Source organism: Catenulispora sp. GP43 (genome assembly GCF_041260665.1).
In the GTDB taxonomy this organism is placed as follows: domain Bacteria; phylum Actinomycetota; class Actinomycetes; order Streptomycetales; family Catenulisporaceae; genus Catenulispora.
Genome location: NZ_JBGCCT010000036.1, coordinates 57,672 through 112,788 on the forward strand (window position 1 = coordinate 57,672; position 55,117 = coordinate 112,788).

General features: G+C 71.5%; 54 protein-coding genes and 1 pseudogene (1 of these 55 running past the window's edge). 24 read left to right on the forward strand and 31 right to left on the reverse strand.

What is annotated here, in order from left to right:
* From ABH926_RS45110 to ABH926_RS45125, 4 genes are all read left to right on the forward strand, one after another.
* On the forward strand, positions 1-887 hold the 3' portion of the coding sequence (locus tag ABH926_RS45110) for a carbohydrate ABC transporter permease (protein ID WP_370373136.1). 64 nt of this gene lie to the left of the window's left edge; 887 of the gene's 951 nt are visible here — the last part of the coding sequence; the start codon falls outside the window, past its left edge; it ends in the stop codon at positions 885-887.
* A gap of 130 nt (positions 888-1,017) precedes the next feature.
* A complete protein-coding gene (locus ABH926_RS45115) occupies positions 1,018-2,700 on the forward strand; it encodes a glycoside hydrolase family 13 protein (RefSeq protein WP_370373138.1) in 1,683 nt (560 codons plus the stop codon).
* A gap of 145 nt (positions 2,701-2,845) precedes the next feature.
* Positions 2,846-3,682: a DUF1295 domain-containing protein gene (locus ABH926_RS45120; protein WP_370373140.1), complete on the forward strand. Its 837-nt coding sequence runs from the start codon at positions 2,846-2,848 to the stop codon at positions 3,680-3,682.
* 143 nt (positions 3,683-3,825) lie between these two features.
* Positions 3,826-4,845 carry a hypothetical protein gene (locus ABH926_RS45125; protein ID WP_370373142.1) on the forward strand — a complete coding sequence of 340 codons (1,020 nt, stop codon included), beginning with the start codon at positions 3,826-3,828 and terminating at the stop codon, positions 4,843-4,845.
* Positions 4,846-4,930: 85 nt separating this feature from the next.
* On the opposite strand, the gene ABH926_RS45130 is transcribed toward ABH926_RS45125, so the two are convergent.
* From ABH926_RS45130 to ABH926_RS45155, 6 genes are all read right to left on the reverse strand, one after another.
* A complete protein-coding gene (locus ABH926_RS45130; protein ID WP_370373144.1) occupies positions 4,931-5,707 on the reverse strand; it encodes a hypothetical protein in 777 nt (258 codons plus the stop codon).
* 166 nt (positions 5,708-5,873) lie between these two features.
* Positions 5,874-7,022 (reverse strand): RNA polymerase sigma factor, encoded by a 1,149-nt coding sequence (locus ABH926_RS45135; RefSeq protein WP_370373146.1) that lies wholly within the window; start codon positions 7,020-7,022, stop codon positions 5,874-5,876.
* Positions 7,019-7,429, reverse strand: a complete 411-nt coding sequence (locus tag ABH926_RS45140) for a YciI family protein (protein WP_370373148.1) — start codon at positions 7,427-7,429, stop codon at positions 7,019-7,021. The genes ABH926_RS45135 and ABH926_RS45140 overlap by 4 nt, the downstream gene beginning before the upstream one ends.
* A gap of 29 nt (positions 7,430-7,458) precedes the next feature.
* Positions 7,459-7,896, reverse strand: a complete 438-nt coding sequence (locus tag ABH926_RS45145; protein ID WP_370373150.1) for a VOC family protein — start codon at positions 7,894-7,896, stop codon at positions 7,459-7,461.
* A 138-nt stretch (positions 7,897-8,034) separates the two neighbouring features.
* Positions 8,035-8,388: a DoxX family protein gene (locus ABH926_RS45150; protein ID WP_370373152.1), complete on the reverse strand. Its 354-nt coding sequence runs from the start codon at positions 8,386-8,388 to the stop codon at positions 8,035-8,037.
* A gap of 56 nt (positions 8,389-8,444) precedes the next feature.
* Positions 8,445-9,278, reverse strand: coding sequence for an SAM-dependent methyltransferase (locus ABH926_RS45155; RefSeq protein ID WP_370373153.1), 834 nt, complete (start codon positions 9,276-9,278; stop codon positions 8,445-8,447).
* Between the two features lie 213 nt (positions 9,279-9,491).
* Here ABH926_RS45155 and ABH926_RS45160 point away from each other — a divergent pair, with 213 nt between their 5' ends.
* A complete protein-coding gene (locus ABH926_RS45160; protein ID WP_370373154.1) occupies positions 9,492-10,139 on the forward strand; it encodes an NAD(P)-dependent oxidoreductase in 648 nt (215 codons plus the stop codon).
* Here the strand turns inward: ABH926_RS45160 and ABH926_RS45165 are convergent.
* From ABH926_RS45165 to ABH926_RS45175, 3 genes are all read right to left on the reverse strand, one after another.
* Complete coding sequence (locus ABH926_RS45165; RefSeq protein ID WP_370373156.1) at positions 10,048-11,277, reverse strand: MFS transporter; 1,230 nt, start codon at positions 11,275-11,277, stop codon at positions 10,048-10,050. The two genes, ABH926_RS45160 and ABH926_RS45165, sit on opposite strands and share 92 nt — an antisense overlap.
* Positions 11,278-11,393: 116 nt before the next feature.
* On the reverse strand, positions 11,394-12,011 hold the full coding sequence (locus ABH926_RS45170) for a winged helix-turn-helix domain-containing protein (protein WP_370373158.1): 618 nt from the start codon (positions 12,009-12,011) through the stop codon (positions 11,394-11,396).
* A gap of 90 nt (positions 12,012-12,101) precedes the next feature.
* The gene (locus ABH926_RS45175; RefSeq protein WP_370373160.1) at positions 12,102-13,058 is read right to left on the reverse strand and encodes a hypothetical protein; all 957 of its coding nucleotides are present in this window, start codon (positions 13,056-13,058) and stop codon (positions 12,102-12,104) included.
* Positions 13,059-13,259: 201 nt separating this feature from the next.
* Between ABH926_RS45175 and ABH926_RS45180 the strand changes: the two genes are divergently transcribed.
* Entirely contained in the window at positions 13,260-14,513 is a 1,254-nt protein-coding gene (locus ABH926_RS45180; protein WP_370373162.1) for a peptidase S8, read from the forward strand.
* Positions 14,514-14,595: 82 nt separating this feature from the next.
* On the opposite strand, the gene ABH926_RS45185 is transcribed toward ABH926_RS45180, so the two are convergent.
* Positions 14,596-15,438: an SAM-dependent methyltransferase gene (locus ABH926_RS45185; protein ID WP_370373164.1), complete on the reverse strand. Its 843-nt coding sequence runs from the start codon at positions 15,436-15,438 to the stop codon at positions 14,596-14,598.
* Between the two features lie 196 nt (positions 15,439-15,634).
* Between ABH926_RS45185 and xylB the strand changes: the two genes are divergently transcribed.
* On the forward strand, positions 15,635-17,086 hold the full coding sequence (gene xylB, locus ABH926_RS45190; RefSeq protein WP_370373166.1) for a xylulokinase: 1,452 nt from the start codon (positions 15,635-15,637) through the stop codon (positions 17,084-17,086).
* A gap of 28 nt (positions 17,087-17,114) precedes the next feature.
* Here the strand turns inward: xylB and ABH926_RS45195 are convergent, their stop codons facing one another.
* Positions 17,115-18,476: an MFS transporter gene (locus ABH926_RS45195; protein WP_370373168.1), complete on the reverse strand. Its 1,362-nt coding sequence runs from the start codon at positions 18,474-18,476 to the stop codon at positions 17,115-17,117.
* A complete protein-coding gene (locus ABH926_RS45200) occupies positions 18,473-19,108 on the reverse strand; it encodes an ArsR/SmtB family transcription factor (RefSeq protein ID WP_370373170.1) in 636 nt (211 codons plus the stop codon). Before ABH926_RS45200 ends, ABH926_RS45195 begins: the two co-directional genes overlap by 4 nt.
* 83 nt (positions 19,109-19,191) lie before the next feature.
* Between ABH926_RS45200 and ABH926_RS45205 the strand changes: the two genes are divergently transcribed.
* Together ABH926_RS45205 and ABH926_RS45210 are read left to right on the forward strand one after the other, a co-directional pair.
* Positions 19,192-20,154 carry an NAD-dependent epimerase/dehydratase family protein gene (locus tag ABH926_RS45205; RefSeq protein ID WP_370373172.1) on the forward strand — a complete coding sequence of 321 codons (963 nt, stop codon included), beginning with the start codon at positions 19,192-19,194 and terminating at the stop codon, positions 20,152-20,154.
* Between the two features lie 751 nt (positions 20,155-20,905).
* Entirely contained in the window at positions 20,906-22,150 is a 1,245-nt protein-coding gene (locus ABH926_RS45210) for an alpha/beta hydrolase family protein (RefSeq protein ID WP_370373174.1), read from the forward strand.
* Positions 22,151-22,378: 228 nt separating this feature from the next.
* Here ABH926_RS45210 and ABH926_RS45215 read toward each other — a convergent pair whose 3' ends face one another.
* The 3 genes from ABH926_RS45215 to ABH926_RS45225 all read right to left on the reverse strand — a co-directional run bounded on the left by ABH926_RS45215 (position 22,379) and on the right by ABH926_RS45225 (position 25,317).
* Positions 22,379-22,786: an ADP-ribosylglycohydrolase family protein gene (locus ABH926_RS45215; protein ID WP_370373175.1), complete on the reverse strand. Its 408-nt coding sequence runs from the start codon at positions 22,784-22,786 to the stop codon at positions 22,379-22,381.
* Between the two features lie 314 nt (positions 22,787-23,100).
* Positions 23,101-24,132: a hypothetical protein gene (locus tag ABH926_RS45220; protein WP_370373177.1), complete on the reverse strand. Its 1,032-nt coding sequence runs from the start codon at positions 24,130-24,132 to the stop codon at positions 23,101-23,103.
* Positions 24,133-24,135: 3 nt separating this feature from the next.
* The gene (locus tag ABH926_RS45225) at positions 24,136-25,317 is read right to left on the reverse strand and encodes an NB-ARC domain-containing protein (RefSeq protein ID WP_370373179.1); all 1,182 of its coding nucleotides are present in this window, start codon (positions 25,315-25,317) and stop codon (positions 24,136-24,138) included.
* A 273-nt stretch (positions 25,318-25,590) separates the two neighbouring features.
* Between ABH926_RS45225 and ABH926_RS45230 the strand changes: the two genes are divergently transcribed.
* Positions 25,591-26,109: an NUDIX domain-containing protein gene (locus tag ABH926_RS45230; protein WP_370373181.1), complete on the forward strand. Its 519-nt coding sequence runs from the start codon at positions 25,591-25,593 to the stop codon at positions 26,107-26,109.
* Positions 26,110-26,192: 83 nt separating this feature from the next.
* On the opposite strand, the gene ABH926_RS45235 is transcribed toward ABH926_RS45230, so the two are convergent.
* Positions 26,193-26,681, reverse strand: a complete 489-nt coding sequence (locus ABH926_RS45235; protein ID WP_370373183.1) for a GNAT family N-acetyltransferase — start codon at positions 26,679-26,681, stop codon at positions 26,193-26,195.
* 183 nt (positions 26,682-26,864) lie between these two features.
* Here ABH926_RS45235 and ABH926_RS45240 point away from each other — a divergent pair, with 183 nt between their 5' ends.
* Both ABH926_RS45240 and ABH926_RS45245 read left to right on the forward strand, forming a co-directional pair.
* On the forward strand, positions 26,865-26,990 hold the full coding sequence (locus ABH926_RS45240; protein WP_370373185.1) for a hypothetical protein: 126 nt from the start codon (positions 26,865-26,867) through the stop codon (positions 26,988-26,990).
* A gap of 109 nt (positions 26,991-27,099) precedes the next feature.
* Entirely contained in the window at positions 27,100-27,942 is an 843-nt protein-coding gene (locus ABH926_RS45245) for an alpha/beta hydrolase (RefSeq protein WP_370373187.1), read from the forward strand.
* A gap of 13 nt (positions 27,943-27,955) precedes the next feature.
* Here the strand turns inward: ABH926_RS45245 and ABH926_RS45250 are convergent, their stop codons facing one another.
* Genes ABH926_RS45250 through ABH926_RS45275 form a run of 6 tightly spaced genes read right to left on the reverse strand, consistent with a single transcriptional unit; the run spans position 27,956 to position 32,120 of the window.
* The gene (locus tag ABH926_RS45250; protein WP_370373189.1) at positions 27,956-28,678 is read right to left on the reverse strand and encodes a hypothetical protein; all 723 of its coding nucleotides are present in this window, start codon (positions 28,676-28,678) and stop codon (positions 27,956-27,958) included.
* A gap of 49 nt (positions 28,679-28,727) precedes the next feature.
* Entirely contained in the window at positions 28,728-29,411 is a 684-nt protein-coding gene (locus tag ABH926_RS45255) for an SDR family oxidoreductase (protein ID WP_370373191.1), read from the reverse strand.
* A complete protein-coding gene (locus tag ABH926_RS45260) occupies positions 29,408-30,202 on the reverse strand; it encodes a putative protein N(5)-glutamine methyltransferase (protein ID WP_370373257.1) in 795 nt (264 codons plus the stop codon). Before ABH926_RS45260 ends, ABH926_RS45255 begins: the two co-directional genes overlap by 4 nt.
* A 10-nt stretch (positions 30,203-30,212) precedes the next feature.
* Positions 30,213-31,184, reverse strand: a complete 972-nt coding sequence (locus ABH926_RS45265; protein ID WP_370373193.1) for a tyrosine-type recombinase/integrase — start codon at positions 31,182-31,184, stop codon at positions 30,213-30,215.
* On the reverse strand, positions 31,181-31,591 hold the full coding sequence (locus tag ABH926_RS45270; RefSeq protein ID WP_370373195.1) for a DUF1992 domain-containing protein: 411 nt from the start codon (positions 31,589-31,591) through the stop codon (positions 31,181-31,183). The genes ABH926_RS45265 and ABH926_RS45270 overlap by 4 nt, the downstream gene beginning before the upstream one ends.
* 28 nt (positions 31,592-31,619) lie before the next feature.
* On the reverse strand, positions 31,620-32,120 hold the full coding sequence (locus tag ABH926_RS45275; protein WP_370373197.1) for a MarR family winged helix-turn-helix transcriptional regulator: 501 nt from the start codon (positions 32,118-32,120) through the stop codon (positions 31,620-31,622).
* Positions 32,121-32,225: 105 nt separating this feature from the next.
* On the opposite strand from ABH926_RS45275, the gene ABH926_RS45280 reads away from it, so the two are divergent.
* A complete protein-coding gene (locus tag ABH926_RS45280; protein ID WP_370373199.1) occupies positions 32,226-33,164 on the forward strand; it encodes an EamA family transporter in 939 nt (312 codons plus the stop codon).
* 47 nt (positions 33,165-33,211) lie between these two features.
* Entirely contained in the window at positions 33,212-34,444 is a 1,233-nt protein-coding gene (locus ABH926_RS45285) for a trans-acting enoyl reductase family protein (RefSeq protein ID WP_370373201.1), read from the forward strand.
* A gap of 150 nt (positions 34,445-34,594) precedes the next feature.
* On the opposite strand, the gene ABH926_RS45290 is transcribed toward ABH926_RS45285, so the two are convergent.
* Positions 34,595-35,134: a YbhB/YbcL family Raf kinase inhibitor-like protein gene (locus tag ABH926_RS45290; protein ID WP_370373203.1), complete on the reverse strand. Its 540-nt coding sequence runs from the start codon at positions 35,132-35,134 to the stop codon at positions 34,595-34,597.
* An 86-nt stretch (positions 35,135-35,220) separates the two neighbouring features.
* Here ABH926_RS45290 and ABH926_RS45295 point away from each other — a divergent pair, with 86 nt between their 5' ends.
* From ABH926_RS45295 to ABH926_RS45305, 3 genes are all read left to right on the forward strand, one after another.
* Complete coding sequence (locus ABH926_RS45295) at positions 35,221-35,904, forward strand: maleylpyruvate isomerase family mycothiol-dependent enzyme (protein ID WP_370373205.1); 684 nt, start codon at positions 35,221-35,223, stop codon at positions 35,902-35,904.
* Positions 35,905-35,991: 87 nt separating this feature from the next.
* Positions 35,992-36,825: an acyl-CoA thioesterase gene (locus ABH926_RS45300; RefSeq protein WP_370373206.1), complete on the forward strand. Its 834-nt coding sequence runs from the start codon at positions 35,992-35,994 to the stop codon at positions 36,823-36,825.
* Between the two features lie 122 nt (positions 36,826-36,947).
* A complete protein-coding gene (locus ABH926_RS45305; protein WP_370373207.1) occupies positions 36,948-37,637 on the forward strand; it encodes a lysophospholipid acyltransferase family protein in 690 nt (229 codons plus the stop codon).
* Between the two features lie 29 nt (positions 37,638-37,666).
* On the opposite strand, the gene ABH926_RS45310 is transcribed toward ABH926_RS45305, so the two are convergent.
* Together ABH926_RS45310 and ABH926_RS45315 are read right to left on the reverse strand one after the other, a co-directional pair.
* Positions 37,667-38,695: a hypothetical protein gene (locus ABH926_RS45310; protein ID WP_370373209.1), complete on the reverse strand. Its 1,029-nt coding sequence runs from the start codon at positions 38,693-38,695 to the stop codon at positions 37,667-37,669.
* Positions 38,692-39,474, reverse strand: a complete 783-nt coding sequence (locus tag ABH926_RS45315) for an ABC transporter ATP-binding protein (RefSeq protein ID WP_370373210.1) — start codon at positions 39,472-39,474, stop codon at positions 38,692-38,694. The genes ABH926_RS45310 and ABH926_RS45315 overlap by 4 nt, the downstream gene beginning before the upstream one ends.
* Positions 39,475-39,654: 180 nt before the next feature.
* On the opposite strand from ABH926_RS45315, the pseudogene ABH926_RS45320 reads away from it, so the two are divergent.
* The 3 genes and pseudogenes from ABH926_RS45320 to ABH926_RS45330 form a co-directional block, all read left to right on the forward strand.
* A pseudogene (locus tag ABH926_RS45320) lies at positions 39,655-40,344 on the forward strand (histidine kinase); the annotation flags it as partial.
* A gap of 16 nt (positions 40,345-40,360) precedes the next feature.
* The gene (locus ABH926_RS45325; protein WP_370373212.1) at positions 40,361-40,912 is read left to right on the forward strand and encodes a sensor histidine kinase; all 552 of its coding nucleotides are present in this window, start codon (positions 40,361-40,363) and stop codon (positions 40,910-40,912) included.
* Positions 40,909-41,571, forward strand: a complete 663-nt coding sequence (locus ABH926_RS45330; RefSeq protein ID WP_370373214.1) for a response regulator — start codon at positions 40,909-40,911, stop codon at positions 41,569-41,571. Before ABH926_RS45325 ends, ABH926_RS45330 begins: the two co-directional genes overlap by 4 nt.
* Positions 41,572-41,670: 99 nt before the next feature.
* On the opposite strand, the gene ABH926_RS45335 is transcribed toward ABH926_RS45330, so the two are convergent.
* Positions 41,671-42,822, reverse strand: a complete 1,152-nt coding sequence (locus ABH926_RS45335; RefSeq protein ID WP_370373216.1) for a tetratricopeptide repeat protein — start codon at positions 42,820-42,822, stop codon at positions 41,671-41,673.
* A 362-nt stretch (positions 42,823-43,184) separates the two neighbouring features.
* Here ABH926_RS45335 and ABH926_RS45340 point away from each other — a divergent pair, with 362 nt between their 5' ends.
* Positions 43,185-43,991, forward strand: a complete 807-nt coding sequence (locus tag ABH926_RS45340; protein ID WP_370373218.1) for a GNAT family N-acetyltransferase — start codon at positions 43,185-43,187, stop codon at positions 43,989-43,991.
* A gap of 62 nt (positions 43,992-44,053) precedes the next feature.
* Here the strand turns inward: ABH926_RS45340 and ABH926_RS45345 are convergent, their stop codons facing one another.
* The 3 genes from ABH926_RS45345 to ABH926_RS45355 form a co-directional block, all read right to left on the reverse strand.
* Positions 44,054-44,407 (reverse strand): VOC family protein, encoded by a 354-nt coding sequence (locus ABH926_RS45345; RefSeq protein WP_370373220.1) that lies wholly within the window; start codon positions 44,405-44,407, stop codon positions 44,054-44,056.
* Positions 44,408-44,456: 49 nt separating this feature from the next.
* Positions 44,457-45,272, reverse strand: coding sequence for a CPBP family intramembrane glutamic endopeptidase (locus tag ABH926_RS45350; RefSeq protein WP_370373222.1), 816 nt, complete (start codon positions 45,270-45,272; stop codon positions 44,457-44,459).
* A 340-nt stretch (positions 45,273-45,612) separates the two neighbouring features.
* Positions 45,613-47,100, reverse strand: coding sequence for a glutamate-cysteine ligase family protein (locus ABH926_RS45355; protein WP_370373224.1), 1,488 nt, complete (start codon positions 47,098-47,100; stop codon positions 45,613-45,615).
* Positions 47,101-47,214: 114 nt separating this feature from the next.
* Here ABH926_RS45355 and ABH926_RS45360 point away from each other — a divergent pair, with 114 nt between their 5' ends.
* Entirely contained in the window at positions 47,215-49,083 is a 1,869-nt protein-coding gene (locus tag ABH926_RS45360; RefSeq protein WP_370373226.1) for a substrate-binding and VWA domain-containing protein, read from the forward strand.
* Between the two features lie 345 nt (positions 49,084-49,428).
* On the forward strand, positions 49,429-49,662 hold the full coding sequence (locus ABH926_RS45365) for a DUF5999 family protein (protein ID WP_370373228.1): 234 nt from the start codon (positions 49,429-49,431) through the stop codon (positions 49,660-49,662).
* Positions 49,663-49,800: 138 nt separating this feature from the next.
* Here ABH926_RS45365 and ABH926_RS45370 read toward each other — a convergent pair whose 3' ends face one another.
* Positions 49,801-50,547, reverse strand: coding sequence for a phosphotransferase enzyme family protein (locus ABH926_RS45370; protein ID WP_370373230.1), 747 nt, complete (start codon positions 50,545-50,547; stop codon positions 49,801-49,803).
* A gap of 179 nt (positions 50,548-50,726) precedes the next feature.
* Between ABH926_RS45370 and ABH926_RS45375 the strand changes: the two genes are divergently transcribed.
* Positions 50,727-52,001: an MFS transporter gene (locus ABH926_RS45375; protein WP_370373232.1), complete on the forward strand. Its 1,275-nt coding sequence runs from the start codon at positions 50,727-50,729 to the stop codon at positions 51,999-52,001.
* A gap of 83 nt (positions 52,002-52,084) precedes the next feature.
* Here ABH926_RS45375 and gcvP read toward each other — a convergent pair whose 3' ends face one another.
* Entirely contained in the window at positions 52,085-55,099 is a 3,015-nt protein-coding gene (gene gcvP, locus ABH926_RS45380; protein ID WP_370373234.1) for an aminomethyl-transferring glycine dehydrogenase, read from the reverse strand.
* Positions 55,100-55,117 lie beyond the last annotated feature (18 nt).

Consider the following 55,117-nt stretch of genomic DNA (forward strand, 5'->3'; position numbering starts at 1 on the left):
ACGACACGAGCACCCGCACCCTGGTCTCCACCGCCACGCTGAACCGCCGCTCGGGCCGGATCGCGTACTGGACCGTGGCGACCCTGGTCATCGCGGGGTTCACGATGATCTTCCTCGGACCGCTCTACTTCATGTTCACCGACGGTCTGAAGTCGACCAAGGAGTCGGTGCAGAGCCCGCCGACGCTGTATCCGCACTCGGTGCACCCCGGCAACTTCGTCGACGCCTGGAACGGGACCGGGATCGCGCGGCTTTTGGCCAACACGCTTTACTACGCGTTCGGCGCTCTGGCGTTCCAGCTCATCTTCGACGTCGCCGCCGCTTACGCGATCTCCAAGCTGCGGCCGCGGTTCGGCAACGCGGTCTTCGGCATGATGCTGGCGACGCTGATGATCCCCTCGCTGGTGCTCATCGTGCCGCAGTACCTCACGGTCGCCGACCTGCCGGTCCTGCACCTGAACCTGATCGGCTCCCCCGCCGCGATCTGGCTGCCGTCGGTGGCGAACGGCTTCAGCATCTTCCTGCTCAAGCGGTTCTTCGACTCGATCCCGGACGAGCTGATGGCCGCGGCCGCGATCGACGGCGCGGGGCGGATGCGGACGCTGTGGTCGATCGTGCTGCCGATGTCGCGGCCGATCCTCGCCGTGGTCTCGATCTTCGCGGTGACCTCGGTGTGGAAGGACTTCCTGTGGCCGAAGCTGGTCGAGGGCGGCTACAGCCCGACCCGTGAGACGTTGAACGTCGGCCTCACCTCCGCGGCGAACACGTCCCCGCAGAACATGGTGATCGCCGCTTCGGCCATCGCCGCCGTCCCGGCCGTCATCTTCTTCCTGGCCTTCCAGCGGAACATCATGTCCGGTCTGACCGCCGGCAGCCTGAAGGGGTAGCCCGCACCGGCGTCACTGCCACCGCCGCCACCACCACTTCCACCACCCGCTTCCACCACCACCTCCGTGCGTCGAGCCGCTCGGCCGGTACCCCCTTGCCTGAAACCCAGCTCCAGAAAGCAGGACCCCCATGACCCAGGTCGAAGACAAAGGTCTGCGCACCGCCGAGCCGCCGACCGCCGATGTCGCCGATGCCGCCGATGCCGCCGCCGCGTGGTGGCGCAGCGCCGCGATCTACCAGGTCTACACGCGCAGCTTCGCCGACTCCGACGGCGACGGTGTCGGCGACCTGCCGGGCGTCCGCGCCAAGCTGCCGTACCTGGCCGCCTTGGGGATCCAGGCGATCTGGTTCAACCCTTGGTATCCCTCACCGATGGCCGACGCCGGCTACGACATCGCCGACTACCGTGACATCGAGCCGGTTTTCGGCACGCTGGCCGACGCCGACGCGCTGATCGCCGAGGCCCACGCCCTGGGGATCAAGGTGATCATCGACATCGTCCCCAACCACTGCTCGGACCGGCACGCCTGGTTCCAGGCGGCGCTGGCCGCGGAGCCGGGATCACCGGAGCGGGCGCGGTTCTGGTTCCGTCCCGGACGCGGCGAGGACGGCTCTCTCCCGCCGAACGACTGGCAGTCCATCTTCGGCGGACCGGCGTGGACCCGGGTCCGCGCCGCCGACGGGACGCCCGGCGAGTGGTACCTGCACCTGTTCGCGCCCGAGCAGCCCGACTTCAACTGGACCTCGCCGGCCGTGCGCGCGGAGTTCGAGGACGTCCTGCGGTTCTGGTTCGACCGCGGCGCGGACGGCATCCGCATCGACTCCGCCGCCCTGCTGACCAAGGATCCCGAGCTTCCCGACCTGGCCTCCGATCCCCGTCCGCACCCGTATGAGGACCGTGACGACGTCCACGAGATCTACCGCGCCTGGCGCCGGGTCGCGGAGTCCTACGGCGGCGACCGCGCGCTGATCGGCGAGCTGTGGATCCCGGACCCGGAGCGCTTCACGCACTACTTCCACGACGACGAGCTGCACAGCGCCTTCAACTTCCCCTACCTGTGCAGTGCCTGGGACGCCGCCGAGCTGCGCTCCGTCATCGACGCGACGATCCGGATCCACGCGCCGGTCGACGCACCGCCGACCTGGGTGCTGTCGAACCACGACGTCGACCGGCACGTCACCCGCTACGGCCGCGCCGACACCTCCTTCGGCATGGACCGCCGCGAGCACGGACGCCCGGTGGACGTCGAGCTCGGGACCCGGCGCGCCCGGGCGGCGGCGATGCTGACGTTCGCGCTGCCCGGCGCGGTGTACGTCTACCAGGGCGACGAGCTGGGCCTGTGGGAGGTCGAGGGCATCCCGTCCGAGCTGCGCCAGGACCCGATCTGGCAGCGCACCGGCGGCACCGACCCGGGGCGCGACGGCTGCCGCGTGCCGCTGCCGTGGTCCGGCCAGGCCGCGCCGTTCGGCTTCTCGCCGGCCGGCGCGCCGGCGCGGCCCTGGCTGCCGCAGCCGGCGGGCTGGTCCGGGCTGACCGTCGAGACGCAGACCGGCGACCCCCGCTCGATGCTCGAGCTGTACCGGGCGGCGCTGCGGATCCGCCGCGAGGAGACCGGCCTCGCGGACGGGCCGATGCGCTGGATGCCGAGCGCCGAGGCCGTGCTCGACTTCGTCAGGGGCGACTCCTTGCGCTGCGTGGTGAACCTCTCGGCGGCGGCGGTCGGGCTGCCGCAGCACCGGGAGATCGTGCTGCAGAGCGCGGATCTGGTCGAGGGGATGCTGCCGCCGGACGCGGCCGTGTGGCTGCGGTGAAGCGAGGGCCGGTCGGGCCCGCCACAGGCAGAGCCGTTTTAGGAACGAGGGATTCGGCTCAGTGGTTCAGACCACTGCGACGTGCCGCACAACCAGCCTGGTCCGGCCCTGGTCCGGCCCTGGCGCAGCGGCCTACAGTCAAGGAATGGACGCGCTCACTGTCTGCTTGTCCGTATACGCGGCGGTCTGCTTGGCGACGTGGCTCATGTCGGTGCTCACGCGCGAGTACTCGTGGGTCGACCGGATCTGGTCCATCGTGCCCATCGCCTACACCGGGATCTTCGCCGGAGCGGCGGGCTTCCATGACGCGCGCCTGAACGTCATGTGCGCCCTCGTCACGCTGTGGGGCGTGCGACTCACCTTCAACTTCGCCCGCAAAGGCGGCTACGCACCAGGCGGTGAAGACTACCGCTGGGCTGTGCTCCGGGGCCGGATGGCACCTTGGCAGTTCCAGCTCTTCAACATCTTCTTCATCGTGCTGTATCAGAACGCGATCCTGCTGCTGATCGCCCTGCCCTGCAGGACCGCTCTGGAGCACCGTACGTCGTTCACCATCGCCGACGGCGTCCTCACCGCGTTGTTCGCCGGTTTCCTCGTCGGCGAGACGCTGGCGGACCAGCAGCAGTGGCGCTTCCAGCAGGCCAAGCGCGCCGATCTCGACGCCGGTCACGAGCCCGCGGCGCGCTTCGTCACCACCGGCCTGTTCCGGTTCTCACGACACCCCAACTTCTTCTTCGAGCAAGCGCAGTGGTGGGTCGTCGCAGGCTTCGGCGTCGCCGCGGCACGCGCGGTGCCGTGGACGGTACTCGGCGCCCTTCTGCTGACCGCGCTGTTCGTGGGCTCGACCCGCTTCACTGAGAGCATCAGCGTCTCGCGGTACCCGGAGTACACCAAGTATCAGCTGCGGACGTCCGCAGTCGTACCGTGGCGGCCTCGCAGCCTTCGAAGCGATTCGGAGGCTGCGCCGCGCCCTTTGGCTTAGGGCTTAAAGGCCGGGCCGGCTGGCTGCCGGACCGTGAAAGTTACGGTGAACCCCTGCATCCGCCGACACCGGCGCGAACTGCTGTTACCTTGACTGCCAATCTGACTCCGCCGGGGCGTCTCGTCGCGAGAATGGGCACGTCAATGCGCTTCAATGTCCCGCCCGGCTGGCCCGCTCCCCCGGACGGCTGGGTGCCCGATCCCGGCTGGCAGCCGGACCCCGCCTGGCCGCCGGCTCCTCCCGGGTGGCGGTTCTGGGTGGACGGCCCGACGCCGACGCCGTCGCCCCCTCCCGCAGCCTCGACTTCGGCCTCGGCCCTGGGCTCGAGGCTGGACGAGCAGTTGCTGAAGGTCGCCCAGTGGACCCGCCAGCGGGCCGGCAAGCACGAAGAATTTCCGGCCGTGGCGCTCTCCGGCCCCGATCCGGCCGCCAAGTGGTTCAGCCTGGCGAGCAGCGTCGCGAAGTTCGGTCCGGTCCACTCGGCGCTGAACACCGCCCTCGCCTCGGCCGTACCCGGCGGCGACCAGGTCCTGGACCTGGTCAAGTCGCTCTACGCCATCGAGGACGAGCAGTCGCGGGTCCTGCACAGCATCGACACGAACGTCAAACTCCTGAAAGAGGGCCCCTACCGCGCCGGCCGCCTGCTCCTGAGCGAAGCCCACCGCCTCGCCGACCACGACGAGGAGAGCCGCCGCCTCCTGGAGACCGCCAAGGACCGCTTCTACGACGCCCAGCCCCTCGCCTCCTCGGTCCAGGAACGAACCATGGTCGAGCTGCACCTGGCGCTCGTCTGGCTCGCCCTCGGCCGCCCCGACGACGCCCGCTACTGGCTGGAGCAGGCCTACCAGTCGGCGCGCGTGGTCATCGACTCGCTGACCCGGCAGGCCGGTGACGTCAAGGTCCTGAAATCCAAGTGGGCGGCGACTGCCCTGAGCATCTACTACCCCGCCGGCCTGTTCGTGGTCCCCCTCAAGCTGAAACGCCTCTGGAACGCCGACCGCGCCAACGGCGCCCTGACCGCGTTCCTGCCGGTGGCGAACTCCATCGCCGCCTGCCTGAACAGCCTGAACCCGCGCCCGGTCGTCCCCGGACTCCGACTCACGACGAACTACGACGGCAGCCGGCTGCTGCGGGAGGTCGGGATGGAGGAGACCGCGCCCTGATGAACCTTCCCCGGCAAGTGAGCCGGGGTGCGGCGCCGCCCGCATCGGCGGCGCCGCACCCACATCAGATCAATCCGGTGTGCTGTCAGGGAATGTTGTTGTTCAGGCTGGTGAAGTTCCACCAGCCCTGTCGGCCCACCGTGAAGGAGACCTTGTCCCCGTCGCCGTCGATCATGCCCACGTACTGATTGCCCCTGACCAGCGGGCTGGGGTTGATCGGGCCGTGCGGGTCGACGGTGCCCTCGATGACCATGGAGGGCACGGTGTGCAGCGTCGCCGGGGCGATCGGCTGCGAGGCGGAGATGTCGACGACCTCGTCGAAGTTCTTCGGTCGGGCCAGGTAGTGCGCGATGTGGATCTCGTCGCCCGCGCCGAAGACCAGGTAGGTGAGTTTCTCCGGATAGGGCACGTCGCTGAGCTTGCGGAAGCTGAACACCTGCCCCGCGCCCTCGCCGCGGCAGCGGACGTCGACCGTCGCGGTCGAGCCCTCGATCGGGATCTGCTGGAACTCGCGTTTGTCCCCGGTGGGGTTGACCACGACCCGTTCGAGGATGACCGGGAACGTCTTGCCGGTCTTGAGCTCGGGCAGTTCGAAGTGCGTCGGACAACTGAGCGCGTAGAACACCCGCTCGCCGACATGCTGCTCCAGGTCGGCCAGGTACGCCGCGCGCAGCTGGCCCTGGTCCTCGATGTCGAGCTCGATGACCGCCTGGTAGTTGTGCCCGCTGTTCGGGTCGTACAGGGCCAGGTGGTAGAAGAACAGCTTCTTGCGGCCCAGGATCAGGAACCGGTGGTGGAACTGGGGGTGGCCCTCGTGCTCATCTTCGTGCTCGTGCTCATACGGGGCGGATGCGGTAGTCATGATCGGTTACTTCCTTCCGAGTGGTCCGGATGGAGAGAATTCCCGGGGACCAACCTAGGATGATCATGAGAGGTAAGGGTGCCCTTATAGCCACTTCAGGTGACGGGCCGGGGCCCGGTTCAGCAGCCAGCGCCATGAAATTCCGCACCAGCAAGGATTTCCGCGTTCATGCTCGTTCGCGCTGCCGCACCCGCGCCGCCTCCCGGGTGAGGTATTCGACCTCTTGCACGCTGGTCGCGGCGCGCGCCGCCTCAGCGTACAGCTCGGCGGCGAGCGCGCGGTCGCCGGCGCGTTCGTGCAGGTACGCGGCCACCGCGGCGCGGCGGGGGACGTCGGCGCCGACCTCGGCCAGGGCCGCCAGTCCGGCCTGCGCGCCGTCGGCCTCGCCGACCGCGACGGCGCGGTTGAGCCGCACCACCGGGCTGCCGGTGAGGGCCAGCAGTTCGTCGTACCACTCCACGATCTGCGGCCAGTCGGTCTCCTCGGCCTTCTGGGCGTCCGCGTGCAGCGCCGCGATCGCCGCCTGCGCCTGGTACTCGCCGAGGCGGTCGCGGGCCAGGGCGGTCTGCAGGATCGTGACGCCCTCGGCGATCAGCGCGGTGTCCCAGCGGGAGCGGTCCTGCTCGGCCAGCGGCACCAGGCGGCCGCCGGGGCCGGTGCGCGAGGCGCGGCGGGCGTGGTGCAGCAGCATCAGGGCCAGCAGGCCGGCGACTTCGGGGTCGTCGGCGGTGAGGGCGACCAGCTGGCGGGTCAGGCGGATGGCCTCGGCGGCCAGGTCGAGGTCGCCGCCGTAGCCCTCGTTGAAGACCAGGTAGAGCACGCGCAGGACGGTGGCCAGGTCGCCGTGCTCGTCCAGCGGCAGCCCTTCGATGCGGCGCTTGGCGCGCACGATGCGCTGCGCCATGGTCGCCTCGGGCACCAGGCAGGCCTGGGCGATCTGGCGGGTGGTCAGGCCGCCGACGGCGCGCAGGGTCAGGGCGACGGCGGCGGCCGAGGGCAGCGAGGGGTGCGCGCACAGGAAGTACAGGCGCAGGGTGTCATCGCCGGCCGGGGCCGGGCCCGGCGGCGGCTCGGCGTCCACGGCCAGCTCGCGGCGCTGGCGCGAGGCCTCGGCGCGGGCGGCGTCGACGAACTTGTGCCAGGCCGCCGTGACCAGCCAGCCCTTCGGGTCCCGCGGCGGGTCGTCCGGCCAGGTCTGCAACGCGCGGATCAGCGCCTCCTGGACGGCGTCCTCGGCCGAGGCGAAGTCCGCCCCGCGCCGGACGAGGACGCCGATCACCGCGGGAACCAGGTCGCGCACCAGCGCCTCGTTCACCCGGCGGCCTTCGGGGCCTCGGCGCCGAGGAAGGGCCGGACCTCGAGCCACTCCAGCAGCGGCTCGCCGCCGGGGCCCGGCACCGCGGACAGCTCGCCGGCGATCTGGACCGCGCGGTCCCAGGAGTCGACGTCGACGATGTACCAGCCGGCGATCAGGTCCTTGGTCTCGGCGAACGGGCCGTCGGTCACCGGCGGGCGGCCCTGGCCGCCGCTCCGGACGAACGCGCCCTCGGCGGACAGCGCCTGCATGTCGACGAACTCGCCGCTCTCCTGCAGCCGGGAGGCGAAGTCGCGCATGAACTGGACGTGCGCGTCGACCTCCTCGGGCGTCCACTGGTCCATCGGCGGGAAGTCGACGGCCGGGGCCGGGCCGCCGCGGTAGTGCTTCAGGAGCAGGTACTTCATGGTGGTTCTCCCTCGTTCGGTGCGGTGGTTCAGCTGCCGTGCTTCGGGCTGATGTCCTCGGCGAGTTCGACGATGATCCCCTCGGGCCCGCGCAGGAAGCACAGCAGGTAGACGTCCTCGAAGTTCTCGACCGTCCCGACCGTGTCGTAGCCCTTGGCGCGCAGCTCGGCGAGCAGGGCCGTCAGGCCTTCGATCTCGAAGGCGATGTGGATCAGGCCCAGCCGGTTCGACGCCGGCGCGTGCGGGCCGTTCTCGTCGGGCGCGGCGAGGTGCCTGACCAGCTCGATCTGGCTGTGGCGGTCAGGCGTGCGCAGGAAGACCACGTCGGACATCGGGTCGGTCAGCCCGATGATCCGGCCCACCTGGGCGCCGCCGACCTTCGCCTCGCCGGCCACCTCCATGCCCAGCATGAGGAAGAACTCCTTCGCGGCATCCATGTCCTCGACGTTGATGCTCACGTGATCCATGCGCCGGATCTTCGCCATCGTGCTTCTCCCTGTCGTTCCGCGCGGCCCGCGTCGGCCGCTCGCACCCCTGGGACGGAGCCGGTCCGGCGTTCTCGACACCCGTTCTCGACACAGGTTCTCGACACCCGACCGGACCCACTATCGTCCGACGGCGATCACCGCCGCCAGCACAGTCAGCACGACGGTGACCCCGACGCCGAGCGCTTCGCGGCGCCGCGCGTGCACGACCGCCGCCAGCAGCATCAGGACCGCCAGGCCGGCGGCGGCGGTCGGCGTCAGCACCGTGGCGACGCCGACGGCGGCCGGCAGGACGATCCCGATGGCGCCGGCCAGTTCGGCGGCGCCGATGAAGCGGATGGTCGCCGGCGCGTAGTCCTGAAGCGCCGGGGCCTTTTCCAGGACCTTCTCTTTCGGCTGGAACGCCTTGCCCAGGCCGGACAGCGCGAAGAAGGCGGCGAGGACCGCCTGCAGGATCCACAAGAAGATGTTCATGTCTCCCGGGACGAGACAGCCCGCCCGGGAGTGACACGCGTGCGACGCGCTCGCGGTCAGCGCTTGAAGGCGACCCCGCCGTCGAGCCAGATCGTCTCCCAGTCCTCGCGCACCGGGCCGTCCGGACGCCACAGCGGCAGCTGCACCACGCCGGGCTCGACGAGCTCGAAGTCGCCGAACAGCGCCGCTATCTCCTCGTGGTCGCGCACCACGACCCGGGACTTGGCGTTGTCCCAGCCCTTGCGCGCGGCCGCGGAGACCTCGGGCTGGCCGCCGTCGGTGCCGTGCGAGATCACCAGGGCGCTGCCGGGGGGCAGGGCGTCGCGGAAGGCCGCGACGATGCCGGCGGCGTCCTCGTCGTGCCCGACGAAGTGCAGCAGCGCGACCATCAGGACCGCGACCGGCTGGTCGAAGTCGAGCAGTTCCAGGACCCGCGGGTGCTCCAGGATCGTCTTGGGCTCGCGCACGTCGGCCAGCACCACCGCGGTGCGGCTCTCGTCGCCGGCGAGCAGGGCGCGGGAGTGGACGGCGACGATCGGGTCGTAGTCGACGTAGGCGACCCGCGCCTCGGGCCGGATCGCGCGGGCCACCTCGCCGGTGTTGCCCTCGCCGGGCAGGCCGGTGCCGATGTCCAGGTACTGCGTGATGCCCGCCTCGGCGAGGTGGCGGACGGCGCGGCCGAGGAAGGCCCGGTTCTCCAGCACCATGGCGCGCGCCGCGGGGGCGGCGGCCATCGCCACCTCGGCGGCCTCGCGGTCCACCTCGAAGTGGTTCTTGCCGCCGAGCATGTAGTCGTACATGCGCGCCGGGTGCGGCTTGGTCTGGTCGATCTCCGGCGGCAGCCAGTCCGGCAGCAGCGGACCGGTGTCGGGGCCCAGTTCCTCGGTCATGCGGTGTGGCCCTCCCAGGTCGGTGGCGGCGGGGGTGGTGCCGGCGGAGTCCGTGCCGCGTCAGGTTATCGGATCGTCATCGTGGGCTGATACACCCGCTCCGGCGGCCTGCCGCACCCGCGGCGGACTCCGAGGTGGCAGCCCCGCCGGGGGCGATGTCCAATGGGCCGGACAGGGCGTTTCGAGGGAAACACAGGTTCGAGGAGGAGTGCGGTGGACATCGTCGTGTTCGGCGCGACCGGCATGGTCGGCTCGCGCATCGCCGCGGAGGCGGTATCCCGGGGCCACACCGTGACCGCGGTGTCGCGGTCGGGGCGGGCCCCGGAGGGCGCCGGCGGCGCCGTCACGTCGGCGGCGGGCGACGCCACCGACCCCGACCAGGTCGCCGAGCTGGTCAAGGGCGCCGGCGCGGTGGCCTCGGCGCTGGTCGGGCCGCGCGACGGCACCGACCCGCGCGGGCCGCTCGTCCAGCTCTACCAGAACTTCCTGTCCGGCGTCCGCGCCGGCGGAGCGCCGCGCACGGTGATCGCCGGCGGTGCGGGCAGCCTGCTGGTGGCGCCGGGCACCAGGCTGTGCGACCTGCCCGACTTCCCGGAGATGTACAAGCCCGAGGCCCTGGCCCACGCCGACCTGCTGGACACCCTGCGCGCCGATCCCACCCTGCCGATCTGGACCTACATCTCCCCCGCGCCCGAGCTCGCCCCCGGCGAGCGCACCGGCGCCTTCCGGCTCGGCGTCGGCGACGAGATCCTGCCGCACGCGAGCAGCATCAGCGCCGAGGACTACGCGGTGGCGTTCGTGGACGAGTTGGAGTCGGGGGCGCATCCCCGGCAGCGGCTGTCGGTCGCCCAGACGGCGTAGGGCGGGAACTCAGGACCGCGGCCGCCCCGCACACCACGGCGCACAGGGCGAAGAACGCCCCGGTTCCCCACGCCTCGGCCACGACACCGACCAGCGGGAACAGCAGAGGGCTCAGACCCAGCGTGCACAGGGTCGTCACCGAGGTGACCCGGCCGAGGAAGCGCGGGGCGGCTGCGGCTTGCAGCCGCGCGTTCGCGAGCACTGCCGTCACGCCGGTGGTGGCACCGAGCACCACTGCGACCGCCACCGCCCCAAGCCGGCCGAGCGCGCCCCACAGGAGCAGCAGCGTCGCGGTCAGCGCGAGCGATCCGGCCAGGGCCAGACGTATTCGGCCTGCCAGCCCGGCTACGGTCGCCATGACGCCGGCGGCGATCGCGCCGCCGACGCTGAACGCCCCGAGGATCCAGCCCGCGGTGGTGCTGCCCCAGCCGCGTTCGGCGACCAGCAGGACCACGGCGACGGCGATCGGCCCGCTGAAGCACAGTTCGCTGAGCCCGACGACGATCACCAGGCGGCGTAGTTCAGCGTGCTGGCGAACGTATCGCAGTCCTTCGCCGAATTGCGCCCACGCGCCGCGATCGCCGTCCGAAGCCGTGGCCGCGCGCGGTATCCGCAGCGTCACCAGGCCCAGCAACGACGCCCCGAACAGCGCCGCGGCCACCCCGAAGGCGGCAGCAGCGCCGCCGACCCCGAGCATGACGCCCGCCACCACCGGCCCGGCCAGGTTGGCGGCCCGCACAGCCAGGACCCGCATCCCCTGCACCCGCGCCAGCTGATCGGCCGCGACCAGCACCGGCGGCAGCGCCCCGACAGCCGGCATGAACAGCGCGTCGACGGTCCCGAAGCCGGCGGCGAGCGCCGCCAGGACCCCCAGACGGACCCTGCCGAGGACCGCAAGCGCCGCACCCAGCACCAGGACGCAGCGCACGAGATCGCTGCCGATCAGCACGCGCCAGGGCCCGAACCGGTCGGCAACCACCCCGCCGCCGAGCATCAGCAGCGCTCGCGGCACGGCCCCCACGGCGAGCACGCCGCCGGCGGCCGCCGGTCCGGAGGCGCGCGAGGCCGTCCACGACAGGGTGACGAAGTAGACGGAGTCGCCGCTGACCGAGCACGTGTAGGCCATGGCCCAGCGCACAGCGCCGCTGTTCCTCGACCTCGACCTCGACCTCGACCTCGACCTCGACCGAGCACGTGTACGTGTACGTGTACGTGTACGTGTACGGCGTGGACCAGCCGGCACACCCCCGCTGCTCATCGTTCGGGCGGCGGCAGGGCGTGCAGGTGCAGGGACACCGGCTGCGCACCGGGTTGTTCGGGCAGGTCGCGGTAGCGGTCGATGACCGAGACGAGGTCCCGTTTGAGCTCGGTGAGCTGGTCCGGGGTCAGGCGCAGGGAGCGCTCGCTGGTCATGGTGACGTTCAGCCAGTCCCGGCTCAGGCGCGGCACCTCGGCCGCGTACCGTCGCAGGGCGTCGCCGTAGGCGAGAAGCGTCGAGTAGAGGTAGGCGCGGCTGTCCTCGTGCCCTTCATCGCTCTCGCGCGTGGCAGGGTCGTGATAGAGCGCCGGCCGCGTGACCCGCCACCACCGGTCACGGCGTGTGCCCCGCTCGACGTCCTCCTCGATCAAAGCGCCGGCGGCCAGTTTGCGCAGGTGGTAGCTGACCGCGCCGGAGTCGAGCTCGAAGTGCGCGGCGAGCCGTCGGCCGGTGGCCGGGCCGTGGTCGCGCAGGTAGTGCAGGAAGCTCAGACGCATCGGGTGCGCCAGGACGCGCAGCGCCGCGGTGTCCAGGACGATGTCGCGCTCCGGATGCGGCGCCAGGGGGTCAGTGGGTTCGGTGGGTTCGGTGGGTTCGGTGGGTTCGCCTGCCATGCGCTGCACGATAGAAGTCGAACACTTCTTTGCGAACCCTCGTTCGCGAAGAAGTGTTCGCCTTTTGTCTCGCGCCGGATCCGGGTCGGGTCAGTCCCACTCCCACCGCAGCCCGCACATACCCGGCTGCACATCCGAAAGCGCCAGATGCGCGCTGTTGCTGGCGCCCACCCACAGCGGCCCCAGGCTCCGCTCCGGAGTCCCTCGGCGCGGCGAGTAGAACCCCTCGCAGGCTGCCGGGATGCACTCCGGATGGAACTCGACCTCAAGGACGAGCACGTCGGCCGGGCGGTAGAGCGAGTGCCGGCTGTAGTTCTGCTCAACGGTCGACGGCTCCGCGTCGTAGGAGAGGTATTCGACCGTCGCGGTGTCTCCGCGGTTCAGGACCCGGTCCAGGATGAATTCCGCGACCGCGTAACCGGACTGCGGATCCGAGCGGATCCGGCCGAGCCGGACGGCGTGGACCGCCTCGAAGCGCTGCGGGGCCTTGTCGGTGCGCATCACCGCGATGATCCGGTCGACGCCGTCCTGCTCGGCGCGCACCACCTTGCGAACCGAGGTCCGGGCCAGCGTGCGCCGCTCGGTGGCCTGTACGCGGACGTGCGTGTAGACGACGGACACCGCCCACAGCAGCCGCCGGGCATCTTCTTGCAGAGCCGTGAGCGTGCGGTGGAGCCGCTCGGTCTCCAGCCACAGCGCGTGGGTCGGCGCCGGCTCGATCGCGGCGGCGGTCCAGCGGCCCCGTGCACGGCGCGGTCCCAGCAGGGACATCAGGCTGTTCGGCGGCAGCCTGAGGATCTCCTCCAGGGCCGTCACCGCCCGCAGTGATTCCGAGCGCTCGGGACGGTTGCTGCCGCGCTGCCAGTAGCTCAGCGCCGCCGGGCTCAGGGTGACGCCACGTTCGGCGAGCCTGCTGCTGACCCGGCTCAGGCTCAGGCCGCTGTTCTCGATGGCGGTCCGCAGGGCCTCGCCGAACGGTCCGGTGCGAAGAGCTTCGGCGGCCGTGTTCTGCGGCGGTCGTTGTTGCGGCGGTCGGTGTTGCGGCATGGGACATGCTCGCTCTCTGACAACGGGGGCCAGATGATAGCCCGCGGTCGCCGAACACTGTCAAGGCTCGTGACTGAATGACCAGAAGGGCGCCGCGCCGAGACGGGCCGGACAGGCCGCCTTCTCCGCTTCACCAAGGGAGTCGCAGCGCTTCCGTCAGGGCCTTGACCTGCACTTAAGCCGCGCAGTTACATCTCCCTCATGAATATCAAACCCCTCATACGCCCACGGGCCCTGTGGGCCGTCGTGGGCGCCGGCACGCTGGCGGCCACGGCCCTCAGCGTCACCGCCGAGGCCGCTCCGGCGCGTACTGCCAACGCCTGGCACCAGTGGCACCAGTGGCACCAGTTGTGCGCCGTGCCCGGCACCGACCAGGCGTCCTGCGACGTCCTGCAGGTCGACGATCCGGCCGAGCCGGTCGCCGCGTTCGGCGTCACGGCCGGCGCCGCCCCCTCCGGCTACGGCCCGGCCGACCTGCGCAGCGCGTACAGCCTCCCGGCCGACGGCGGTTCGGGCCAGACCGTCGCCGTCATCGACGCCGACGCCGACCCGAACGCAGCGAGCGACCTAGCCACCTACCGCCAGCAGTATGGGCTCCCGGCGTGCACGACCTCCAACGGCTGCTTCCAGAAGGTCAGCTCCAGCGGCAGCACCACGAACCTGCCGCCCAAGGCGAGCGCGAATCAGGGCACTGAGGACTCGCTGGACCTGGACATGGTCTCCGCCATCGCCCCCGACGCGCACATCGTCCTGGTCGAGGCGGACGGCGGCGGCGTGTCGAACATGGGCCAGGCGGTGAACGAGGCGGTCACGCTCGGCGCGAAGTTCGTCTCCAACAGCTACATCTGGAAGCAGGCTTCCTCGGACCCGAGCTACGACGAGGACTACTACGACCACCCCGGTGTCGTGATGGCCGCCGGGACCGGCGACTGGGACTACCAGTGGGGTGTCGGGTATCCGTCGAGTTCGCCCTACGTGACGGCCGTCGGGGGCACCTCGCTGGTCAAGGCCTCGAACCCGCGGGGGTGGACCGAGACGGTGTGGAACAGCAAGCCGGGCGAGGGCACCGGCTCGGGCTGCTCGGCCTATGAGTCCAAGCCCTCCTGGCAGAAGGACTCCGGCTGTGCCAAGCGCACGGAGTCCGACGTCGCCGCCGTCGCGGACCCCGGTCACGGGGTCGCGGTCTACGACAGCTATCAGGAGAAGGGCTGGGGCGTCTACGGCGGGACCAGCGCGGCCACCCCGGTCATCGCCGGGGTCTACGCCGACGCCGGGACGCCGTCGTCCGGATCGAACCCGGCTTCCTTCCCCTACGCCGATCCCGGCGCGCTGAACGACGTGACCAGCGGCAGCGACGGCAGCTGCAGTCCGTCCTACCTGTGCACCGCGCAGAAGGGGTATGACGGCCCGACCGGCCTGGGCACCCCGAACGGCACCGCGGCCTTCCGCGGCTGACCTACGCCGGCGCACGCGCCAGCACAGCGACGCGCCCACGAACCCGAGTCCGTGGGCGCGTTGGTGATGTGTGTGTCGCCGCCTACCGCTTGATCCCGACCGCCGCGTGGCCGTAGTCCAGCGACCGCTCCTCGTCGGTGAGCTCGTGGTCCGGCCGCCAGCCCGGGATGATCACCACGCCCGGCTCCAGCAGCTCGGTGCCCTCGAAGAACCGCTCGATCTCCTCGCGGTCGCGCAGCACCAGCTGGGAGGTGGCGTTGTTCCAGCCGGAGCGCGCGGCGCCGAACTTGCCGGGCTCGTGGCCCTCGGAGGCGTGCGAGACCACCAGTGCGCTGCCGGGGGCCAGGGCGTCGAGGAACTGCGCGGCGATGCCGTGGGCGTCCTCGGCGTCGGAGACGAAGTGCAGCAGGGCCACCATCAGGACGGCGATCGGCTTGTCGAAGTCCAGGATCGCGTGGACGGTGCCGTTGTCCAGGATGGTCTTCGGCTCGCGCACGTCGGCCTGGACGATCGCGGTCCGGGCCGGGTCGGCGCCGGAGAGCAGGGCGCGGGAGTGCGCCGAGACGATCGGGTCGTAGTCGACGTACACCACCCGGGCCTCGGGCTGGACGAGGCGGGCGACCTCGCCGGTGTTGCCGGGGCCGGGGATGCCGGTGCCGATGTCCAGGAACTGGGTGATGCCGGCCTCGGCCAGGTGGCGGACCGCGCGTCCCAGGAAGGCGCGGTTCACCCGGGCCATGCCGCGCAGCTCGGGCATGAGGCCCAGCGCGACCTCGGCGGCCTCGCGGTCGACGTCGAAGTTGTCCTTGCCGCCGAGCAGGTAGTCGTAGATACGGGCGGGATGGGCCTTGGTGCGGTCTATATCCGGGGGTGTCCAGTCCGGGAGCTCTGCGCCGCCGTCCTCGCTGATCGACTCGTCGGTCATCCTCGACCCTCCCGGTGGCAAGTGGCGCGGTGGGCGTCCCGCGTGTGGATCAGGGTAGCCGATGATCATCGAGGGCTGATACCTGGACCGGGGCGCGGTCCGCTGGAAGGCCGCCACGGGCCGGGCGGGAGGATGCCGCCCGATGCTAAGTTCACGTGTCGAATGATTCGCCGTATCGCGCCGGGAGTGCCTGAGAATGACCCGTAATACCCTGGTTGCGGGCGTCGACTCCTCGACGCGAGCGTGCACGGTCGTGATCCGCGACGCCGCCACCGGCGAGCAGGTCCGCCGGGGCTCCGCGGCGCACCCCGGCGGCACCGAGGTCCACCCCTCGGCCTGGTGGGAGGCCCTCGGGCAGGCGGCCGCCGAGGCCGGCGGGCTGGAGGACGTCGCCGCGGTCTCGGTCGCCGGACAGCAGCACGGCATGGTCTGCCTGGACGACGAGGGCGCGGTGGTGCGCCCGGCGCTGCTGTGGAACGACACGCGCTCGGCCCGGGCCGCGGCCGACCTGGTCGCCGAACTGGGCGGCCCGGCGGCGTGGGCGGACGCCGTCGGCACCGTCCCGGTCGCCGCGCTGACCGTGGCCAAACTGCGGTGGCTGGCCGAGCACGAGCCGGGCCGGGCCAAGAGCACCGCGGCCGTCTGCCTGCCGCACGACTGGCTGACCTGGCGCCTGGCCGAGGACCGCGACATCAGGGCACTGAGCACGGACCGCAGCGACGCCTCCGGGACCGGCTACTACTCCCCCGCCGCCGGCGCCTACCGCCCGGACCTGCTCGAGTTGGCCTTCGGAGCGCAGCCGCTGGTCCCGAAGGTTCTCGGCCCGGCCGAGACCGCGAGCATCCTGCGGCCCTCGTCCGGCTTCGCGCCGGCCGACTCCCCGCGCATGCGGCTCGGCGCGGCCGGGCTGAACCCGCTGCTGGTCGCCGCGGGCGCCGGCGACAACGCGGCCGCGGCGCTGGGCCTGGGCGCCGGGCCCGGCGACGTGGTGGTGTCCATCGGCACCTCCGGCACGGTATTCGCCTGCTACGAGGCCCCGATCGCCGACCCGACCGGCGCGGTCGCGGGCTTCGCCGACGCCACCGGCCGCCACCTGCCGCTGGTCTGCACCCTGAACGCGGCCCGGGTCCTGGACGCGGCCGCCGCGCTGCTGGGCGTCAGCCTCGGCGAGCTGTCCCGCCTGGCGCTGTCCGCCCCGGCCGGCGCCGACGGCCTGACGCTGATCCCGTACCTGGAGGGCGAGCGCACCCCGAACCGCCCGGACGCCACCGGCACCCTGCACGGCCTGCGCCTGACCAACTCCACCCCGGCCCACCTGGCGCGCGCCTACATCGAGGGCATGCTGTGCGGCCTGGCCGACGGCCTGGACGCGCTGACCGCGGCCGGCGTCCCGGTGGAGCGCATCCTGCTGGTCGGCGGCGCGGCCCGCTCCGAGGCGGTGCGGGCGATGGCGCCGGCGGTGCTCGGCCGCCCGGTGCTGGTGCCGCGCGCCGGGGAGTACGTCGCCGACGGCGCCGCGATGCAGGCGGCGTGGGCGCTGAGCGGGGCGGCGGAGCCGCCGGCGTGGGGCGGGTACGAGGCGGAGCGGTCCGAGGCGGAGCCGGTGCCGTGGCTGCGGGAGCGGTATCACGAGTATCGGGACGCGTGAGGACGCTGCTCTCATCTATCCACTAACGCTATCCGTCGAGGCCGCCGTCCAGGGACCGGATCCGCAGCACCGGCGAGGCCGGCAGCCAGAGCACTGACATCGCCCCGCCGACGGCGCCGACGAGCAGCGTCGCCCGCAATCCGATGATCCCGGCCAAGGCGCCGCCGGCGAGCGCGCCGAGTGGCCGGATGCCGTAGTTGACGGTCGCGTAGGCGCCGGACACACGGCTGCGGACGCTGTCGTGGATGACGGCGGTCTGCAGGGAGTTGAGGGGGATGTCGAACAGCATCACGCCCATTCCGCCCAGGAACTCGGCAAGCGCCACGGCCGCCGCGCACAGCCACACCGAGCCGTGCGCCACGGCGACGATCGCGATCGGCGCCGGGAACAGCACGGCACCGACAGCGATGCCGCGTCCGACGCCCACGGCTCGTACGACCTTCGGAGCGAGGACGGCACCCAGCAACGCACCGCTCGCCCCGAGCCCCAACGCCAGGCCGACGGCCCCGCCGGACAGCCGCAGCACCCGCGTCGCGAACAGGATCAGCAGGTTGGTGTTGGCGACGAAGGTGAAGAAGTTGACCGTGGTGGCGCAGGCCAGTGTCGTGCGCAGAATCGGCTCGCGGGCTATGTAGGCGATGCCTTCCTTGGCCCGGCGCACCACCGAGACCTCGGTGGGCTCCGGCTCGGGCTCGTCCACCGGCACCCGGCTGATCGTCAGCGCCGAGAACAGGAACGACACCGAGTCGGCCAGCACCGCGAACGCCGCCGACGTCGCCGCGATCAGAGCACCGCCGAGCGCCGGACCGCCCATGAACGAGGCGGAGCGCGTGGCCGAGAGCTTGCTGTTGGCCGAGACGTACTCCGAGCGCGGCACCAGGTACGCGAAGAAAGGCGGGTACGAGGTGTTGAACAGCACGGCCGCGGCGCCGCAGAGCAGCGCGACGCAGTAGAGCTGGCCAAGCGTCACCGCGTGGAAGGCCGCGGCGGTCGGCAGGCTGAGCAGGACGGCGGCGCGGGTCAGATCGGCGGCGATCATCAGGCGCCGCTTGCCGGGCCGCCGGTCGACCCAGGCGCCGAGCAGGACGCCGAGCAGGTTCGGGAGCCAGGCCACGGCGGCCAGCACGGAGACCTCGGTGGCGCTGGCGCGCAAGGTGACGGCGGCGATCAGAGGCAGGGCGAGTTCGGTGACGCGGTCACCGAACTGGGAGACGGTGTCGCCGAGCCAGAACCGGCGGAAGTGGGTGCGGGCTGAGGTGGCGGCGGGCGCTTCGGCTTCGGCGAGCGCACTGGTCGCGGCGGCGGCGGCGACCGGCCCGGGCCCGAGCTCTGCGGGAGCATCGGTTTCGGCGAGCGGTTCCATCTCGGTCGGCGATTCGGCGCCCGTCATTCATCGCCGCCCGTGCCGCCCGCGCCGTTCGCGCCGTTCGCGCTTTCCGGCAGCGCATAGCGCACCAGCCGCACACCCCGGCTCCCCGCCGGCCGCTCCGCCGCGTCGCGGTTCACGTAAGGAGCCAGTACCTCCTCGACCCCCTCCAGGATCGTCGCCAGTTCCGCGGCGTCCACCACGACCCGCGTGTCCGACATCCCCGCGGCGCGGCTCCATTCGGCGTCCAGGCCGGGTTCGATGTCGGCCAGCCAGTGTCCGGGGAACGCCAGCGCGTGCGCCATCATCTCCCGCATCAGCGTGCGCGCGGCGGTGAACCCCTCGGCGTCGTCGGCCTCCGCCGGAGTCTCGAAGCGGAACCCTCTCACCGCGGCCTCCCAGCGGCGGGCCCGGCCGTCCGGGTGCGGCTCGCCGTCGCGGACCAGGCCGAAGCCGGCCAGGTGCCGCAGGTGCCAGCTCGCCGCCGAGGGGCTGATGCCCACGCGCGGCGCCACCTCGGTCGCGCTGGCCGGGCCCTCACGGCGCAGGATGTCCATGATCGCCAGGCGGGCCGGGTGAGCCAGGGCCCGCATCATCCTCGGGTCGTCGATGACCAGATCGCCGAACCTGCCGCGTTCTTCACGCTTCCCCGTCATGATGTGAAAGTATTGCTTCACATCTTCGGGCGTCAACCATAAATCCGGTGGCGCCGTGCGACACCGTCACTAGGCTGGACCGAATGCGCATTCTGATGTTGGGCGGCACCGGCTTCGTCGGCCGGGCCGTGGTCGAGGACGCCCTCTCCCGTGGTCACGAGGTGGCCATCTTCAACCGCGGACGCTCCGGCTCCGCCTTGTTCCCCCAGGTCCAGCGCCTCGTCGGCGACCGGGACACCGATGACTACTCCGCCTTGGCGACCGGTGAATGGGACGCGGTCGTGGACTCGTCCGGGTACGTGCCCCGCCACGTCAACAAGGCCATGGACGCCCTCGGCGACCGCGTCGGCCGCTACGTCTTCGTCTCCAGCCACGCGGTGTACGAGCGCAGCGGCGTGGGGCCCGGCTCGACCGAGGACACCCCGCGGCGCGCGCCGGTCCGCGACACCGAGGAGCTCTTCGAGGAGACCTACGGGCCGCTGAAGGTCGCGTGCGAGGACGACGTCCAGGCCCGCTTCGGCGAGCGCGCGAGCATCGTGCGCCCGGGCAAGGTCGCCGGTCCGCACGATCCGCAGAACGGCCTGACCTACTACGTGCGCCGCGCCGCCGCCGGCGGCCGGCTCGCGCTGCCGGGCCGACCCGAGCAGCCGGTGCAGCTCATCGACGTCCGCGACGCCGCGCGCCTGATGGTGCGCCTGATCGAGGACGGCCGCGGCGGCGCGTACAACGCCGTCGGCCCGGCCGAGACGCTCACCATGGCCGACGTGATCGGGCTGTGCGCGAAGGCGGCCGGCACCGAAGTGGAGATCGTCCCGGTGCCGGAGCAGGACGCGCAGGGCACATTCTTCCCGCTGATCCGCGACCCGGAGGACTGGCACCGCATGCAGCGCGACCCGGCGCGGGCCGTGGCGGCGGGGATGCCGCAGACGCCGTTCGCGACGACGGTCGCCGACGTGCTGGCGTGGGACCGGGAGCGCGGGCTGCCGCCGCTGCCGTTCGGCTTCACCGAGGAGGAAGAGGCCAAGGCGCTGGCCGAGGCCGGGTAGTCGGTCCGCGCCTCAGAGTTCGAAGCCTTCGAGTTCCAGTCCCCTAAGCTCCACGGCACACCCCCGATCTGCGAAACCGCAGGTCGGGGGTTGTGTTTTGAGCGAGATGGTTGGAGCCACCCGCGGACTCCAACCTTGGCTAGTTCAGAAGGCTTCCGATTCTTCGATATGCGCCTAGATCTGCAGGTCAAAGCCATGACGTCGGCGACCCCGCTCTAACGCGGCCGTTGCTGAAGCTAAGCAGCTGTGACCCGCCCGAGGCTGATGCCGCAGCGCTGATCGCCCACGGCACCGCCCGCCCCACCGAACCCGGCCGCATCGGCGGCGCCGTCGACCAGGCGGCGGAAGCCGGCTCGACCGGCCCCGCGTTTGTGCCCGGCGATTTCAAGCTCAACATCAGCGCGAACCCGCCGAACGACGAGCGGATGCTCGGGATCGAGTGGCCACCTGGACCACTGGCGAACACCTGCTGGCCGGCATCTTCGACCAGCTTTCGATCCTGCGATGGATGTACCTGCAAGTCCACCGCGACCCGAACTCACCGCAGGTCCCGGCCCCGCAGATGCTCCCTGTCCCGGCGACGCTGACCAGGCCGAGCCGTCCGCCGCCCCGGTCAACTACGACCTCGACGCCGTTCACGCCGCGCCGGTCACCGAACTGGCTGCCGTCGTCTCCGCTCGGGCCGAGCACAGTGCCCCTCCGTCTGGTAAATAAGAGTTCTGCGACCTTGGTTTCTCGGCTAGGAGAACTCATGCCCGTGCCCCGCTCCACCGACCTCGCCGCACTCCATCCCGGCCGCCGTACCGCCCTCGCCGGCCTGGCCGCGCTCGGGCTCGGGCTCGGCACGGTCGTGCCGACGATCTCCGCCGGGCCGGCTCGAGCCGCCACCGCCCCCCTCGTCGGCCCGCTTCAGCTCACCCTGCCCGCGCCGACCGGCCGGTGCCGGATCGGAAACGTCGCCCTGCACCTCATCGATCGATCCCGCCGCGATCCATGGGTCCCGTCGCATCCGGCACGTGAGCTGATGATCAGTATCTGGTACCCGGCCCGCGACGTCGACGGCTACGACCCCGTGCCCTGGCTGCCCGCCGCCGCGTGGTCGGCCTATCTGCGGCGCATCCAGATTCCGCCGGGCCTGGTGACCGTCCCCTCGACGCACGGCTATGACGGCGCGCCCGCCGATCGCCGACACGGTCCGCGTCCCGTGCTGCTGTTCTCACCGGGTTCCGGCGGCGACCGCGGCGACTGCACGACGTACACCGAGGAGCTGGTCAGCCACGGCTACGTGGTCGTCACCATCGACCACACCCACGACAGCTCGGAGGTCGAGTTCCCGGACGGCCACGTCGAACCCCGTACCATCCCGGCGGGCACTCCGGCGATCGAAACCGAGGCGGTCTCGGTCCGGGTCGCCGACACCCGGTTCGTGCTCGACCAGCTGTGCGCCATCGCGGCGGGCCGCAACCCGGATGTCGAGCACCGTCCGTTGCCTCGCGGCCTGGCCGAGATGCTGGACCTGTGCCGGATCGGGATGTACGGGCACTCCATGGGTGGCGCCACCGCGGCCTGGGCGATGCTCGACGACCGGCGGATCCTGGCCGGATGCGACCTCGACGGCTCGCTGTTCGGCCCGGTCCTCACCGCCGGGCTGGACCGGCCGTACCTGTTCATGTGCTCACAAACGCACGACCTGGCCAACGATCCGTCCTGGGCCCAGGCCTGGTCGCATCTGCGGGGTTGGCACAAGGAACTCCGCCTGGTGAACTCCGCGCACAAGTCGTACACCGACCTCCAGTCACTGCTGCCCCAGGCGGCCGCCGTCGTCGATATTCCGCCGAGCGCCCTGCAGACGATCGGCACCGTTGACCCGGCCCGGTCGGTACTCGCCGTACGCACCTATCTGCGCGCATATTTCGACCGGTTCATCCGCGGACACGACAGCCACCTGCTCGACCGTCCGTCCCCGGCCTTCCCCGAAATCGAGTTCCTGGCCTGACCCGCCTGATAGCGCCGTGGACAGTACCGGCCGGTTGTCCCGGATCGTTATCGGCGTGGCCTGACTTACAACTAGGCGCCGCTCTCACACGGGAAGACGCTCAGCCCGCGTCCCGCTGCGGGACGCTATCGGGCTGGGGGTTGCGTGAGAATCGCGTGGGGTATTGCCGCGTCCGTATTTGGCAACGACGAGCCAGGGATACTCAACCGAAAACTCGGCTGGACTGGGTCAGTCGCCGGCCGCTGTGATCCGGTTCGTCAGATCTGCCAGCCCGTCTGCGTTCAAGCCGGGCCAGCCGTGGATGGCGCGCTGCCACTCGCCGGGGATCGCCGTACGCCCCCAGGCCGCGCCCAGTAGCGCGCCGGCGATCGCCGCTACGGTGTCGGTGTCGTCGCCGGCTCGGACTGCGGCCTGCAGGGCGAGGTGGAAGTGCGCCTCGGGGTCGTCCGGGGAAATCTTGGTGTGCCAGATGGCGGACCATGCGGCTTGCAGCGCGGTGACGACGAAGCCGTTCGGCTGGAAGGCGTGCGGCAGCTTGGCCTCGGCCTCGTCCAGCCAGGCGGTCCACTGGGAACGGCGCTCGGCGGGGAGTTGGAACACCGCGTCACGGACGCCGTGAAAGGCCACAGGCTCCACAAACAGCATGGTGAGCGATGTTCGAACGGGCAGGCAACGGCCCCGACGCCCAGGTCAAGGCTGTTTTTGCGCAGGCAGCACTCGAACGCCGATTCTCATCCCAACCCGTTTTGGATTCTGGTTCGTCGCCGTCGGCGGTGAATTGGTGGTGGCGTTCCACGCGCATACGGCGTCCGGACCGGCCTCCGGCACGGGCACCCCATGCCGAGGCGGCCACCACAATCGCGGTCAATGGATCAGCAGAGCATCCCCGACTGAGTTCATGGCGAGCGATCAGTGACTGACAGCGCTCCAAGATCCCCGACTGAGTCAAGCTAAGCGCGGGCTTCGGGGAATCTGACGAACTGCTCAGCGCGGCCCATTCGGCGGATTCCGAGGTCCGCGAAACGCCTCCGGCCGCTGGCGATCAACCGCTGGTACTCGGCGTCGTCGCCTTGGATCCGGGCCAGGACGGCGAGTGAGATCTCGCATTCGGCGATCACGACGGCGTGGTTGATCCGGATGCCCAGTTCCAGGCTGCGTTCCAGGTTCGCGCGGGCGTGCTGGCAGAGCCGGGTCTCTTCCTCGACGGTGTCAGATCGCAGTGCCCGGTTCATGATGGCTAGGGCGGTCTCGCCGGAGCGATTCGCGATCCGTTCGGTGTCGTCGCCTCGGTTCTCGAATTCCAGCAGCCCGGTGAACAGATGCTCGGCCTCTTCGAACTCGTCCTGCAACAGTGCTGCGAACCCGAAGTCCAGCCGTGCCCCACGTTCCAGTAATCCGTCTCCGCTTTGGCGAGCGTATATCGCCACCTGCTCGGCCCAGTATCGAGCGGTGGGGCCGTCGTTGGCGTCTCGGGCGATGCCGGACAACGAGCGGGCGGCGTTGCCGGCCCAGCGCGCTGCGGCCGGTGAATCGTCGCATCTCCGGGCTGCCTCGAGACCTTGGAGGCAGTAGCGTTCCGTCTCGGGGTAGTCGCCGATCTGGAGCAGCGGCCAGGCGATGGTCGACGCGCAGAGTTCCGCGATCGCCAAGTCGTCGCCGAGCAGTTCGGCGACGTCGAGAGCGGCTCTGCCCCAAGTGACGCGTTCCTTCAGGGCATTGCGATAGCCCAGGAATCGAGCCAGGGATCCCACCGCGTGGATGAAGAGCTGACACAGCTCGACGTCGTCCTCGCGGCAGCGTTCCCGCGCCACGGCCAACGCCGACATGATGTCGACTCGGTCGGCCTCCAACACGTCGTTGTCGGCTGCGTTGTCGACCACCAACCGCAGGAGGTATCGCATACGGCGCATGCGGCAATTCTCGTCGAACGCGGCGTCAGGCTCATCCGACGATGTGCCCGACCGCCACAGCCGCCGACGCACAGCTCACTCCCACCGCGATGCGACGTCGGTGCTGATGAAGTAGCGTGTCAGCGGGTGCAGGGTATAGCGCTCGTCCTGGCCCCCGACCAGGCTGAGCATGGACCGTCGGACCAGCATGGCGGCCGCTCGGTAGAACTCCTGATCAGCCATGTCGGCGGTGTACTTGACCGCGCCGGCGGTCGGGTTTCCCTCGAAGAGCCGCATGGCGACCAGCACCTTGCGGGCGGGTCCGTCCAGCTCCTTCCAGGTCCGCCGGAACATGAAGCTGTAGAACTCGTAGCTCAGATCGTTGAACCCGGCCTCCTCGACGACTCGCAGGACCTGTTCGATCGGCTCGTAGTCCATCTGTCCGCTGATGAGCAGCATCGCCAACGGCGCACCGCCGGCCGCGTCGCGGATGCGCGCGAGGGTGTCGGCGTCCGCTTTCATCAGGTTCCGGTTGTTCTGGAGCTGGCCGGTCCTGACGAGAAACGCGACGCCGTCCTGCGGTGAGAGTCCTTCGAGATTCATGGTGAACACGCGCTGGTGGATGACGGCGTACCTGCTCGTCATCAGGGCCTTGCTCTGGCCGAGGATTTCGAACAAGCCGGCGACCAGTGCGTCCCGGTCGGGCACGGTCTCCAGGTTGTCAAGCACAATCAGCACTCGATGATCGGCCAGCCAGGCCCTGACGATCTCCGCCTTCACCGCCGTGGGCGCATCGGTGCTCGACGGCACCTGCGAGTGGTGAAGCAGGTCGTTGACCAAGGCATCGAACGAGTAGTCGGCGACCTCGGTGCGCAGGACGCCCTCTCCGACGAACTTCTCAGCCGGGGTGCTATGCCAGAAGATGCTGCTGAACAAGCCTTCGGCCGCGGCCACACGCATGGCCTCCTGCGCCAGCGCGGTCTTTCCGATCCCGCCCACACCCTTGAGCGTGATCAGGGGTATCAGCGGATTCCTCAAAGCCCCCATGAGCATCGCCAGATCCTCGTATCGCCCGATGAACTCGACCGGCGGGAGGACGGGTTGCCGGGCGGCCGGCCGCTCCGAATCCGCCGCGACGACAGGCGTCGCCGGCGGCGGCTCCTCGTGGCCGCTACGCCTACGGATCGCTTCCGACGTGCTCTTCACCAACTCCAGTGCATCGCCGAACGAGCCCAAGAGGGCCACCGCCGCGATCCCCGTCCCCGCGATGAACGTCACCGGGCCGGAAATCCCGGATGGAAGCACCGGTTTGACGTACCTGTCGATGGTCCACAAGAGGAGAACGAGGAGTGCTACCACCAGAAGTAGTGCCGAGACGATGCGCCGCACCCCCCAAGGAATATCAGGCTTCTGAATAGGTGGCTAGTGTTTCCGGACTTGGAGCCACAAGAGCCAGCCACACTCGCGCCTACCTGTGGTCCGAAGGTGTCGTGCGGCTCCCTGATTGGAAAACTGATGGAGTGACGACATCGAGGAACAGGCTGACGGTCGATGACATTTGAGGACGATCTCGCCGCTGAGGGCGAGCCGGAAGCCGAGTTCCACGTCGGGATCGCCGCCAGGCAGCCGATGAAGCGTGTCGCCGCCGGTGCGCTGTTCCATGATCCGCAGGGTCGGATCGTCATGGTGGAACCGATCTACAAGCCCACCTGGGAGATCCCGGGCGGAATGTGCGAAAAAGGCGAGGCCCCCCGGGACGCCTGTCGGCGTGAGGTCGCCGAGGAGATCGGCCTGGCGACAAACGTCGGCAGACTCCTGGTCGTGGACTGGCAGCCGGGTCATGGCGTCTGGGGTGAGATCGTTGTGTTCGTTTTCGACGGTGGCACCTTGTCCGAGCAGCATATTGACGCGGTTGAGCTTCAACCTGACGAGTTGCGTGGACTGCACCGGGTGGCATTGACGGATATACGCGGTCGAGTACGCCCCAGCATGTATCGCCGTCTCAGCGAAGCCGACAGAGCCAAGCGCAACGGCGAGACGTTGTACCTGCAATTCGGCCGCCGAGCGTAGCAGTATGCGCTAACGAGACCAGCGCGGATCACCCGCACGTCAAGCAGAGACATCCCCAGGTGCTGCGTGGCCCCCTGCACGCCTCAGAGTTCCAGGACGTATCCGAGCAGGCTCGCGTCCCCGTCGAGGCCGTCCGGCCGGAAGCCGCACTTCTCCAGCACGCGCCGCGAGGCGACGTTGTGCCCGGCGACGTAGGCGTGCACCGGCCGCTCGGTGAGCTCGCACAGGAACAGCGCCAGCGCGGTGGTGGCGACGCCGCGGCCCCAGTGGTCGCGGCCGAGCCAGTAGCCGAGCTGGCGCTGTTCCCATTGGGTCCAGGAGGTCAGCGAGCCGGCCACCTCGCCGTCGACCACGACCGCGCGGGCCAGGATCGCCGGGTCGGCCAGGATCGCGCGCCACAGTGCGTCATGGTCGCGGCGCGAGACCGGCATCGCGGCGGCCATCCGGGCCGCGAGCGGATCGCGCTGGTGCTCGAAGAAGAGCGGCACGTCGGCCACCCCCACCGGCCGCAGCCGGATGTTGGCGTGCGCGCCATCCCGCTGTAAGCCGCCATCGCGCCAAGGACCCCTCACCACCCCGCCTTTCGTCCGGTTTCCCACCGTAGTTCCCCCGCGGGTCGCCCGATCTTCACACCGGACAGGTAATCCGCAGGTGCGCAACCCATTTTCGCCTTTATTCGATTGGACTCCACGCGCCGACTCCCTTATAATCGAAGGCATACCGCCGATGCGATCAAAGGATCCAAGGAGTCAACGATGAACTTCGCCTCGACCTACGAGCTCGCCGCCGCCCAGACCCGTCTGGCCGAGCTGCACAAGCAGGCCGCCGACGCCCGCCTGGCGCGCATGGCCAAGAAGGAGCGCCGCCGCAAGGCCGCGTGAGCTCAGACGACAACGACATCCAGTGGGGCCGCCCGATGTGGGCGGCCCCACTGGCGTGTGCGGGCAAAAGGTGTCGCCCGGCCGACGGCACGGCCCTAGGGTGCGCGGCATGGCTTCCGAGGTCCCTTACAGGCCGCTGCCGATCGACCAACCGGTCGTCTACGCGCACGGCCCCGATTCGAGCCCGCGACCGCAGACTCCCGCAGGCACCACGGTCGAGTTCGAGTGGCGCGAGAGCACCGTCTACCCGGGGACGTCGCGGAAGTTCTGGGTACACCTGCCGGCCGGATACGACCCGGGCCGGCCGGCGAACGTGATGGTGTTCCTGGACGGCTGGTGGTACCTCGACCCGGCCGGCGACGTGCGCGGCGGAATCGTCCTGGACAACCTCGTCCACGCCGGCGAGATCCCGATGACCGTCGGGGTGTTCGTCGATCCCGGCGTCTTCGAAGGCTCCGGCCAGCCGAAGAACCGCAACGCCGAGTACGACGCCTTCGACGACCGCCTCGCGACCTTCCTGACCGACGAGATCATCGCGCAGGTCGCAGCCCGCTACCTGATCACCGAAGACCCCGAGCGCCGCGGCATCTGCGGCGGCAGCTCCGGCGGCGACGGCGCCTTCACCGCCGCGTGGCTGCGCCCCGACAGGTTCCGGCGAGCCGTCTGCTTCCTGTCGAGCTTCGCGCAGATGCCCGGCGGGAACCCCTATCCCGCACTGATTCCCGCGGTCGAGCGCAAGCCGCTTCGCATCTTCCTGCAGGCCGGCCATCGCGACCTCGGCTGGGACCGGCCCGCGCGCAACTGGCTGGCGGAGAATCTGCGGACGGCCGCCGCCTTGGCCGAGGCCGGCTACGACTTCCGCCTCGTCCTCGGCGACGGCGCCCACAGCACGAACCACGGCGGGGTGCTGCTGCCCGACGCACTGCGCTGGGTGTGGCGACCGCCGGCGTGAGCCGCGACCGCCATCAGGCCCGAACCTCGCGAACCTCCCGAGCTTCCCGGCCCGGGATCCCCACAGCCCGCCCGGCACCGGCAACCCCCGCGATCCCCGCGATCCCCGCGATCCCCCGCGGCGGCCCGAACAGCAGGTGGTACGGCCGAGCCCCCGGCGCGTCGGCGACCGCGACGTAGTCCGGCGCGGTGCGGGAGGCGGCCGCCAGCAGGCGGTCGCGGGCCTGTTCGGGGGTCAGCGGGTCGATGCCGGTGGCGGCGTACAGACCGGCGCGGATGGTGTCGATGTCGGGTTCGGATTCGCGCAGGTTCTGCTCGGTGGTCTCCAGCGGGAAGCCGTGGCCGGCCTCGTGCCAGAAGCCGAGGGCGATGAAGATGGCCAGTGCCTCGGCCAGGTCCTCGGCGATCAGGGTGCCGCAGCCCTCGCGGTCGGCGTACAGGACCGGGCGGCGCGGTTCCCGGGGGTCGCCGACCAGGTAGTACGTGCCGCCGGTGCCGTCGGCGGCGATCGGGTGCAGGGGCAGGCCGGCCGGGATCAGCAGGCGGTCGCGGGGGGTGCGGCGGGTGATGTCGAAGTCGGCGACCAGGTCCAGCGTCCGGGCGACCTGTGGCGTGGCTTCCAGCAGCCGCAGGAGTGCCTCGCCCGGGTCGGTGTCCGTGGACAGATCCGAATCCGTGGAGCGATCCGTATCCGTGAAGAAATCCGTGGAGGGAACCGTGGCCGTGTCCGGGTGCATGGCCAGCAAAGTAGCCGAGCTCTGCGCGCCGCCACGGCGGCATTTATGCCTACCAGGCGATCGGCCGCCGGTCCCGGAAGAAGCCGCCGGTCGGCCCGTCGTCGGGCAGCGTGGCGGCCCACACGATGCCGGCCGCGCCCTCGGCGACCGGCCGCCCGCCGGGGCCGCCCATGTCGGTCGCGACCCAGCCCGGACACACCGCGTTGACCAGGATCCCGTCGGCGCGCAGGTCGGCGGCGAGCATGCGGGTCAGGGCGTTGAGCGCGGCCTTGGTGATGCTGTACGCCGGCGTGGATCCGCTGGTCATCTCGGTCAGCGAGCCGGCGCCGCTGGAGACGTTCACGATCCGCTGGTGGCTCCCGGCCCGCAGCAGCGGCAGCAGCGTCTGCACCAGCTGCCAGGGCCCGTAGACGTTGGTCTCCGCCGCCTCCCGGACCACCGCCAGGTCGGCGCCGACGGCGTGCTGCCAGGTGTCGTAGTGGATGGCCGCGTTGTTGACCAGCACGTCCAGGTGCCCGAACTCTTCGCGGATCTGCTCGGCGGCAGCCGCGATGTCGGCGGTGCTGGTGACGTCCAGCCGCAGCGGATACGCGCCGTCCCCGAGCTCCGCGGCGGTGTCGCGGGCGGCGCCCTCGTGGCGGGCCGCGACCAGGACCGCGTGGCCCGCGGCCAGCAGCTGGCGCGCCGTCTCCCGACCCAGGCCCCGGTTGGCCCCGGTGACCAGGGCGATCACGACGCCTCCCCCGGCTGCCGCCCGATGACCACGGTCGCCTCCAGTTCCTGGTCCTGCGCTATCCACGCCTTCAATCCGGCCTGCCCGAACTCGTCCAGCATCTGCTCGGCCTGCGCCTCGCTCGTCTCGATCAGCAGGTGCCCCCGGGGCGCCAGCCACCGCGGCGCTCCTTCGGCGACCCGCCGGTGCACCGCCAGGCCGTCGGCCCCGCCGTCCAGGCTCGCCGCCGGCTCGAAGGCGCGCGCCTCGGCGGGCAGGGTGGCGATGGCCTCGCTCGGCACGTACGGCGCGTTGACCACCAGCAGGTCCACTGTGCCGCGCAGCCGCTCCGGCAGCGCCTCGAACAGGTCCCCTTCGTGGGCCCGCGCGCGGGCTCCGAACGGCGCCAGGTTGCTCCGCGCGTAGCCGAGCTGCGCCGCGTCGATGTCGGCGGCGTGGACCTCGGCCTGGGACAGCCGGGTGGCCAGCACCGTCGCGAACGGCGCGGACCCGCAGCACATGTCCACGACCACGCGTGCCTGCCGCCCGAGGTCGACGGCGAGCTCGACCAGGAACTCCGAACGGCGCCGGGGCACGAACACCCCCGGCCCGACCCCGATCCGCAGCCCGCAGAACTCGGCCCAGCCGACGACGTGCTCCAGCGGCTCGCCGGCGCAGCGCCGCCCGACGAGCTCGGCCAGCCGCCGCGCGGGCTCGACGTCCTCCTTCACGGCGCGCACCAGCAGCTCCGCCTCGTCCTCGGCGAACACACACCCGGCGGCGCGCAGCCTGGCCACGACGTCCTCATCCATGATCACGATCTCAGTCTCGCGCAAACACACCCGACAATGCATAGGCGGGCGATTTGTCAAGATGTTGACGCCCGAGGTCGTACCGCTCCGTGGTGGCCGAATTCGCGTGCCCCATGTAGACCTGGATGTCGCGCAGCGGCACCCCGGCGTCCAGCAGCATCGTGGTGCAGGCGTGGCGCAGGGAGTGCGGGCTGATCTTCTTCTCGATCCCGGCGGCCCGGGCGCAGGACTCGACGATCCACTCGACCTGATACCGGGTCAGGCGCGCGCCCTCGGGGCCGGTGAACACCGGCCCGGAGGCCGGACCGGCTCCGACGTCAGCGGTCCCGGCCCGCTCGGCCAGCCAGGCGTCCAGGCACCCGGCGGCCGGCGGCGCGATCGCCTGGTCCTGCTCCTCGCCGCCCTTGCGCCGCAGCCGCACGACCCGGTGCCCGCGCTGGCTGGACAGGTCCTCCACGTTGATCCCGCACAACTCCGACACCCGCAGCCCCTGATACAGCAGCACCGCCACCACCGCCTCGTCCCGCACCCCGCGCTTGGCCGCCTCGGCGAGCATCGCCGCCGACTCCTCGCGGTCCGGCCCCAGCGTCTGCGATTTGCGGGAGATCCGCGGCAGGTGCAGCGCCTTGTCCTTGGCCGGCACCGGGCTGGTCGAGGCGTACCCGGAGTCCACGGCGTAGGCGTAGAAGTTCCGCACGGCACTGATCTTGCGCGCGAGAGTGGCCGGCCGGGCCTTGCCGTCGTCGGCCAGGTGCACGCTCCAGGCGTCGACATGGGCCCGCACGGCGTCGAAGGGATCGACGTCGAACAGCGCGCACCAGGCGAACCACTGCTTCAGATCGACCGCGTAGGCCGAGGCGGTCGTGGGCTTGTACGTGAGCAGGAACAACGCCGCGACCTGCTCGGCCCGCGGACCGGAACCGGGTCCGACAGCCGCCAGCGCACCGGGGACGACCGATACCGGGCTCAGAGGTTCGCTCACGGCTTCATTGTGGCCTGCCGCCAAGCCAGAACGGCTTCCTCCGTGTCGACGCGCGGGATCACCACCGACGGCCCGGGCTGCGGCGTGCGCCGCGCGGCCTCCGAGCGCTGGTCGTAGTCCGCGATCGCGGCACGCAGCACCGCCTCGGAGGCGGCCGGCCGGTCCTCGATCAGCCCTTTGCGCAGATCCTGCGCCTCCCGCCGCAGCGCGAGCGGCAGCGGCAGCGCGTGCACCCCGACCCGCTCCTGCGCGACCTTCTGCGTGATCCACCAGTCTTCGCGGTAGGGCTGGCCGTCGCCGGGCAGCGGCTTGCCCACCAGGGGGTTGTCTTCGAAGGCCCCGCCCTTCTCGGCGTCGCGGACCTGCTTGTCGATGCCGGATGCGAATCGCTCCTGCCAGGTGCTCATACCGCATTATCGCAAAAGGGTTACGGGCTTATCCCAGGGAGGTATCCCCCAGCCCGGTGGCCAGGGCGCGCAGCAGGTCGGCGAGGGTGCCGCGCTCGTCGTCGCCGAGCGCGGCCAACAGGCGCCGCTCGTTGGCGACGTGCAGCGGGACCAGCTTGTCGATCAGCTCAAGACCGGCCGGGGTGAGCCGGATGCGGACGCCGCGGCGGTCGCCGGGGTCGCGTACCCGCTGCACCAAACCCTTGGTCTCCATGCGGTCCACGCGGTTGGTGATGGCCCCGGAGGTGACCATCGCCGTCTTCAGCAGCGCGCCGGCGGACAGTTCGTACGGCGCGCCGGAGCGGCGCAGGGTCGCCAGGACGTCGAACTCCCAGAACTCCAGGCCGTAGCCGGCGAAGAAGTCCTTCAGCTCCTTGTCCAGCAGCCGCGACACGCGGCTGATGCGTCCGACGATGCCCATGGGGGCGGCGTCGAGCTCCGGCTTCTCCCGGGCCCACATCGCGATGATCGCGTCCACCGCGTCGGCCATCGGCGCTCCTTCCGAAGGGTGCGAGGGAATGTGCTAGCTTCCCCTCAACGTTAACACTCTCAACGTTAAGAGAGTTGGCGTGGAAGACCAAGGGGAGAGCTTCACATGACCGCCATCACCACCGCCGCACCGACCACCGCCCCGGCGCCCGCATCCGCCGGCGGCCCGGCCGGCGCCGCCGGCACAGCCCGCGACCTGCTGCTGTCCGCCCTCGCCCCGGCGAGTTGGGGCACCACCTACGTCGTCACCTCCGAGTTCCTCCCCGACCACCGGCCGATGCTGGCCGCGACGATGCGGGCGCTGCCGGCCGGGCTGATCCTGCTGGCGTTCGTCCGCCGCCTGCCCAGGGGCAGCTGGTGGTGGAAGACCGCGGTGCTGGGCACCCTGAACTTCGGGGCCTTCTTCCCCCTGCTGTTCTTCGCCGCCTACCGGCTGCCCGGCGGCGTGGCCTCCACCCTGGGCTCGGTGCAGCCGCTGCTGGTCGCCGGGTTCAGCATCCTGATCCTGCGGCAGCGGCCGCACGCCGCGGTCCTGGGCGCCGCGATCGTCGGCACCGGCGGCGTGGCGCTGATGACGCTGACCGCCAAGGCCCGGCTGGACGCGCTCGGGGTGCTGGCGATGCTGGTCGCCACCGCGCTGATGGCGCTGGCCGTGGTGCTCGGCCGCAAGTGGGGCCGTCCCGAGGGCGCCACGCCGATGGTGCTGGCGACCTGGCAGCTGGTGTTCGGCGGCCTGGTGCTGGCGCCGATGACGCTGCTCTCCGAGGGGCTGCCGGACACGCTGACCGCGCGGAACCTCGCCGGGTTCGCCTACATCGGCGTCGTGGGCACCGCCGTCGCCTACACCCTGTGGTTCCGCGGCATCGAGCGCCTGGCACCGACCTCGCTGTCGCTGCTGAGCCTGGCCAACCCGATGGTGGCCACGGTCGCCGGGTTCGTGGTGCTGCACCAGTCGCTGACGCCGCCGCAGGCGGCCGGGTTCGCCGTGGCGCTGGGCGCGCTGGTCACCGGACAAATGCTGGTCGCCAGGAGGCGCGCGTCCTAAGGTGGACCCGACAAGGTTACCGACCGGTAGTAAGAAAGGCGGCGGCGATGGCCGACACGACCGAGGAAGCCCCCCGGACCAGCTATGACCTGGTGCTGTTCGGCGCCACCGGCTTCACCGGGTCCCTGGTCGCCGAGTATCTCGCCGCCCACGCCCCGGCGGCCGTGCGGTGGGCGCTGGCCGGGCGCTCGACCGCGCGGCTGATGGCGGTGCGCGACCGGCTGGCCGCGAGCCGGCCGGAGCTGAAGACGCTGCCGCTGATCATCGCCGACGCCGGCGACCCGGAGTCGCTACGCGCGCTGGCCGGGCAGACGCGGGTCGTGATCAGCACCGTCGGGCCCTATCTGCACCACGGCGAAGCGCTGGTCGCGGCGTGCGCCGACGCCGGCTGCGACTACGTCGACCTGACCGGCGAGCCGGAGTTCGTCGACGCCATGTACCTGAAGTACCACGCGCGCGCCGTGGAGACCGGGGCGCGGCTGGTGCACTGCTGCGGCTTCGACAGCATCCCGACCGACCTCGGCGTCCTGTACACGATGCGCGAGCTCGGGCCGCAGACCGGACCGGTGCGGGTGTCGGGGTTCATCCGCGCCAAGGGCACGTTCTCCGGCGGCACGCTGGCCTCCGCGATGCTGGCGATGTCGCGCGCCAAGACGATGGCCCGCACCGCCAAGGCCCGGCGCGCCGCCGAGCCCGAGACCCCGGGCCGCCGGTTCGGCGTGCTGGCCGGGCCGCCCCGGCACGACAACACCGCGCACGCCTGGATCCTGCCGCTGCCGGTGATCGACAACCAGGTGGCGCTGCGCAGCGCGGCCGCGCTGCCGGAGTACGGCCCCGACTTCCGCTACGGCCACTTCGCCGCGGTGCGCCGGCTGCCGGTCGCGCTCGCCGGCCTGGCCGGCATCGCGGGACTGGCGGTGGCCGCGCAGGTCAGGCCCCTGCGGCAGGCCGTGGGCCGGACGGTCAAGCCCGGTGAGGGCCCTGACGAGCGCCGCCGGGCCGCCAGCTGGTTCACCCTGCGGCTGCGCGCCGAGGCCGGCGGACGGACGCTGATCACCGAGGTCTCCGGGGGCGACCCCGGGTACGGCGAGACCGCGAAGATGCTCGCCGAGTCGGCGCTGTGCCTGGCCTTCGACGAGCTGCCGGCCACCGCCGGGCAGCTCACCACGGCCGCGGCGATGGGCGACGCGCTGATCGCGCGGCTGACCCGGGCCGGAATCACGTTCCGGACTCTGTCCGGGCCGCCGACCCGCTCTCCCGGCCCGGTGGCGCGGCGCTGAGCGGCGAGGACCACGCGGACCGCCGCCATGATCGGCGCAGAGGATCAGGCGGGCTGTGCGAAAGGACTGCCCGCCGCAGCGCGCGAACGGCCGGCCGGGGCACTGTCGCCGCTCCGACCGGCCGCTGCCGAACTCGCTGGTTCGCGCGTCCTACTCGTCCGCGCTGGCCCAGCCCTGCAGAATCCCGCGCCCCAGCTCGTGGCCGCGCATCATGAAGTGCAGCACCGCCGGTGTGGTCTCCGGGGTGACGCCCAGGTCGCGGACCGAGTCCACGTCCAGGGCGTGCACGGCGAAGAAGTAGCGGTGGCGGCCGGTGCCCGGCGGCGGGCCGAAGCCGACGTACTGGCGCATGCCGATCTCGTTGGGGACGTGGAACGCCGGCCCCGGCAGCGAGTCGTCGCCGGCCCCGGCGCCGGCCGGCAGCTCGGTGGTGTCGGCCGGCAGGTCGGCCAGGCCCCAGTGCCAGAACCCGGAGGGGATCGGGGCGTCGGGGTCGAACATCGTCACCGAGATGCTCCTGGTGCCCTCCGGCACCGGGCCCCAGGACAGCTGCGGGGAGACCTCGCGGCCCCCGGGGACCTCGAAGATCGCCGAGCCGTGCTCGGGGGCCAGGCGCTGCCCGGCCTGGAATTCGGAGGAGGCCACCGTGAATGACGGCACCTGCTCGGAGGTGTCATAGGGCGAGGACACGCACACCACTCCCGTCCAACCACATCGTCGACTATTGATGGATCGTGCGACCCTCAACCCTACAGACAGAAAGGCTGCCAACTGCCATGACCTCCGCCGGAGAGCACTACCGCGTCATCCGCATGCAGCTCACCGAGCTGGCCTCGGAGCTCTCGCCCGAGCAGGCCGCCACGCCGGTGCCGGCGCTGCCGGGCTGGAGCGTGCGGGACACGTACGCCCACCTGGCCGGGGTCAGCGCCGACATCGTCGCCGGCACCACCGGCGACCCGCACGACCCGGCCTGGACCGCCGGGCACGTCGACACGCGGCGGGAACGGTCGCTGGCCGAGGTCTGCGCCGAATGGGCCGCCAACGGCACGGCAGTCGAGGCGGTCCTGGACGATCCGGCCGGGCGGCGCGGGGTGTTCGCCGTGTTCGACGTCTTCCACCACGGCCACGACATCCGCGGCGCGCTCGGGCGGCGCGGGGCGCGCGACACGCCCGAGGCCGCGTTCGTGGCGACCCTGATGACCAAGTTCAAGCGCGGCGGCTGGGCCGAGGCCGGGCATCCGCCGGTCGAGCTGGCCGCCGACGCCGGCTCCTGGCGGCTCGGGGCGCCGCAGGGGGATCCGGTCGCGGCGCTGGACACCTCCGACTTCGAACTCTCCCGGATCCTGGTCGGCCGGCGCTCGCGCGCGCAGATGCTGGCCGCCGGCTGGACCGGCGACCCGGAGCCGATCGTGGACCTGCTGCCGGTGTTCGGGCCGCCCGTGACCGACCTCACCGAGTAGCCACGCCGACGAGCGCGCCGCGCGGCGCCTAAACTCAATCCGCACACCACCGCCAGGTGAGAACAATCCGCCCCCGGGAGTCGCCCCTTGGCCACCTTCGAGTCCCTCATGGACCTGCTCGAGCTGGAGCGGATCGAGGACGACCTGTTCCGCGGCGCCTCGCCGGACACCGACGTGCAGCGCGTCTTCGGCGGCCAGGTCCTGGGGCAGGCGCTGTCCGCGGCCACCGCCACCGTGGAGCCGGACCGCAGCGTGCACTCCCTGCACGGCTACTTCCTGCTCCCCGGCGACCCGGCGGCGCCGATCGTGTACGAGGTCGACCGCTCGCGCACCGGGCGGTCGTTCTCCACCCGCCGGGTGGTGGCGCGCCAGCACGGCCGCAACATCTTCGTGATGTCGGCGTCGTACCAGATCCCGGAGCCGGGCCTGGACCACGCCGACCCGCGGCCGGACGCCCCGGACCCGGAGTCGCTGCCGGCCATCCCGCCGAGCCCCGCCGACGACGGCGAGGACGCGCTGTGGAACATCCTGTACCGGCGCTGGACCGCCTTCGACATCCGCCGGGTGCCGGACACCGGGCCGGAGCGCCGGCAGGTGTGGCTGCGCACGTCGGCGCCGCTGCCGGACGACCCGCACCTGCACACGGCGGTACTGGCGTACGTGTCGGACCTGACGCTGCTGTCCACCACGCTGATCCGGCACAAGCTGCTGCCGCACAAGGAGGTGCAGATCGCCTCGCTGGACCACGCCATCTGGTTCCACCGCGCGGCGCGCGCCGACGAGTGGCTGCTGTACGACCAGGCCTCGCCCTCGGCCTCGGGAGCCCGCGGGCTGGCCACGGGACGGCTGTTCACGCGGGAGGGGACGCTGGTGGCCACGGTCGTGCAGGAAGGGCTGCTGAGGGTCAACCCGGCACCCTGACATATCGCCGAAACCGGCCGCATCCCCCCATGCCCGGCCGGCACCGACCACACAGGCCGATCCGCTAGTCTCGACGGCGTCCCACCGACCCGCCGCCCCAAAAGAATGAGGTCAGCGCGCAGATGTCCGTGTACCAGGCGGCGAAGTTCTTCGTCGAGCCCCTCGTGAAGCTCGTCTACCGGCCACGGGTCGAGGGCCTGGAGAACATCCCCGCCACCGGCGCCGCGATCCTGGCCGCGAACCACCTGTCGTTCTCAGACTCCTTCTTCATCCCGGTGGTGGTCCCCCGCCACGTCACCTTCATCGCCAAGGCGGAGTACTTCAACACCCGCGGCCTGAAAGGGATGTGGAACAAGTACTTCTACGCACGCTTCGCCGGCGCGGTCCCGATCGACCGGTCCGGCACCCGCAACGCGACCACGGCGGCCCTGGAGGGCGCCGTGGCGGTGCTGGAGGGCGGCGGCCTGTTCGGCATCTACCCCGAGGGGACGCGGTCGCCCGACGGGAAGCTGTACCGGGGCCGGACGGGGATCGCGGAGATCGCGCTGCGCTCGGGGGCGCCGATCATCCCGATCGGCATCGTCGGGACCGACCGGGTACAGCCGCCCGGCAAGAAGATCCCGCGACTGAGCCGGGTCACCATCCGGATCGGGGCGCCGCTGGACCTGGCCGAGGCCAAGGCCCTGAGCAAGCCGGCGCTGGTGCGGCGGGCGATCACGGACGAGGTGATCGAGGAGATCCAGAAGCTGTCGGGGCAGGAGTACCGGCCGGTTTACGCCTCGGATGTGAAGGAAGGGAAGGCGGCCGCCTGAGGGGGGCGCTCGCTGGATCTCCCACCGCCTCACGAAAGCCGCACCGTCCGGATCCACAGAACGCCACCGGCAGCCAGCAGCACCGCGGCAGTCAGCAGAATCGCGCTCTCGATCCCCTGGAACTCCCAGAACCGGTTCGCGGGCTGGTATTCGACGACCTGCCGCAAGTTCTGCTTCGCCAGGCAGTCGTCGGTCTGCGGCATCGCGAGGTTCGTGCACTGCGTGGTGCCCAGCATCGTGAACGTGTGCCCGTCCGGCGTGACGGTCCGGTCGGTGACGATCCACGCGCCGGGGATGTCGATCGGCACCGTCACCTGGCCCTCGGTGCCGAACCTGGCCGATTGGAGTGCCGGGGCGGTCAGGACCGGGCCGGTGATCGTGATCGGTGCGACCAGGTGCGGCCGGATCCATGTCGGCACGGTGAACTGGACCGCGGCGACGATCACGAGGGCCGCCGCCATCGCCGGCAGGGTGCGCCGGATGAGCACGCCGAGCGTGACGCCCACGACGAATCCCAGCGCCGCGTATCCCAGCGGGACGGTGCCGCGTGCGTCGAACACGACCTTCTGGAACCGGCTGATCTGGGACCCGCCGCCGACGGGGAAGCCGCCGGCGGCGTCGATCGGGGCGGCCCACCAGCTCAGCATGAGGCTGATCAAGCCGGCGAAGGCCATGCTCGCCAGGCCCAGCAGCACGGTCTTCGTCAGGGCCCAGCGCGTCGGTGTGACGCTCTGGTGCCAGACGAATCGCAGGGTGCGGCCCTCGACCTCGCGGGTGATCGTCGGCGCGCCCCAGAAGGCGCCGATCAGGGCCGGGGTCAGCAGGAGCAGTCCGAGGCCGGTGAAGTACAGCGCGGGGTAGGTCGCGTCCGCCTTCATCGCGGTGAGGAAGGTGGTCGTCCGCGCGGCGCAGGACGCGTGGCACGAGGGCAGGCCGCTGGTGTCGTACAGCCCTGAGAGCCCCGACGCGGTTGTCGCCAGGGCGATGCCGAAGGCCAGGACGACGGCCGCGGCGACGATGACCGAGGCGCGGAATTGGCGGTAGGTCAGCCAGATCATTTCCGGGTCTCCACTTCCGGGTCCGGGACGCGGCCCATCTCCGCCAGGACGAGGTCTTCGAGGGTGGCCGGGGTAACCGGGGTGGCCTGGGCGGCCGGGGCGCTGTGCGAACCGGCGGGGGCGGCCAGCAGGTCGTCGACCGGCCCGGCCGTCCGGATGCGGGACGCGGTGATCACGATCAGGTAGTCGCAGAACCCCTCGAGGTCCGAGACCAGGTGCGAGGAGAGCATGACGGTCGTGGCGCGCTCGGTGACCGCGCTCCTGAGCTCGTCGAGGAACTCGCGGCGGGCCAGCGGATCCAGGGCGGCGACCGGCTCGTCGAGAACCAGCAGCTCGGGGCGTTTGGCCAGGGCCATCGTCAGCGCCAGTTGCGCGCGCTGGCCCCCGGATAGCCTGCCCGCCTTGCTCTTCGGATCCAGCCCCAGCCGCGCGATCCGTTGCTCGGCGTAGGGCCGGTCCCAGCCGGGGTTCAGGCGCGCGCCGAGACGGAGGTGGTCGGCGATGGACAGGCCCGGGTATGTCGGCGTGTCCTGGGCGACGAAGCCGACCTTGGCCAGCTGCCCCGGGCCGCTGCCGGGTCGGGCGCCCAGGACGCCGATCGTCCCGGCGTCGGGGGCCAGGTGCCCGGTGACCAGGTTCAGGAGCGTGGTCTTGCCGGCGCCGTTCGGGCCGACCAGCCCGACGACGCGGCCCTCGGGGATGTGCAGGGTGCAGTCGATCAGGGCCCAGCGTCTGCGGTAGCACTTGCCCAGGCCTTGGGTTTCGATCGCGGCGGTCATGGGTTTCCTCCTCGCGGTGGTTCGGCGACCTCGGCGCCGAGCACCACAGTGGCGATCGCGGCGTCGTGGATCGTCGGACTCCGGGACGGAGATCCGCGATGCCCTCCGGCCTGAAGTACGACGGGGCGGGTCGTCCCTGGGAACGACGCGCGCCGAGAACCGCGCGGGTACCGTCGTGGCATGAACGCCTCCAGCCCGCCGCTGGTCACAAGGCTCACGCGCGTGCGGCTGCGGCCGTGGCAGCGGGTCGCCGTCGACTGTGTCGCCGCCGTGCTGGCGACCGCTGCCGGCAAGGTGCCGTATCTGCGGTACCCGGGATGGCTGGCCGTCGTCGTTCTCGTGCTGGCGGCGCTTCCCGTCGCGGCACGACGGTTCTGGCCGCGTGCCGTTCTCGTGGTGGTCGCGGTCGGTACGGCGGCCGCCATCGCCGGGACCGCGGCCGACGCGCCGGCGTTCCTTCCGCTCGGGGCCTGCTATGCGGTCTCGCTGATCCCGCTGCGGTTCCCACGACGCGAGGCGCTCTGGCTGCTGTGCGGAACCCTGGCGGCTGTAGGAACCGGACTCGGGGGCTACGCGGTCGGCGCTGGTTCGGCCGCGACCGGCGACACCAGTCGGTTCGCGGCGGAGTGCGGGGTCTACATCGTGGCCGCGTGGCTGGCCGGCTATGCGATCCAACAGCAGCGTTCTTATACGGCGAAGGCGCGGGAACAAGCAGCGCAGCAGGTGCGCGAGCAGCTGGCGGAAGCCCGCCGCATCAGCAGCGAGGAACGGCTACAGATCGCCCGCGAGCTGCACGACGTCGTGGCGCACACCGTCAGCCTGATCGCGGTGCAGGCCGGCGTCGCCAACTATGTGGTGAAGACGAACCCCGACGAGGCGGCGCGCGTTGGCGTCCATCGAGACGACCAGCCGCGGCGCGCTGCGGGAGATGCGGGCTCTGCTGTCCATGCTGCGGGCCGACGGAACCGCCGACGGAACCGCGAACGGCATCACGGACGGCATCCCGAACAACATCGCAGTGCGGCACGAAGCCGAGCTGGTGCCCGTCCCGGGGCTCGCAGACCTCGATGCTCTCGTGGCGCGGACCGCCGAGGCGGGACTTCTGGTGGATCTGGAAGTCCATGGCGAGCGCAGTGCGCTCTCCGCGGGGATCGACCTGGCCGCGTACCGAGTGGTCCAGGAGGCGATCACCAACGTGGTCAAGCACGCGGCGACGGACAGCTGCCGGGTGAGGATCGGCTATGAGCAGGACGCGTTGTCTGTACAGGTGACGGACGACGGCAACGCCGGTTTCAGTAAGATCTCGGGTCTGGGGCACGGCATCGTCGGCATGCGCGAGCGGGTCGGCATGTACGGCGGCGAGTTCCACGCCGCACCGCTGCCCGGGCGCGGATTCCAGGTGACGGCTCGCCTGCCGCTGACGGAGGCCGGTTCGTGACTGTCAAGGTCCTGGTCGCGGACGACCAGGCTCTGGTCCGCGGCAGCTTCAGCCTCCTCGTGGACTCCGCGCCGGATCTGGTGTCGGTCGGCCAGGCGGCGACCGGCGCCGAGGCGGTGGACCTCGCCGAGCGCGAGCATCCCGACGTCGTCCTGATGGACATCCGCATGCCCGGCATGGACGGCATCGAGGCCACCCGCCGGATCACCGCCTCGCCGGCGGCGCCGGCCGTCCGCGTGCTGATCCTGACCACCTTCGACCTCGACGAGTACGTCTTCTCGGCCCTGCGCGCGGGGGCGAGCGGCTTCCTGCTCAAGGACACGCCGCCGGCCGACCTGCTGGCCGCGATCCGCGTCGTGGCCGGCGGAGAGGCGCTGTTGTCCCCGAGCGTCACTCGGCGGCTCATCCAGGAGTTCACGCGGCGCCCCGAGCCCTCGCGGCGCCCGCTCGGCGCCCTGGAGGACACCACCGACCGGGAACGCGATGTCCTGACCCTGATCGGGCTGGGCATGTCGAACGACGAGATCGCGGCTCATCTGCACGTCAGCCTGTCCACGGCCAAGACCCACATCGGCCGCCTGCTGATGAAGCTGAACGCGCGTGATCGCGCGCAGCTCGTCATCGCCGCTTACGACGCCGGGCTGGTCAAGCCCGCGTGATGTCCCGCGATCACCGCCGTGGCACGGCACGCACACAGGCCGGCGCCCCACGAACCTCGCGCGGCACCGGCCTGTGAGCTACCTCAAGCCCCTGAATCCCTAGGCGGTCGCGACGCCCCCGGCGTCCCCACCGGGCTGCACCGAGATCGCGCCCGACAGCACCGCCTGGGCCTCCGGGTGCCCGGCGGCGGCCGCCGCCTCGAACCAGGGCAGCGCCGCCTCGGGCCGGCCGCCCTGCTGGAGCAGCACCGCCGAGTTCCACATGGCCGGGACGTGGCCGGCGTTGGCGGCGGCCAGGAACAGGCGCTCGGCGTCGATCAGGGCGCCGGTCTGGGCGGCCACCACGCCGAGGGCGTAGGCGCCGGAGGGGTCGCCGGCGTTCATCGCGCGCTGGAAGGCCTCTGCCGCGCCCTGCTGGTCGCCGGTGGCCAGCAGGACCTGGCCGTAGACCACCTCGGCGCCCGGGGCGTCGGATTCCCGGCCCCGCTCGGCCGCGGTGAGGGCTTCCTGGACTTCGCCGCGGGCCAGGGACAGCAGGGCGAAGTTCACCTGCGCGTGGCCGTCGCCGTCCTCGGCGCCGCGCTTGAAGCAGTCCATGGCCTCCTCGACCTCGCCCTGCATCAGCAGGACGTTGCCCAGGTTGTTGACCGCGCGGACCTCGCCGGCCTCGACCGCCTTGCGGTACCACTCCGCGGCCTGGGCCAGGTCGCCCCGGCGCTGGGCCAGGACGCCGATGTTCGCCATGGCCGAGCCGACTTCGGCCTCGGCGCCGCGGCGGTACCAGAACTCGGCCTCGGCCGGGTTGTCCCAGTGGTTCATGCGGCCCAGGTTCACCGCGGCCTCGGACGAGCCGAGGGCGACGGCCTGGCTGAGCCAGGCCACCGCGGCGTCGTTCTCGCCGCGCACCGCCAGCAAGGTGCCCAGGTTGTTCGCCGCCTCGGCCTCGCCGAGCTCCGCCGCCGCGGCGTACCAGCGGACCGCCTGGTCGAAGTCGTCACGGGCCTGATACACCAGGCCCAGGCCGAACATCGCGGCGCGGCTGCCCTCAGCCGCCGCCGGCGCGAACACCGTCTCGGCCGCCGCCAGGTCCCCCTGCTCGAAGGCCACGAACCCCGCCGCCACCACCGGATCGGCGTCGAACGCCGCGGCCGGCGCCTGCGTCTCCAGCTCCGTCACCGCACCGGCGCCACCGACCTGGAGCCCGTCGGCCTCTTCCGCCCCGCCGCCGAACTGCTGCTCTACCTCGGCCACGCTAGCCTCTCCCAAAACTTGAGCCACTATCCCCACCCGGCGACCCTCGCCGAGGAACCACCAAAGAAAATCACACCGGCCGACAACCGGACGACAACGGGAGTATCCGGCACGACCCCCGCCGCACGCCAGTCACCACACCGGATCGATATCCCGCGGGGGTCCGGCGGGCGGCTCACCGCCGACGAGTCATGCCCCGGACATCGGTGCGAAACCCGGCGGTCATCCGACCCCGCCGAGGCCGCCGCGACGCCGGGCCCCAGGCCCCCCGAACCAACCCACTGACCTGCGCTGTTACCCCGCAAGAGTGCCAACCTGGAGTGTCGCGCGACGAAGACCGTCAGGTCGTGGATGATATGCGCATGCGTTCCCCCGTCACGCTCCACGGCAACCTGTGCCGCCTGGAGCTCATGCGACCGGACCACATCGACGGTTTGCTGCTCGCGGCCACCGCCGACCGGTCCACCTACGACTTCACCTACGTGCCGCGCGACCACGACGCAGTCGTCCGGTACGTGGCCCTGGCGACCTCGGACTTCGCCGCCGGTGTCGCCGTCCCCTTCACCACCATCGCGATCGACCCGCTGACCGGCGAGGAACGCATCGTGGGCACCTCCCGCCTGCGCGAACTCGAGTACTGGCGGGCCGGGGTCTGGCCGCCGCGGCACGGCCACGTCAACCCCGACGGCCGGCCGGACGCCGCCGAGATCGGCTCCACCTGGCTGCACCCGTCGGCCCAGCGCACCGGCATCAACACCGAGGCCAAGCTGATGATGCTCACCTACGCCTTCGAGACCTGGGACGTGCACCGCGTCAGCCTCAAGACCGACGTGCGCAACACCCGCAGCCGGGCCGCGATCAGCGCCCTGGGCGCGCAGTTCGAGGGCATCAAGCGGGCGCACTTCCCGGCCGCCGACGGAGGCGTGCGCGACAGCGCCCTGTTCTCCATCGTCCGCGCCGAGTGGCCGGCCGCGAAGGCCAACCTGGAGGCCCGCCTCCAGCGCTACCTGGACCGCGCCACGACCGCGGCCCTGGAGCCGGTGCTGGAGCCCTCGGCGGCCGTCATGAACGTCGAGGCGCACCTGGTCGAGCCGCTGCCGCTGGACACCACCATCGCGACCGCCCCGGTGGCCCCGGTAGTACAAGCGCCAGCCATTCCGGCGGTTTAAAGCTCGACAGCACAGCACCAGCACCGGCGAGCCTCACAGACGTTCACATACGACACAGACGTTCATGTACGGCTCAGAGGCTCGTACACGACCACCGACCACCCATCCGGCCCGGTCACCGTGAACCGCACCTCATGCGGACCGGTGACCGGGCCGGCGACGTCATAGCCGGCCCCGGCCAGCCGCTCGGCCGCGGCCGCGGCGTCCGCGACCTTCACCATCGCCTGTGCCGCCCGCGAGGATTCGGCGCCGGAGGCCAGGGCCAGGCGCGCGCCGTTCAGGTCGAACTGCGCCCAGCGCTCGCCGTCCACGAACGTCGGCTCGATCCCCAGCACGGCCGACAGGAACCGCACGCCGTCCTCCAGCCGCTCGGCCGGGAACACCGAGGCCAGGCTCAGTGCCTTGTCGTCGGTCATCGAAAAACCTCCCCTATCTGACGATGCGTCAGGTTAACGGATGCGGGCCTTACTTGGGAGCCCCCGGGATACCGAGGTAGTGCGCCAGGTAGAGCCACCCGACGAAGGTCACCGTGTCGATCAGGCCGTGCGCGATCACCAGCGGCATCACCCGGCCCCAGCGCCGGTAGGCCCGGCAGAAGATCATCCCCATCACGAAGTTCCCGACGAATCCGCCGAAACCCTGGTACAGGTGGTAGGAACCGCGCACCAGCGAGGACATCACCTCGGACTTGTTCCGGGAGAACCCGAGTTGCTCGAACCGGCGCAGCAGGTACCCCAGGACCACGACCTCCTCGGTGACGCCGTTCCGGAACGCGTCCAGCACCAGGATCGGCACCCGCCACCACACGTCCGGCAGCGTCGTCGGGATCACCGTGGCGTTGAGGTTCAGGGCGTGCGCGACCACGTACAGCCCCAGCCCCGCGGTACCGATCCCGGCCGCCACCACCGCGCCGCGGGCCCAGTCCCGCCACCCCCCGGTCAGGTCGAACCCGATGGTGCGCAGCGAGGCGTTCTCCCGCATCAGCAGGTACGCCACCAGCGCCACGATCACCACGCTGAACCCCAGGTCGAGCACCTGGTAGGTGAAGTCCAGCCAGGGCCGCGGGGACTGCGAGGCGTTCAGCCCGGCCGCCTGCTGGTTCAGCGCCTGCTTCGCGGTCAGCTTGGCGATGATCGACACGAACGAGTACACCGCGGACTGGCCGAAGGACAGCGCCAGCACCACCAGCACCTCGAACCGCAGCAGCATCCGCCACCGGGCCTCCGGCACCGGCCCGCCCCCGCCCCCCGAGGGCGCCAGGCCCTCGTCCACCACCGCCACGCCGGCTCCTCACCCTCGCCGTCGGCCCGCACCGACCACCTCCCGGACGCCGCTGCGCGTCCGGCTCTGACCCCACGCATCATCGCAGCCGAAGCGCTGAACGGGCCGAACGGCGTGCCCGGTGGACAAGGCGTCACGGGTCCCGGACGGTCAGTTACCTTCGGGTAACAAAGTGGGCGCGGTCACGGTGAAACCCCGGTGCTCTCTTGTCCGGAGGTTCACCGCCGAACTACTGTTCCGCACCAGGCGGGACAAATACCGCACGAACACCCTTTGACCACGGCAAACGATGGAAGGCGGATGTCAGATGGACCGGCAGGCGAGCACGGGGGACGCGGGGCTAGCCCAGCGGCCACGTGTGCGCCGGCGCTCCGGTGATCATCAGGTCCGCGTACTCGATCGTGAGCCGCTCCAGCGCCGCGGCGCGGTCCAGGCCCTCGCCGCCGACCAGCTGGTGGAAGCGCCCCGACAGCCAGGTGGAGCCGTTGCGGCCGGTGGCGCAGCGGCCCTCGATGATCCCCAGGAACTCGTCCCGGTCGTGCGGATCGATGCCCAGGGCGTCCAGTCCGCGGCGCGCCGCCGGCAGCAGCTCGGCCACGACCAGCTCGCGCACCGGGACCGGGGCGCTGTGGCGGTCCTGGCGCCAGCGCAGCCGCGCGGCCAGGCCGTGCCGCGCCGCGTCGTGCAGGTTGCGCGCGGCGTCGTCGAAGGCCAGATGGCTCCAGACCGGATCGGGGTCCTCCATCATCGCCTTCACGCAGCCGTAGAAGAACGCTGCGTTGGCCAGCACGTCGACGACCGTCGGCCCGGCCGGCAGCACCCGGTTCTCCACCCGCAGGTGCGGCTTGCCCCGGGCCACGTCGTACACCGGCCGGTTCCAGCGGTACACGGTGCCGTTGTGCAGCCGCAGCTCCGGCAGGTGCGGGATGCCGCCCTCGGCCAGGACCTTCTCAGGGTCCTCCTCGGAGGAGACCGGCAGCAGCGCCGTGAAATACCGCAGGTTCTCCTCGAACAGGTCCAGCGGCGAGGAGATCCAGCGCTCCCCGAACCACACCCGCGGACGCACACCCTGCGCCGCCAGCTCCTCCACCCGGAAGTCGGTGGCCTGCTCGAACAGCGGGATGCGGGTCTCGGCCCACAGCTGGCGGCCGAACAGGAACGGCGAGTTCGCCCCCAGCGCCACCTGCACCCCGGCCAGCGCCTGCGCCGCGTTCCAGGCCGGCGCGAAGGTCTCCGGCGAGACCTGCAGGTGGAACTGCACCGAGGTGTTGCAGGCCTCGGGCATGATCGAGGCGAAGGTGGTCCGCAGCCGCTCCACGCCGTCGATCTGGACCAGGAAGTCCTCGCCGCGCACCTGCGCGATCTCGTCGTTGAGCAGGAAGTAGCGGTCCTCGGCGGAGAAGTTCTCGACCACCATGTGTGCCTCGTCCAGGGTCGGCAGGATGCCGATCATCAGGATCCTGGCGCCGGCGGCGCGCGCCTGGCGGTCGGCGTAGGCCATCGAGGTGCGCAGCTCCTCGGCCAGCTCGGAGAACACCGTGCCGACCAGCTTGTGCGGGGCGATGTTCACCTCCAGGTTGAACTGCCCCAGCTCGGTCTGGAAGTCGCGGCTGGCGATGCGCGAGAGCACGTCCTGGTTCACCATGATCGGGCGGCCCGCCGGGTCGACCAGGTCCAGTTCCAGCTCCACGCCCATCAGGGTGCGGCCGCGCTCGAACCGGTCCTCGGCGAGCATGCGCCGGAACACCTCGAAGCCGGCGCGCAGCCGCTCCCGGAAGCGCGTCCGATCGGCCCCGGTGAACTCGGTCGCGACCACACGCTCGCCCACGGGCGCGCCCCCTTGTCATCTCCGCCCGCGGTCGCGCGGGACGCCATCATCACGCCGACACTCGACCTCACACTACTGTCGGACATTCAGCGACGAAAGGGATCGTGACCACCCTTGGCAGGCAGGCATCGGTCCTATGAGGGCCCCGACAACTCCGCCCGCGCCCGCGGCGGCAACTCCGGCGGCCGGGGCGGCAACTCCGGCGGATCGTCGTTCCCGACCGGGCTGGTCGCGATCGGTGCGGTCCTCGTGCTCGCCGCCGGCGGCGGGTACGTGTACTACACGAAGAAGCACGACACCACCGGCAGCGCGGCGGGCGCCCACACGCCCGCGGCGGCCGGCAGTTCCTGCGCGGCGCCCACCACGCTGAACGTGGACGCCAACCCCGACGTCTACACCGCGGTCAAGGCCGTCGCCGACGGCATGACGGACCCGTGCGTGCACGTCAACGTCACCAGCGCCGAGGCCTCGGCGGTGGAGTCGTTCCTGGCCGGCACCGCCAAGGGCGGCGACGTCACCAGCGCCCCGGACGTCTGGATCCCGGACAGCAGCATGTGGATCGACGTGGCGCATGCCGGTGGCGTGAAGTCGCTGGCCGCCAACCCCACGCCGATCGCGACCAGCCCGCTGGTGATCGGCATGCCCAAGCCGGTGGCCGACGCCAACGGCTGGCCGGGCAAGCCCTTCGGCTGGGCCGACCTGCTGGCCAACGTCAAGAGCAACAAGCTGCAGAGCGCGGTGCCCGATCCGACCACCTCGGGGCCGGGTCTGGCCGCGATCACCATGCTGCGCGCCGCGGTGCTGGGCCCGGCCGGGACCGACAAGGCCAAGCAGACCCAGGCGTTGCAGAACCTCACATTGGTCTACCGGGTGATGAGCACCGGGGTCTCCAGCTCCATGAGCGCCCTGCTGACCAGCCTGCCGACCGACGGCGCGACCGCCGCCGGCTCCGGCGGCGTGGCGGCCTTCCCCGCCACCGAGCAGAAGATCGCGGCGTACAACACGGCCAGTCCGGCCACTCCGCTCGTGGCCCTGTATCCCTCGGATATGGGCACGATGATGATGGACTACCCGTACACCGTCAGCTCCAGCCTGGACGCCGCGCACGCCAAGGCCGCGGCCGACTTCCAGACCCTGCTGCACAGCCCCTCGGCCGTCAACACCCTGCAGAAGGCCGGGTTCCGCGACCCCAAGGGCGCCGCCGCCGGGATCCTCACCGCCGCCAACGGCGCCAACCCGGCCGTGCCGGCGCTGGCCCCGGCGGACAGCACGCACACCGCCGCCAGTGCCGCGCTGTCGGTGTGGAACGTGACCAGCGAGCAGACCCGCGGCCTGGTGGTCATGGACGTCTCCGGCTCGATGGGGCTGACCGTGGACGGGCAGTTCGACCCGACCACCCACGCCCCGCTGACCCGGCTGCAGATCACCGCGGCCGCGTGCGTGGCCGGGCTGCCGCTGTTCGGCGACAGCTCCCAGCTGGGCCTGTGGACGTTCACCACCAAGGACGCGGCCGACGGCGGCGGCACGGTGCACAACGAGCTGGTCCCGATGGGTCCGCTGTCGGCCCCGGTGGGCACGTCCCCGAGCCGGCGCCAGGCGCTGAACAACGCGCTGCAGCAGCTCAGCATCCAGCCGGGCAGCCGCAACGGCCTGTACGACACCATCCTGGACGCCTACAAGACCGTGCTGACCGGCTGGGCGCCGAACGAGTCCAACGCGATCGTGGTGTTCACCGACGGCAAGGACGACGGCCTGAACTCGATGAGCGCCGACCAGCTCATCACCAAGCTGAACGCGTTGAAGGCGGCCAACCCGAACCACCCGGTCCGGGTCATGATCGTGGCGCTGGGCAGCGGCGTGGACCTCACGACGCTGTCGCGGATCACCGCGGCCGCCAACGGCCAGGCCCTGCACGCCGACACCCCGGCCGACATCGGCTCCGCGGTGATCGCCGGCTTCGCGGGCCGGCTGAACGACCAGTAGTCAGACTGTCCGACCGGTGACCGGACGGCCACCCGAGCGTGGCCGTCCGATCACTCCGAGATCCCCCTTAGGGAAGCCGTCCCTAAGAGCAAACAACTACACCCGGAAAGCTCAAGCAGAGCTCAGCGCGACGAACCGCTGACACCCCGGTCACGTCTAGTCAGTAGTGACTATGTGACCGGCTCCGGACGCCACACCAGAGCACTACATTCCCCGAATGCCCGAGTCACGTGACCGGATTTCCCTGCGCAGTGGCGTGTGACGCGCGACACTAGGGAGCACTGGTTCAGACCACACAACGGCGACCCGACCGAAAGGCCGCCCCGAGAACGAAGAAGTACGACCATGACGACGATGACCGCCACCCGCCCCGGCTCCGGGCACGCATGCCACCACCACCCGTGCTGCCCGGGCGCGGCCGAACCCGATCGCGATGCCGCGCTGGTCGTGGTCGCGCACCCCGAGCAGGGGTGGTCGCTGCTGTGCAACGGGATCGTGCTGTTCGACGACACCGGCGAGCTGCTGCCCGACGGCCAGGCGATCGCGCCGCACCGGCCGACCGACCGCAGCGCGGCCTGAGGCCCTCAGAACGCTTTGGGACGCACGGCAGATCGCCAAACCATCGGTGACATCCGGGTCCGGCCATACCGGACCCGCACAGCCCCCGACGGAGATGACGCACCCTTGAAACAGCGAATGACTTCTTAGGCAGTCCGGCTACTCCAGCGCCGCCTCGAGAACCGCGCGATGCCGTTCGATGAAGGCGATGTTCCGCAGGTAGTAGCTGTCATGCCCCTCGGCGACATGCCGGGAGAACGCCGGATGACCGGCCGCGGCCTGACTGCGCATGAACCCGACCAGGTGCTCCAGCCGGGCGACCACCGTGTCGATCAACACGGCCCGATCCGGCTCGCCCAGGCCGTAGGCGTCCCCGAACAGCGCCAGGCGCCGGGCCTGCTCGCCGGCGTCCGCGCCCTCCTCGACGAGCTGGACGAAGCGGTAGGCCGCGTAGGCCACATCCCACACCCGCGAGGCCGGATGCGCCGTGTCGAAGTCGATCAGCGCCACCGGAAGACCTTCGTGGAAGACCGTGTTGTACGGTGCCACGTCGCCGTGGCAGACCACTTCGAACGGCTCCCGGGGCTCGAAGTACCACGCGGCTCCGGGCGGCGGGACGAAGTCGGCCGTCGCGTCATGCAGGCCGCGCAGCAGGACCGCCATGGCGGCCAGGGCCTCGTCGGAGACCACGAGCTCGGATCCGGGGACGTCCCCGGCCACGAAGTCGAGCACTTCCCGGCCCTCGGCGTCGAAGCCGTGAGTCCGCGGCGCCCCGGTGAAGCCCTTCGCCGCAAGGTGGTCCAGCACCGCGTGGACGGACGGTGTCCACTCCCCCGCCGGCCGGTGCACGCGGTCGCCGATCCGCACGACCGTGTTGACTCCGCCGGCCATCGCCTCGTCGCTCATCACAAGATCGTTGCATGAGTTCGTTCACTGAGTGGCCCCCGTGATCCGGCTCCACTACGATCACCATCGTGTTCCACACCTCTCGTGCGTAAGGACCCACGTCGACCGCCTCGGCCACCGGCCGTGCCGCGGTCCGTCGGTGTCCCCTGCACGTGATCCCACGGTGAGGAACAACTCCCATGTCTTCGTACCTGGCGGTACTCCGCCTGCCCTTCGCCGCGCGCACTTTCGCCACGGCTCTCATCGGGCGCCTGTCCTACGGCACGGTCGTCCTGTCCATGACGCTCGCCCTGGCCTCCGGCCGCGGCTCGGTCAGCCGCGCCGGCGAGGTGGTCGCGGTGTTCGCGCTGTCCGTGGCCGCCTTGGCGCCGGTGCGCGCCCGGCTGATCGACAGCCGCGGCATCCGCCGTGTCCTGCTGCCCCTCGCGCTGTCCTACGCGGCCGCCTTGGCGGGCCTGGCGGCGGCCACCTGGCGCCCCGGCGCACCGCTGTGGCTGCTGGAGGGCCTGGCCCTGGCCGCCGGGGCCACCGCTCCCCCGCTCGGCCCGACGATGCGCACGCTCTGGCGCACGATGTGCGGCCCGGACCAGGCGCTGATGCAGCGCGCGTTCAGCCTGGACACCGTCGCCGAGGAGGTCATCGGCATCAGCGGCCCGCTGCTGGTCGGGCTGCTGATCCTGGTCGCGAACCCGGCCCTGGGCGTGCTGCTCAGCGCGGCCCTGGTCGCGGTCGGCACGGTGGCGATGATGACGTCCCCGGTGATCAGTACGGTCACCGTCACCGCCGCGCGGACCGCCAAGGCGCCCGCGACCGCCGAGCACGGCCAGAAGGCCCGCCGGACCGGCTCGGGACGCACCCTGTCCCGCATCCTGGACCCGCTGTCCGCCGCCGCCGGCGTGGGCATCGGTCTGGGCGCGCAGAGCCTGGCGATCGTGGCCTTCGCGATACACCACCACCAGCCCTCCGCGATCGCCTGGGCCGACGCGGGAATGTCGGCCGGGAGCATCCTCGGCGGCCTCGCCTACGGCGCGGTGAGCTGGCGCGTCCCCAGCCGCACCCGGCTGCCGCTGCTGACGGCCGCCCTGGGCCTGAGCATCGCGACGGCGGGGCTGGCCCCGAACATCTGGGTCCTGACCGCCATCGCCACCGCCTCGGGCGTGTTCGTCTCGCCTCTGATGACCTGCGCCTACCTCGTCGCCGACGAACTCGCCGACGAGCGGTCCCGGACCAGCGCCGGCATGTGGGTCAACAACGCCTTCAACGCCGGCTCCTCCAGCGGCTACGCGGCGATGGGCCCGGCGCTGGCGCGGCTGCCCCTGGCCTGGTGCTTCACCATCGCCGCCGCACCGGTCCTGCTCGGCGCCGGGGTCGCGCAGGCTTGGCGCCGTACGCATACCGGCCAACGGCAGGAGCAGCCCACCACCGAAACCATGCCCGAGGCGGTCGCTGTCTAAGGATCTCGCTCGCGAAAGACGAAGCGCCCCGCAGACCACGAACTCGGTCTGCGGGGCGTCCGCCTAAGCACCAACGGCGACTGTCAGTCCTCGAAAGCCTCCGGCGCCGGGCACGAGCACACCAGGTTCCGGTCCCCGTAGGCACCGTCGATCCGGCGCACCGGCGGCCAGTACTTGTCCGCCGGGGTCACGCCGGCCGGGAACACGGCCTCGGCGCGGTCGTAGCCGTGCTTCCAGTCGCCGGCGAGCATCGCGGCGGTGTGCGGGGCCTGGCGCAGCGGGTTGTCCTCACGGTCCAGCTCGCCCGCGCCGACGCGGTCGATCTCGCCCTTGATGGCGAGCATGGCGTCGCAGAAGCGGTCGAGCTCGGCCAGGTCCTCGCTCTCGGTGGGCTCGATCATCAGGGTGCCGGCCACCGGGAAGGACATGGTCGGGGCGTGGAAGCCGTAGTCGATCAGGCGCTTGGCCACATCGTCGACGCTGACGCCGGTGTCCTTGGTGATCTGCCGCAGGTCGATGATGCACTCGTGCGCGACCAGGCCGTTGGGGCCGGTGTAGAGCACCGGGTAGTGCCCGGACAGGCGCTTGGCCACGTAGTTCGCGGAGAGGATCGCGTACTGCGTCGCGCTGCGCAGGCCCTCGGCGCCCATCAGGCGGATGTACGCCCACGGGATCGGCAGGATGCCCGCCGAGCCCCACGGCGCCGAGGAGACCGGGCCGACGCCGCCGGCCGCGTTCTCCGCGGTCCGGGGCCCGGCGACCGGGTGCAGCGGGTGGTTCGGCAGGTACGGCGCCAGGTGCGCGCGCACCGCGACCGGGCCGACGCCCGGACCGCCGCCGCCGTGCGGGATGCAGAAGGTCTTGTGCAGGTTCAGGTGCGAGACGTCGCCGCCGAAGCTGCCGGGCTTGGCCAGGCCGACCATCGCGTTCAGGTTCGCGCCGTCCACGTACACCTGGCCGCCGGCGGTGTGCACCAGGTCGCAGATCTCGGTGACCTCCTCCTCGAACACGCCGTGCGTGGAGGGGTAGGTGATCATCAGGACGCTGAGCGCGTCGGCGTGCTTGTCGATCTTCGCCTTCAGGTCCGCGACGTCGACCGAGCCGTCCTCGCGGCTGGCCACGACCACGACCCGCATGCCGGCCATCACCGCGGAGGCGGCGTTGGTGCCGTGCGCCGAGGACGGGATCAGGCAGACATCGCGCTGCGCCTGGCCGTTGTCCCGGTGGTAGGCGCGCACCGCCAGCAGCCCGGCCAGCTCGCCCTGCGAGCCGGCGTTCGGCTGCACCGACACCCGCGCGTAGCCGGTGACCTCGGCCAGCCAGCCCTCCAGCTGCCCGATCAGCGACAGGTAGCCGGCGGCCTGGTCCAGCGGCGCGAAGGGGTGGATCGCACCGAACTCCGGCCAGGTGATCGGCTCCATCTCGATGGTCGCGTTCAGCTTCATGGTGCACGAGCCGAGCGGGATCATCGACCGGTCCAGCGCGATGTCCCGGTCGGCGAGCTTGCGCAGGTAGCGCAGCATCGCGGTCTCGGAGCGGTGCGCGTGGAACACCGGGTGCGTCAGGAACTCGGTGGCGCGCAGGTGCTCGCCGAGCGCGTCGTCGGTGGCCGCGTCGAGCTCGTGCACGCCCGCCGCCTCCTTGCCGGTGACGCCGAAGGCCGACCACACGGCCCGCAGGTCCGCCCAGCCGGTGGTCTCGTCGCAGGACACGCCGACGGTGTCCTCGTCGACCAGCCGCAGGTTCACGCCCGCGGACAGCGCCGCGCGCCAGACCTCGGCGGCCCGGCCCGGGACCCGCACGGTCAGGGTGTCGAAGAACGCGGTCGGCACGACCTCGACGCCGGCCTCGCGCAGCCCGGCGGCCAGCACCGCGGTGTAGCGGTGGGTGCGGCGGGCGATCGAGGTCAGGCCCTGCGGACCGTGGTAGACCGCGTACATGCCGGCGATCACGGCCAGCAGCACCTGCGCGGTACAGATGTTGGAGGTCGCCTTCTCGCGGCGGATGTGCTGCTCGCGGGTCTGCAGCGCCAGCCGCAGCGCCTGGTCGCCGTCGGCGTCCACGGACACCCCGACCAGGCGGCCGGGCAGCGAGCGGGACAGGTTCTCGCGCACCGCCATGTAGCCGGCGTGCGGGCCGCCGAAGCCCAGCGGCACGCCGAAGCGCTGCGTGGAGCCCACGGCGATGTCGGCGCCGGCCTCGCCGGGCGAGGCGAGCAGGGTCAGGGACAGGATGTCGGCGGCCACCGCGACCAGCGCGCCGCGCTCGTGGGCCGCGGCGGTGATCGCCTTGAGGTCGCGCACCTGGCCGGAAGCCCCGGGGTACTGGACCAGCACGCCGTAGAACTCGCCCTCGGGCAGGGTGTCCGCGGCCAGGTCGGCCAGCGCCAGCTCGATGCCCAGCGGCTCGGCCCGGGTCTGCAGCACGGCCAGGGTCTGCGGGAAGACGTCGGAGTCCACCAGGAAGCGCGCCGACTTGGACTTGGAGGCGCGGCGGGCCAGGGTCATGGCCTCGGCGGCGGCGGTGCCCTCGTCCAGCAAGGAGGCGTTGGCCACCGGCAGCCCGGCCAGGTCGGCGACCACGGTCTGGAAGTTCAGCAGCGCCTCCAGCCGGCCCTGGGAGATCTCCGGCTGGTAGGGGGTGTAGGCGGTGTACCAGGCCGGGTTCTCCATGACGTTGCGCAGGATCACCGGCGGGGTGAAGGTGCCGTGGTAGCCCAGGCCGATCATCGGCCGGAAGACGCGGTTGCGGCCGGCGATGTCGCGCAGCTCGGTGAGCACCTCGGACTCCGAGCGCGCCGGCGGCAGGTTCAGCCGCTCGGTGAGCCGGATGGAGCCGGGCACGGCGGCCTCGGTCAGCGCGTCCAGCGAGGCGTAGCCCAGCAGCGAGAGCATGCGCGCGGCGTCGGCGGCGTCGGGGCCGATGTGCCGGTCGGCGAACGGGGAGCTCTGCTCCAGCTCCACCAGCGTCGGGCGGGCCCCGACGGCGGCGGTGGCGTACAGGTCGTGGGGGGTGGCGGGCTGCGCGGGCACCGTACCGGAACCGCCGGCGGAGTCGTCTCCAGCCATGCCGTGCAGATCCGTGAGCACTGCGGTCACTGTTGTGGCCTCTCAGGC

What these genes read in the sequence shown, in the direction of transcription:
- ABH926_RS45245 (WP_370373187.1), top strand. Translation starts at nt 27,100, where the DNA reads ATGGCTTCCGAGGTCCCTTACAGGCCGCTGCCGATCGACCAACCGGTC.
- ABH926_RS45195 (WP_370373168.1), bottom strand. Translation starts at nt 18,476, where the DNA reads ATGACGGGCGCCGAATCGCCGACCGAGATGGAACCGCTCGCCGAAACC.
- ABH926_RS45125 (WP_370373142.1), top strand. Translation starts at nt 3,826, where the DNA reads ATGCGCTTCAATGTCCCGCCCGGCTGGCCCGCTCCCCCGGACGGCTGG.
- ABH926_RS45340 (WP_370373218.1), top strand. Translation starts at nt 43,185, where the DNA reads ATGCGTTCCCCCGTCACGCTCCACGGCAACCTGTGCCGCCTGGAGCTC.
- ABH926_RS45270 (WP_370373195.1), bottom strand. Translation starts at nt 31,591, where the DNA reads ATGAGCACCTGGCAGGAGCGATTCGCATCCGGCATCGACAAGCAGGTC.
- ABH926_RS45310 (WP_370373209.1), bottom strand. Translation starts at nt 38,695, where the DNA reads ATGATCTGGCTGACCTACCGCCAATTCCGCGCCTCGGTCATCGTCGCC.
- ABH926_RS45205 (WP_370373172.1), top strand. Translation starts at nt 19,192, where the DNA reads ATGCGCATTCTGATGTTGGGCGGCACCGGCTTCGTCGGCCGGGCCGTG.
- ABH926_RS45150 (WP_370373152.1), bottom strand. Translation starts at nt 8,388, where the DNA reads ATGAACATCTTCTTGTGGATCCTGCAGGCGGTCCTCGCCGCCTTCTTC.
- ABH926_RS45140 (WP_370373148.1), bottom strand. Translation starts at nt 7,429, where the DNA reads ATGAAGTACCTGCTCCTGAAGCACTACCGCGGCGGCCCGGCCCCGGCC.
- ABH926_RS45260 (WP_370373257.1), bottom strand. Translation starts at nt 30,202, where the DNA reads ATGGATGAGGACGTCGTGGCCAGGCTGCGCGCCGCCGGGTGTGTGTTC.
- ABH926_RS45230 (WP_370373181.1), top strand. Translation starts at nt 25,591, where the DNA reads ATGACATTTGAGGACGATCTCGCCGCTGAGGGCGAGCCGGAAGCCGAG.
- ABH926_RS45120 (WP_370373140.1), top strand. Translation starts at nt 2,846, where the DNA reads ATGGACGCGCTCACTGTCTGCTTGTCCGTATACGCGGCGGTCTGCTTG.
- ABH926_RS45375 (WP_370373232.1), top strand. Translation starts at nt 50,727, where the DNA reads ATGTCTTCGTACCTGGCGGTACTCCGCCTGCCCTTCGCCGCGCGCACT.
- ABH926_RS45145 (WP_370373150.1), bottom strand. Translation starts at nt 7,896, where the DNA reads ATGGATCACGTGAGCATCAACGTCGAGGACATGGATGCCGCGAAGGAG.
- ABH926_RS45155 (WP_370373153.1), bottom strand. Translation starts at nt 9,278, where the DNA reads ATGACCGAGGAACTGGGCCCCGACACCGGTCCGCTGCTGCCGGACTGG.
- ABH926_RS45345 (WP_370373220.1), bottom strand. Translation starts at nt 44,407, where the DNA reads ATGACCGACGACAAGGCACTGAGCCTGGCCTCGGTGTTCCCGGCCGAG.
- ABH926_RS45130 (WP_370373144.1), bottom strand. Translation starts at nt 5,707, where the DNA reads ATGACTACCGCATCCGCCCCGTATGAGCACGAGCACGAAGATGAGCAC.
- ABH926_RS45305 (WP_370373207.1), top strand. Translation starts at nt 36,948, where the DNA reads ATGTCCGTGTACCAGGCGGCGAAGTTCTTCGTCGAGCCCCTCGTGAAG.
- xylB (WP_370373166.1), top strand. Translation starts at nt 15,635, where the DNA reads ATGACCCGTAATACCCTGGTTGCGGGCGTCGACTCCTCGACGCGAGCG.
- ABH926_RS45180 (WP_370373162.1), top strand. Translation starts at nt 13,260, where the DNA reads ATGAATATCAAACCCCTCATACGCCCACGGGCCCTGTGGGCCGTCGTG.
- ABH926_RS45200 (WP_370373170.1), bottom strand. Translation starts at nt 19,108, where the DNA reads ATGACGGGGAAGCGTGAAGAACGCGGCAGGTTCGGCGATCTGGTCATC.
- ABH926_RS45280 (WP_370373199.1), top strand. Translation starts at nt 32,226, where the DNA reads ATGACCGCCATCACCACCGCCGCACCGACCACCGCCCCGGCGCCCGCA.
- ABH926_RS45185 (WP_370373164.1), bottom strand. Translation starts at nt 15,438, where the DNA reads ATGACCGACGAGTCGATCAGCGAGGACGGCGGCGCAGAGCTCCCGGAC.
- ABH926_RS45250 (WP_370373189.1), bottom strand. Translation starts at nt 28,678, where the DNA reads ATGCACCCGGACACGGCCACGGTTCCCTCCACGGATTTCTTCACGGAT.
- ABH926_RS45175 (WP_370373160.1), bottom strand. Translation starts at nt 13,058, where the DNA reads ATGCCGCAACACCGACCGCCGCAACAACGACCGCCGCAGAACACGGCC.
- ABH926_RS45370 (WP_370373230.1), bottom strand. Translation starts at nt 50,547, where the DNA reads ATGAGCGACGAGGCGATGGCCGGCGGAGTCAACACGGTCGTGCGGATC.
- ABH926_RS45315 (WP_370373210.1), bottom strand. Translation starts at nt 39,474, where the DNA reads ATGACCGCCGCGATCGAAACCCAAGGCCTGGGCAAGTGCTACCGCAGA.
- ABH926_RS45275 (WP_370373197.1), bottom strand. Translation starts at nt 32,120, where the DNA reads ATGGCCGACGCGGTGGACGCGATCATCGCGATGTGGGCCCGGGAGAAG.
- ABH926_RS45170 (WP_370373158.1), bottom strand. Translation starts at nt 12,011, where the DNA reads ATGGCAGGCGAACCCACCGAACCCACCGAACCCACCGAACCCACTGAC.
- ABH926_RS45115 (WP_370373138.1), top strand. Translation starts at nt 1,018, where the DNA reads ATGACCCAGGTCGAAGACAAAGGTCTGCGCACCGCCGAGCCGCCGACC.
- ABH926_RS45210 (WP_370373174.1), top strand. Translation starts at nt 20,906, where the DNA reads ATGCCCGTGCCCCGCTCCACCGACCTCGCCGCACTCCATCCCGGCCGC.
- ABH926_RS45365 (WP_370373228.1), top strand. Translation starts at nt 49,429, where the DNA reads ATGACGACGATGACCGCCACCCGCCCCGGCTCCGGGCACGCATGCCAC.
- ABH926_RS45240 (WP_370373185.1), top strand. Translation starts at nt 26,865, where the DNA reads ATGAACTTCGCCTCGACCTACGAGCTCGCCGCCGCCCAGACCCGTCTG.
- ABH926_RS45295 (WP_370373205.1), top strand. Translation starts at nt 35,221, where the DNA reads ATGACCTCCGCCGGAGAGCACTACCGCGTCATCCGCATGCAGCTCACC.
- ABH926_RS45285 (WP_370373201.1), top strand. Translation starts at nt 33,212, where the DNA reads ATGGCCGACACGACCGAGGAAGCCCCCCGGACCAGCTATGACCTGGTG.